The sequence below is a fragment of the Gramella sp. AN32 genome, from assembly GCF_023718305.1.
In the GTDB taxonomy this organism is placed as follows: domain Bacteria; phylum Bacteroidota; class Bacteroidia; order Flavobacteriales; family Flavobacteriaceae; genus Christiangramia; species Christiangramia antarctica.
The window spans coordinates 1-57,671 of record NZ_QEYO01000011.1 but is presented as its reverse complement, the minus strand read 5'-3'; the positions used below and the strand labels follow the sequence as shown (position 1 = coordinate 57,671).

Below are 57,671 nucleotides of genomic sequence, written 5' to 3'. Positions count from 1 at the left end.
TTATACATTGGAGTTTAGATTCACAATTAGGGAGTGTGATTAGCCATTCTTTAGTAGGTGCTTCAGATGATTACGTGGAAAAGTATTTTAACGAACTTCCCAAAACATTTTATCCAGATAAATTTGATGCCGATGAATGGGCTAGATTGTTTAAGGTAGCGGGTGCAGAGTATGTTGTTTTTACCGCAAAACACCATAATGGTTTTTGTATGTGGGATACAAAAACCACCAATTTCAATATCATGAATACGCCTTATGGGAAAGATATTGTAGGGGAGTTAATCACAGCTTTACGTAAGCAAAATTTAAAAGTAGGGATATATTTTTCACCTGAAGATTTCAGTTTTATCCATAAGCAAGGGCATTTGATTTCTCGTAAAGGACCAATGACCCAAGTTACGGCAAACAAAGAACTTTTTGAATATGATAAAGCCCAGGTTAGAGAGCTAATTGGAAACTATGGTCAAATTGATGTTATGTTTTTTGATGCATTCCACTCTAAACCAATGGCGCAATATGTTCATGAAATAGACCCAAATATTGTAGTTACCAGGGGCGAAATGAAAACACCAGAACAGAAAATTCCAGACGGGGCTATGCCCGGGCCCTGGGAAACCTGTATGACCATGGGAACCCAATGGCAATACAAACCAACCAATGAGCATTATAAAGATGGTTCTGAATTAATCGAAAAGCTGATTGAAATTCGCGCGAAAGGCGGTAATTTCTTGATGAATATCGGGCCAAAACCTAACGGAGAAATTCCTATAGAACAAGAAGAACGTTTACGCGAAATAGCGCTATGGATGTTTGTTAATGAGGAAGGTGTTAAAAATGTGAGAACGGTACCTACCATAATTAGAGATGGGAAAATGTGGTTCACTAAAAGTAAAGATGCAAACACAGCCTATGTTTTTATTACAAAGCAGGAGGATTGGTTTAAAGGCTTTAGACGAAACTTTTATTTAAAGAATATGAAAGCCACTAAAAAAACTACTGTTTCTGTGTTAGGTCAGAATGATTTGGTGGTGGAATACTGGCCAGAAAATACGCCAACCTCTAGATTTATTCAGCATAAAGATTTATTGGAAATATCAATAAGTAGAGCGCAACGTCTTTATAACGATAAAATTTGGCCAAACCCGGTAGTGGTTAAAATCACCAATGTAGAATTTATTAAGGAATAAGAATTAATGGTTTATTTAAAGAATTTTATAAAATAACTGCTTAAATGAAAACAGCTTTTTCAAGAAATTTTTATTGCACTTTAGGTTTAATAAGTGTGCTGGTAACCAATTCCATAGCGCAATCACCAGATAAAATGGACTGGTGGAAAGATGCCAAATTTGGCATGTTTATGCACTGGGGTTTGTATTCGCAAACAGCCGGTTATTGGGATGGACATAAAGCCAAAGGCAATGAGCATTTTATGATTCATGAAAAAATCTCCTTAAAAGAGTATGGGAAAATTGCTGATGATTTTAACCCGATAAATTTTGATGCGGAAAAATGGGTGCTTACAGCCAAAGAGGCTGGTATGAAATATATCATCATCACCTCAAAGCACCATGATGGCTTTGCCATGTTTGATTCTCCATCAAACGATTATAATATAAAAACACAAACGGCCTATGCTAAAGATCCCATGAAAGAATTGGTTGCAGCGTGCCATAAACACGATATGAAATTTGGGTTTTATTATTCCTTAGGGCGCGATTGGGAAGACCCTGATGTGGCAACCAATTGGCCTCATAAAGGCGGGAGAAGTAATTTAGTAGATTACCCCAATGAAGATATAAAAGTTTTTAGTCGTTATTTTGAAAGAAAGGTGAAGCCACAAGTAAAAGAGCTGCTTACACAATACGGAAAAATAGATGTGATTTGGTTTGATACGCCAGAATTGATTAGTCCGGAAGAAAGTAAAGAATTACGAGAAATAATACTTAATATCCAACCTCATTGTATTATTAACAGCCGCATTAAACATGGATTTGGTGATTATAAAGTTACAGAGCAGGAAATAGTGGAAGGATTAGAAGTTGAACCTTGGGAAGCCTGTATCACCATGGGCAAAAACTGGGGATATATTGAGTATGATACCATTTATAAATCATCAGAATTAATGACGCGACAACTACTGGAAATAGTAAGTAAAGGCGGTAATTTATTATTGAACAATGGTCCCACTGGAAAAGGGGAAATTACAGAATTAGCCCAAGAACGCTTAGCGAAAATTGGAGCTTGGATGAAGCAAAACTCCGAAGGTATTTACGGTTCGACTCCATGGAAAATTCAGAATGAATTACTTTCTAACGCGAAAAAAACAAAAGTTGTTCAAGGGGAAGATGATAAAAACACATTAAAAGATGCTGTGAACGATGCGACTTCCAAAGAAATTATACCAGAAGTACAGTTCACCTTAAAAAACAATAATATATATGCTTACGTGTGTAGCTATCATCAAGAACAAGTCCTCATTAAATCACTTGCTTTAAAAAACAAAATTAAAATTAAAGCGGTGACGCCATTAGGTTCTCAAAAAAAACTTGCCTGGATTCAGAATAATGAAGGCTTACAAATTGATATGCCTGCTTATGCTGAAAACGAGATTTCTATAACGGGTTTCAGGGTAGAACTGAAATAAAATCTAAATACTTAAAAGCTTTATATAAAAAATGACGCTAAAAAAACTTATCCTATTTGTTTTAATAGTATTCCCAGCCGTAAGTTTCACTCAAACTCAATACAGGTTCCAAAATCAGGATCTACCAATAGAAACCAGGGTAAATGATTTGTTGGGTCGATTAACAATTGAAGAAAAAGTATCCATGTTAATCTCTACTGCAGAAGCCATTCCACGCTTAGAGGTTGATAAGTATTATCACGGTAATGAAGCGTTACACGGTGTTGTAAAAGGTGGAAGATTTACAGTTTTTCCCCAGGCTATAGCCTTATCGGCAACCTGGAATCCAGATTTAATTTATAAAGTGTCTTCTGCAATTTCAGATGAAGCCAGGGCAAAATGGAACTTTTATAACCAGGGAAAGGATCAGAAGAATGTCTATAGTGATTTATTAAGCTTTTGGTCGCCAACTATTAATATGGCTAGGGATCCAAGATGGGGTAGGACCCCGGAAACCTACGGGGAAGATCCATACCTAACCAGTAGAATTGGTGTTTCTTTTGTAAAAGGATTACAAGGCAATGACGAGAAATATTTAAAAGTAGTTTCCACACCCAAGCATTTTGTTGCCAATAACCAAGAAGAAAACAGGTTTGCTTACAATGCCAGTATATCTGAAAAATCTTTACGGGAATATTATTTTCCAGCCTATAGAGCCACTGTTCAGGAAGCTAATGCACAATCTATAATGAGTGCTTACAATGCCATTAATGGGGTGCCGAGTACCGCTAATAACTGGCTTTTGAATACGGTTTTAAGAGACGAGTGGGGCTTTAAAGGTTATGTTGTAAGCGATTGTGGTGCACCTTCCTATTTAGTAAAATCGCATCGTTTTGTAGATACTAAAGAACAAGCTGCAAAAGTGGCCTTAGAAGCTGGTTTAGATTTGGAATGCGGAAATGATATTTACGCAAACCACTTGCTCACAGCTTATAAGGAAGGATTAGTGTCCCGGGCTAGCATTGATAAGGCTACAGAGCGAATTTTAACCGCACGATTTAAATTAGGTATTTTTGATTCAACAGAAAACAACCCCTATACAAAAATTTCACCCGATGTTATCGGTTCTAAAGAACATCAGGATTTAGCCCTAGAAACCTCAAGGCAATCCATCGTACTTTTAAAAAATGAAAACAAAACATTGCCACTGGATATTGATAATATCAAAAAAATTGCTGTTGTTGGTTTTAATGCTAACCAGGTAGTTTTTGGTGACTATAGTGGTTTGCCCGTCATTAAACCAATATCACCACTTGAAGGCATCATCAATAAAGTGGGAGATCAAGCAGAAGTTACATATGTTAAATGGAAAACAGCTGCCAGAAACCTAAATTTCATTGAAGCAGAGCATTTAAGAAATGACTTTAATAATGAGAAAGGTCTATATGCCGAATATTATGATGATAAATTTCTTGAAGGTACACCTCAAACACGCGTAGATAATGAAGTTAATTTCGATCCTGTAAACAACCCCCCAGATCCGTACACCAATTATAGGCATAAATCGATGCGCTGGACTGGGTATATTACACCAAATGTTACCGGAGCTTATAAAATAGGGGTAAATTCTGATGATGGAATTCGCTTATGGTTAAATAATGAGTTGGTGGTTGATGAATGGCATAACCGTGGAGCTACTACCAATCAGGTAGAAATCTCCATGGAGGCAGGAAAAAAATATGCCATTAAATTAGAATATTTTGATAATGGCGGCGATGCTATTTGCCAGTTACTATGGGAGGTGCCAGATAACAAAAGTGGTGATTTGTACGAAGAAGATATTCAAGCTGCAAAAACCAGCGATTATGTGATTGCGGTCATGGGTATTAATAAAACTATTGAAAAGGAAGGTAAAGATAGAGAGTCGTTAGAGCTGCCTGAAGATCAAATTAATTATTTAAAAGATATTTATGCTGCAAATAAAAATACCATTGTGGTACTGGTAGCAGGAAGTTCGTTAGCTATAAACTGGATAGATGAAAATATACCGGCAATAGTAGATGTGTGGTATCCTGGTGAAGCAGGCGGGACTGCCATAGCCGATGTATTATTTGGAGATTATAATCCCGCAGGGAGGCTTCCCTTTACCTTCTATAAATCGGTATCAGATTTGCCTCCAATGGACGACTATGAAATATCAAATGGAAGAACTTATATGTATTTTGAAGGAGAGGCTCTTTATCCTTTTGGCTATGGATTGAGTTATACAAAGTTTGATTATAGTGATTTCAAAGTTAAACGGAAAGCAGATAAGCTTATCCTTTCTGCGACTATAAAAAATTCAGGAAAATTTAAGGGAGATGAGGTGGCCCAGTTATATTATAAAGCGAATCCAGCTTTAGAAAAAAAACCTTTAAAAAAGCTTATAAGATTTAAACGGATCTCATTAAATAAAGGAAAGTCCGAAAAGATCCAATTTGAAGTTTTTAAAAAAGATTTGCAGTTTTGGAATGAAAAAACGAAACAATGGACGTTTGAAAAAGGGGAGTATGAATTTATGATCGGTGCCTCATCAGAAGATATCAGGTTAAAAAAAACAACTTTAATCCCTTAATACTTCTGAGGATATTTCTGTAGTAAAAACTATTTTTTAATAAAACATTTATCATGCGAGAGGCTTTTAAACAGCAACTGATATTAGTGATTTTTCTATGTTCATATGTAATGGTAGCTCAAACTGGAGCTACTATTTATTTATGGCCTAAAGAAGTACCGGGCGAAGTAAATGAAAAACACCCGGCCAAACAAAGCGCTAATGTCTCTGATAATGTTACACGATTAACAGAAGTTACCAACCCGATGCTACGGGTTTTTAGTCCGGAGAAACCTAATAATTCTAAGGCAGGAATTATCATTTCTCCTGGTGGCGGGTATAAAATTTTAGCGATAGACAAAGAAGGTTATGAAATTGCCGCATGGTTAAATAGTTTAGGCTATACTGCCTTTGTTTTGCAATATCGGGTTCCGGGAAAACAAAAAGCTGCAGCTCAGGATATACAACGGGCCATTAAAATAGTGCGAAGTAAAGCATTAGACTATAATTTAAATCCTCAAAAAATAGGACTAATAGGGTTTTCCGCAGGCGGACACTTGTCGGCTTTAGCTTCCACAAATTATAAAAATAGCCTGTATAAGAAACAAGATACCATAGACGATTTTTCGAGCAGGTCAGATTTTACGATGCTTATTTATCCCGCCTATTTAGATAAAGGTGAAAACAAAACAATAGACCCCGATTTTAAATTAGAAAAGAATACAACTCCCTTTTTTATTTTCGGGACAAGCGACGATCCTTATGGTAACAGTAGTTTAGTTATGGCACAGGCATTACGGGATAATAAAATACCGCTAGAATTACATATGTATAACAAAGGCGGTCATGGCTATGGTTTGCGAAATAGTAATCCTGCCGCCCGGATATGGCCAGGTTTAGCAGAAAAATGGCTTGAAAATATCACCAAACCAACAAAAAAACTTAATGATATTCAGGTAATAGGAAGCCATAACTCCTATAAAATCCCTATTGAGAAACCTTTGTATGACTATTTATATCAAGCAGATCCTGATAAAATACAAACTTTAGAATACGGACATATTTCCTTAGAAGCGCAATTAAACTTGGGTTTAAGAAACCTAGAGTTAGATGTTTTTCATGATCCCCAGGGTGGGCGTTTTGCCAACCCAAAAGGTTTAGAAATTGTAAAATCTTTAGGGAAAGAACCCCTGGATTTTGATGTAGCTGAAAAACTGAAAAAACCGGGTTTAAAAATGTTTCATGTTCAGGACATCGATTTCAGAAGCCATCATTTGTTGTTTAAAGAAGGCTTGCAGGTATTAAAAGACTGGTCTGATAATAATCCGAATCATACTCCAGTTTTTATATTAATAAATGCAAAAGACCAAAATATACCACAAACAACCTCCCCGTTAGCTTTTACAGCCAATGCATTAGATAGTATAGATGTTGAAATAAAAAGTGTTTTTCCCACCAATAAACTTATAACGCCTGATTACGTAAGAGGAGATTTTGAAAGTCTTGAAGATGCTGTTTTAAAAGTTGGTTGGCCAGATTTAGATACGGTTAAAGGAAAGTTTTTATTTGTTTTAGATGAAAAAGAAGCTAAAGTAAATAGCTATTTAAAAGATCATGGAGCCCTAAGAGACAGAGTCATGTTCGTAAATAGTAAGGAAGGAAACCCTGAAGCAGGCTTTAGAATTATCAATAATCCGGTTACCGATTTTGAATATATACAAGAATTGGTAGCAAAAGGCTATATGGTTCGTACGCGTGCAGATGCAGGAACTAAAGAAGCACGTACCAATAACTACGAAAGATTTGAAAAGGCTAAAGCATCGGGAGCTCAGGTAATTTCTACAGATTACTATATTCCATCAGCTTTGTTCGAGTCCGATTTTAAAGTGATTTTTGATGACGGCACTTATGAACATATTAAAAAATAATTGATTGTCTGTAAAGTATCATAAACTATAAAGGACGTCATTCTGCTCAGGTATTGATAGATTTGGGAGGAGGAAAAAAAAGTTGTTCCCTTCAGAATTAGTTAAAAATTAATGATAGGTTTTATGCATCATCAAAGCAGGTACATTTTATTTAGTATTCTACTGGTACTGTTTTCGTGTGCTCAAAAAGAGAAAAAAAACCTCAAAAATATTCAAATTGCCTTTATTGCCGATGCTCATTTTCAGGATATATATGCGCAGTTCGAAGATGCTAACTATAAAGGGGTAAAAAATCCTAAAACGGGAGCCTATGTTAATATCAGGACTATGGATTCCCAATTGCAATCCACCCGAATTTTTAATGAAAATTATTTTGCGTTTATAGAAGCTTTAGATGACATTGTAGCACGAGGAATTAAATATGTGGCACTACCCGGTGATTTTAGTGATGATGGGCAACCGGTACATATAAAAGGTTTAAGCACAATATTAAATAATTACTCTAATAAATACGGTATTTCCTTTTTTGCAATCACCGGGAACCACGATCCGGTAAAACCCTTTACCCAGGAAGCTGGTAAGACAGATTTTTTAGGTGAAGGTGGGAAGGAGCAAATCATTACCAGTTCTGTCGAAAATTTAAAAAATAGTAGGGAAGGTCAATTAAAACCTATTATAACTTCAGAAATAAAAAAATGGGGTTATAAAGATATTTTAAGTGAAATGGCTGCATTTGGTTTTTATCCTCAAAAAGAATATCTGTATTGGGAAACGCCTTTTTCTACATATACCTATAAAAATTACAGGTTCAAAAATGCCAAAAAAGAGGCTGTTTTAAATAAAAGGCTTTATCCTATCGATAAAAATAATGTCCTCCCGGATGCCAGTTATTTGGTTGAACCCACAAAAGGAGTTTGGCTTTTAGCGATAGATGCCAATGTATATGTGCCTAATAAAGAATTATCTGGTGTTTCCAATAATCCCAATGACTTTTCTGGCGCAAGCATTGGTTACAATAATGTACTTTCACATAAAAGTCATTTGATAGATTGGGTAAAAAAAATTGCCCTGGAAGCCGAAGAAAACGGGAAGGTTTTAATAGCATTTAGCCATTATCCCATGGTCGATTTTAACGATGGTGCATCTGAAGAAATGAAACAATTTTTTGGGGATGATAAAATGCAATTGCATCGTGTACCCCAGGAAGATGTAGCCGAAACATTTGCAGATGCCGGCATTCAAATTCATTTTGGCGGGCATATGCATATAAATGATACGGGGGTAAGTACAAGTAATAAAGGGAATACATTATTCAATATCCAAACACCCTCATTAGCGGCTTACGCACCGGCATATAAAATACTTTTCATTCACTCAAATTCAGAATTTGAAATAGAAACGGTGGTGATAAAATCGGTTAAAAACTTCGATAGGTTGTTCCCATTATATGAACAGGAATATGCCTATTTAAAAGAATCAGGGCAGGCTTCAATTTGGGATAGAAAGATCCTTTCAACTAGAAATTATAAAGATTTTACACAATGGCATTTGAAAGAACTGTTGCGACTTCGGCTTTTACCGAATGATTGGCCCCAGGGATTTTCTGAAACTATATTACCATTATCCGGCAAAGAATTATTGTTGAGAAATACCGTTGAAAATGATAAATTAAACCAAGCATTGCGGGACAACAACCTAAGCTTAAAAAGTTTTGAAAATTGGACCGGGTTCGATATGATTTACGATTTTTATAGATTAAGAAGCGCAGATGAAATAGCGGAAATAGATATTGGAGCCAGGCGTTTAAAACAGTACGAGCTGGTTTGTAATCAATTAAAAAAATCAGAAGATACCACCTATAAATTATGGGCTGCAATCTTTGATAAAACTAGGAATGGTGAGCCATCAAATCATTTTATGATAAATTTAGACTTCAATACCATAAAAAATATAGCACCAGAAGAATGAAAACACTGTCTCAATGAAATACCGTTTTATCATACTATCCTTGTGTTTGATGCTATTTTTTTTGAGATCTTATTCTCAAAATATCAAATTTGAACATTATAATGAGAACGGAGGCTTATCGCATAATTCGGTGCGCCATATTGTCCAGGATAAACATGGGTTTTTATGGCTAGGTACATTTTCTGGTCTAAATAGGTTTGACGGGTATGAATTTAAATCGTTTTTAAGTTCTTCCGAAGGAAATAATAAAATTAACAATAACGATATAACAGCTCTGGAGTTAGATGAAGTATCAAATCACCTATGGATTGGTACTCGAAAAGGCTTAACACTTTTAGAGTTAGATACCTACAAATTCACTACATTTTTAACAGAAAAAGGCAATCCCAATAGTTTACAGGATGAGGAAATACGCTCTATATATGTAGATAAATACAAACGGGTTTGGGTGGGTACCAAAGACCAGGGTGTTTTTCTATTTCATTTTGAAGAAAACAGGTTTGAAAAAATAGAATTAACGGGTTTTAATTATGTTAAAGAAATTTTTGAGGATTCAAGTGGTAATACATGGGTAGGTAGCTATGGTACGGCATCTGTTGCGAAAATAAATTTAGATGTTTCTGGTAACATAAAACAAGTAACTTCTTATAAACTTAATATTCCTAACTCTTTAGAGGTAAATCCATATTTGAATTTTATTTATGAAGATGCCAAAAGGGATATATTTATAGGAACCAGAAAAGGTTTGTATAAATTAAACAAGAAACTAAATGAATTTGAAAACCTTTATATTGAAAACAACGGAATAAGAGACGCTTTAGGGCCGTATTTTCTAACGGTAGCTCAGGCACCAGATGGTAAATATTGGGTGGGTACGCTGGGCGGACTCCTAGTCTGTGATCAATTGGAAGACATTAGTAAAGGTGATTTTAAAAGATATTATTCTGTTTTAACAGACCAAACATCTTTAGTAGATAATTTAGTTTCTGCTTTATATTTTGATGCTTCCGGCATTTTATGGATAGGTACCGAAGATGGCTTGGATAAATACGATCCTTTTGAAAATCAATTCAACCTTAATAAAGATATTTCTCGTTTTATAGGTAATCAGGCACCAAGGGTAAGGGGCTTTGCCAGGACCTATAATGATAAAGTTATGGTGGCTACTCGCCATAACGGACTTTTTATTTCAGATGGGGATCATTTTATTCCGCTATACAATAATCAAAAAGATATTGCCAGTATTTATTCTATAGATGGTAGAATATTTTACTGCGGTTTATGGAATGGTAAGCTATTGGCTTACAATTACATTACAAACAAATCTAGGGAAATAGATATAGGTTTTGAAAAATCCCCTGTTTCGGCTTTCGAAAATTTAGGGGAAAACAAACTTATGGTAGGCTCGTTTGGTGAAGGAGCTGTAATTTTAGATACAAAAAGCAGAGATGGGAAATCTTCTAAAATGGCTTTGTTGTAAGAAGTGGAAATAAATGAAATTATTAAAGATCAATTTAACGATGTATGGTTTGCTACCGAAACAGGAGTGGTAAAATATACTTTAGAAACAGGTACTCAAGTTGTTTATAAATCCTCTTTTAATAATAAAAAAGGACTTCCACATAATAATGTAAGTGATATTGTTTTTGATGACGCTGGTAAACTGTGGGCTGCAACCCGAAAAGGATTAAGCTATTTTGATAAAGAAGAAAATAATTTTTTGCCTTTAAAAAAACCTGAAGAACTGGCAGGTAAATGGGTAACCGATATACTTACTGATATTAATGGCGATTTATGGCTAAACATAAATAACAATAGTGTGGCCAGGCTTAAAGCAAATCAAAAAGACTATAATATTTATCATGTTAATAGTGGGAATAGACTGGATTTTTTCAGCTCTAGGGGCTTTTATAATTTCGGAAATTCAGATATTTATTTAGGAGGAAAAAACGGTATAATATATTTTTCACCCTATACCATACAAGAAAACCAATTATCGCCCAAGCCTGTAATTACTGAAATTAAAATACAAAATGAAATAGTAGTTCCCGGCAAAGAAATAAACGAGGATACCCCTCTCAAAAAAGATTTTAATCAAACAAAAAGTATAGAACTTAATTATAAAAACCGGAATTTTTCATTTCAATTTTCCACTCCCTCTTATGCAAATGAACGGCTAAACAAATTTGAATATAAATTAGAAGGATTTGATGATAATTGGATAACTGCAAGCAGTAACTCCCGAACAGTTCAGTATACTAATTTATTTCCGGGTAACTATGTGTTTAAAATTAAATCCAGCAATAGTGACGGGCACTGGAGTGATATTGTTTCTTATAAAATAAAAATCAAGAGACCGTTTTGGTTAACCTACCAGGCACTCATCCTTTTTTTGTTGCTCCTTGCCTTAATCCTCTATTTCGTTAGACGAGAAGTGAAAAACCGGATGCGTTTAAAACAGGAACTCGTTACAGAAAAAGTGAACAGGGAGCGCGACATAAAATTGAATAATGAGAAATTAAGATTTTTCACCAATATCTCTCATGAGTTAAGGACACCTTTAACCCTTATTTTAGGGCCTGTAAAGCAATTAATAGAAGAGGGTAAGGACTATAGCAATGAGTATCAAAAAAGCAGATACAACCTTATACATCAAAATGCCAGTAGACTTTTAAATTTAGTAAACCAGGTACTGGATTTTAGAAAGGCACAAACAGGTGAACTTAAACTAAAAGTATCAAAAACCGATATTTTACAGTACACCAAAGATACATTCGATTCGTTTAAAGAGTTTGCTTATAATAAACATATTCAGCTAAGCTTTAATACTGAAAATGAATCGATTGTTGGGTGGATAGATAAGGATAAATATGATAAAATTCTCTATAACTTGTTGTCTAATGCTATAAAGTTTACCAATAAATATGGGCATGTAGATTTATTTGTTGGTATAAAAGACGGAGATGAAGGTTATTTGATTATTGAGGTGAGTGATGATGGGATAGGTATACCAAAAAAGAGTCAGAAAAAGATATTTACAAGGTTTTACCAGGCCACAAATAGTAAGGAGAACAATACGGGTTCAGGAATTGGATTGTCACTGGTCAAATCCCTGGTCGATTTGCATAAAGGAAGCATAAAAGTAAAAAGTACACCGAACAAAGGCAGTGTTTTTACCGTTGAAATTCCTGTAAAACGCAGTTTTTATAAGAAAAAAGAAGTTTTTGAGTATGTAATAAATAAGGACAGGCAGGAAATTACACCTCAAATTCCTGTTAAAAAAGCAACTACCAATACCGAAATTAAAGAAAAGATACTGGTTATTGAAGATAACCTTGAACTAAGAAAATATTTAATAGATTATCTATCTAATTATTATAAAGTATATGAAGCTGAAAATGGAGAAGAAGGCCTTCAACTCTGCCGGCAAATAAAGCCAATATTATGTGTAGCCGATGTGATGATGCCAGTTATGGATGGCCTTCAATTTTGCAAAGAACTTAAAAATGATGACTTTATTAGCCACATTCCTGTGATCTTATTAACCGCACTTTCCGAAAATGAAGATAAGGTGAAAGGCTACGATGTAGGGGCAGATGGATATTTAGTAAAACCTTTCGATCCTTCCTTATTAAAATCAATAATTGTAAATATTATAAAAACAAGATTAGAGCTAAAATCGAAATTTTCAGACGATGCAGAGAGCGAAATAGGTTTGCTTACCCATTCTCCCGTAGATAAGGCTTTAATGGAAAAAATATCACACCTAATTGAAGAAAATCTTAGTAAGGCAGATTTAACCACCAGTTTTTTGTGTGAAGAGTTAGGGATGAGCTCTTCAAAACTTTATAGAAAAATAAAAGAACTAACCGATTTGGCACCTAATGAGTTTATTAGGACCATTCGATTAAAAAAATCAGTCCAACTTCTAAAAACAAAAAAGCATAATGTATCGGAAGTGACCGACCTGGTAGGCTTTAACGATCCCTTATATTTTAGCCGTTGCTTTAAAAAACAATTTGGTTTTCCTCCCAGTAAATTGCTGAAGTAGATAGTGTTACCTTTTAATTTATTTTATTTTTTCCATGTTTTTGATGTATTAATCCATTTCGTAAATTGTTTAATGTTTTAAATTGCATGAGTGAAATAGGATAGTTAACAATTAAGCTCTAAAGTATAAACAACGATGAAGGACTCATTAAATAAAGATCGACATGACCCTATGGGTAATATTGATGATTGGGAAGATAATTTATTGCAAAGGTATCCTGATCCTGCTGAAACTAAAAAAGAGAAAGATGAGTTTAGAAACTATGTAGATTCAGAACGATTAGATACGGTTAGGGAATTTTATAAAATGAATCATGAATACCAAACATATGATTTTGTTTGTTATAAAGAAACAGAGTTTTTAAAATTCAACAAAAAAGAAATGTCTATTTGGGAAGCAGTCGACTTTTTAAATACCTTGGTAGACGATAGTGATCCCGATATAGATTTAGATCAGTTACAGCATTTGTTACAAACCTCTGAAGCGATAAGGGCAGACGGTCATCCAGACTGGCTGGTACTTACGGGTTTTATACACGATTTAGGCAAAGTACTATGCTTATTTGGCGAACCGCAATGGGCCGTAGTAGGGGACACTTTTCCGGTAGGATGTGCCTTTTCCGGTAAAATTGTATATCCCGAATTCTTTGTAAATAATCCAGACTATACAGATGAACGCTATAATACTAAATACGGGGTCTATGAACCAAATTGCGGCCTGGATAATGTTAAAATGAGTTGGGGACATGATGAATATTTATATCAAATCATGAAAGATTACCTGCCAGAGCCTGCATTATACATAATTAGGTATCATTCGTTTTATGCGCAGCACCGAGAAAATGAGTATGCACATTTAATGAACGAGAAGGACATTGAAATGTTTGAATGGGTTAAAAAATTTAATCCTTACGATTTATATTCCAAAGCACCCATACCACCCAAGGTTAAAGACCTAATGCCTTATTATAAAACTCTTGCCGAGAAGTATTTACCCGGAAAATTGAACTTCTAAAAGCTTGCTTTTATTTTCTGAAAAAAGCTCTAACATATTTTTAGGGCTTTTTTGCTTTCCAACTATCTATAAAGATCATATTGTATGTATACCGCTCTTACTTTCGTAGCTTTCCTGGCCTTTGTTGCTATTTATTCCTGGTATAAGCTCCGAAAAGAAAAGTTAGATTCACAAGATGGTTATTTTCTTGGCGGAAGAAGTTTGACGGGTGTAGTTATCGCCGGATCTATGCTGCTTACTAATATTTCTACCGAGCACCTTATTGGTATGAATGGATCTTCATATAAAAACGGATTTATTATTATAGCCTGGGAAGTGACCTCGGCTTTGGCGCTAGTGGCAGCAGCTATTTATTTTGTACCTAAATATTTAAAAATGGGATTGACAACCATACCACAATATTTAGAAAATAGGTTCGACGGCACCACAAGGACTTTGGTGGCTTTTTTTTTAATGATATCATTTGTTGTCACACTTTTACCAATCGTTTTATATACAGGGGCAATTAATTTAGAAAGTATTTTTAACGTCTCTGAAGTCCTGGAAGTGTCCAAAAAAGATGGACTACAGATCACGGTGGTGGCAATTGGGGTACTAGGGTCCATATATGCGATTTTTGGTGGTTTAAAGGCGGTCGCAATTTCAGATACAGTGAATGGGATTGGACTTTTAATCGGTGGATTAGCGATTCCCTTAATAGCTTTGGTTAGTATAGGAGATGGAAACCCTCTTGATGGTTTAGTTAAAGTTTATAATCATAGCCCGGAAAAATTTAATGTTATTGGAGCAGAAGATTCTGTGATGCCTTTTAGTGTTCTTTTTACCGGATTAATTATTAATCAGCTATACTTCTGGAGTATGAATCAAACTATAATTCAGCGTGCATTAGGAGCAAAAAATTTAGTTGAAGCCCAAAAAGGCTTGCTGTTTACCGGAGTTTTGAAAATATTAGTGCCTATTATAATTATTTTACCGGGAGTTATTGGCTTTTATTATTTTGGGGATTCGCTATATGCTAGCCAGGATATGATTTATCCAGAACTGATTAAAAAATTATTACCAGTAGGTTTGGTGGGTGTTTTTGCGGCCATTGTGATGGGGGCAGTTTTAAGTACTTTCAATAGTGTGTTAAATAGCGCTGCAACCATTTTTAGTATTGATATTTATAAGCGACACTTTGGAAAAAATAGTAGTGATAAAAAATTAGTCACTATAGGTAAATTAACATCTACTGTGTTGGCAATTTTCGCCATCTTAGTAGCACCAATGGTAGCGAATGTCCCCGATGGGTTATACCAGCTTTTGCAGCAGTTAAACGGTATTTTCTTTATTCCTATAGCTTCAATTATGTTGGCTGGTTTTTTTCTTAAGAATATATCGGCACTAGGCGCGAAAGCGGCGTTATTTGTAGGACTGACATTTTATATTTTAACAACCTTTGTCTTTAAGATTGATATTCATTTTGTTCATGTTTGGGGAATAGAATTTATCTTAAATCTTATAGTGATGTTTTCTGTATCTTATTTTTATCCTGTTGCCAAAAAGATGTATCAGAAAGAATTGCCCTTTGTTGAAATGGTAGAATGGAAATATACGAAGCTAATGGCTACATTGCTTTGTGTTACGACCATTGTGATTTATGTTTTATTAGGTAGAAACTAGTTAAGATAGAAATTTAATTTAGCCACCAAATCAAGAAAATAAAATTTCTTGAAACCGACTATCTCCAAGACTGAACCGTTGGGGAATTTTATAGATTGGATAAAGCAATCACCTCTGGGAAATAATGATGCGCCTTTCTACCGAAAATAATAAGTACGGCGGGATAAATCATAAGACAATACCCAGCACAATAATCGAAGTTTTACAGTCTCCAGTAAAATAAGGGAAACATCTTTAAAATTGTTTTTTAAACTGCAGGAAGTATAAACGAGTAAACTACGGCAATGGCTGAAGCTTTCGTGGCGATAAAATAACCGGTTACGATTCCGCCAATCTTTTTTTACTTCATTAATTCTACCTTCGTCATAAGGATACCTGGAAAAACAATGAATTCTTTTTCATCTGATCGGACTAAGCTTCATGCACTTGATGTTTTCTTTTCATCAGACTTATCAAAGCTCAGATATACCAATCCAGCTATTAGTTCTTCTTGTTAATTGATATCAAATAAAATTTGCTGTTTATTTTCCAATACAGAAGTTTTCAGTTCCCGGATTTACTGGGTTTAGGAGAAATCGAGGTGTAATCCAGGTACAAACCCATTTCTAACATCTTAAAATAAATCAAAAAATATTATCAAATATTTAGTCTTTTGTGAATTTAATAAAAAATAATACAATTTACTTTTAAAGTGAATTCCGAAGTTTTAAGCCTCCAACGGCCAATCTTTATATTGACCTTCGGCTTGTTCAATAACTTCTTTCAAAAGTGTATCCAATTCAGAGAACGGAACTTTTCCGCGAAGTTCTTTTTTAACAGCCAAACGAATAGCCGCTTTGGCATTTTCCTTTTTAGTCCAGTCGAGTTGAAGGTTTTTCTTGACGGAGTTTACTACTGTATGCACCAGGTCCTGGATGGGTCCGGTTTGGTTGAGCAACTTTTCGTTGGCAGATAACAAATCATAGAAAGCCAGTTCATCTTCGGTTAAACCGAGTTGCTTGGTCCTGATATCATCTTGTTGGAATTCATTGGCGATATCAAGCAGGTGTTTGATGGCGGCTATGGAATCTAAAGAATTCCGGTGGTAGTTGCTCAGCACCTTTTCCAGCTCGTCTTTCAGTTTTCGCATCCTGCGGATGTTCTTGGGCATTCGCACCCGTATCTCGTCATTGATGATCCTGCGCAGCAATTCCATTTTGATATTTTCGTCGCCTTTTTCCTTTACAATGGCCTGGAACCTATCGTCTACTATGGAAATATCGATCTTATCCAGGTTGTACATTTTTGCCAGGTCTACAATTTCCTGCGATTCCAGGGATTTGCTTATCAGGTCTTTTATCTTTTCATTCTTCTCCCTGCGCGGACCGGGAGGAAATTTGATTTTTCTTATAATTTGGCGGATCTTCTGAATGATGCCGACTTCCTCCTGGATCTTCCAGATGCGGGAATCTGAACTGGTCATTGCCACCAGCTCTGCCAGCTTTCGCTCTTCGAGCAAAAAAGCATCGGTAACGACATCAGATTTTAAAAGATTATTTACTATCCCGCTGGACCATTTCATCTTGTCCATATCGGACATTGAATTAATACTTTCCGCAGAAAAATCACCAATCAAATCCTTCACTTTTCCAAACTGCTCCAGACATATTTTTACCGCGGCTTCAAGATCCAACGTGGGTTTTCCTTCCCCACCTCCGCCGGTGTATTTCTTGGTGGCTTCGGCCAAAAAGCCGGAAATTCCTATAAAATCTACTACGAGTCCGTTGGGTTTGTCTTTAAAAACCCGGTTCACCCTTGCAATGGCCTGCATCAGGTTATGGCCTTTCATTATTTTATCCACATACATCGTATGGGCGCAAGGGGCATCAAAGCCCGTGAGCCACATATCGCGAACAATCACCATTTGTAAAGGATCTTCAGGCGTGCGGAAACGCTTCTTTATGGCTTCCATCGCATCTTTGGTGCGTACGTGAGGATTCCAGTCTGTAGGATCTTTGCTGATGTTTCCTGTCATTATCACGGCTACTTCAGGACAAGCTTCCAGCGCGGTGAGGGCGTTGTACATTTTTACGCAGTTCTTGCGGCTCATACACACGATCATCGCTTTGCCTTCCAGGCTTTCTGTTCTCGCCCTGAAATGGGTGAGGATATCTTTGGCAACTCTTTCCACCCGGTCAGCAGCCCCGGCGGCATCTTCTATCGCTGCCCAAACGGCATTGTTCTCCTCGTCTTCATCTTCTTCCATTTCATCCAGCTCCTTATTATAGTTGGCTTTGATGTTGAGCGGAACCATTTTTGGCTCGTAATAAATGGGCACCGTGGCACCGTCTTCCACGGCCTGTTTGATATCGTAGGTGTGAATGGTGGGGCCAAATACCTGTTGGGTATCGGCATCTTTGCCATCTACGGGAGTTCCGGTGAAGCCTATAAAGGAGGCATTGGGCAAAGCACGTCTGATGTTCTGCGCAAAGCCGCCGCTATGGAATCCATACTGGGTGCGATGGGCTTCATCTGCCATCACGATCAGGTTATAACGTTCAGAAAGTACCGGGTGGGAGAGCTCTTTTCCCGAAGCCAGTTCTTTTAAGCGGAATTTCTCAATGGTGGTAAAGATCACGCCGCCGCCATCGGTGCTCAGAAGGGCCCGCAGCTCATCTGTGGTATCGGCGTGTTGCACGTGGCCCACCAGGTCTTTGCACAGCACAAAATTCTCATAGAGTTGCTGGTCCAGGTCATTGCGGTCTACCTGGATGAGGATGGTGGGATTTTTCATTTCGGGCATTTGCCTGAGGATCCCGGTAAGGATGGCCATCGAAATGCTTTTACCCGATCCCTGGGTGTGCCAGATCACTCCCAGCCGACCGTCACCCTTGGGTTTTATATTTTCTACCGCAGAGTCCACCGCTTTTTTAATGCCCCAATACTGGTGATATTTTGCGCCTTTTTTGACTATTTTCCCGTTGTGGTCTTCGTGGAAAATGAAGTTTTGCAGGTAATTCAATAAGGTTTTCTTCGGAAATAATCCCTTCAGCAAGGTCTCCAGCTGCAGTTCCTGTTTCTGCTGAAGATCATCCCCGTGCAGACTTTTCCACGGAGCAAACCACTTTAGGGATGAGTTGTACATCCCGTGCAGGGTTTCCAGCCCATCTGAAACTACCGTGATGGCATTGTAATCAAACAGCTGCGGAATATCCTGAAAGTAATGCCCAATTTGCCGGTGGGCGTTTTCCACACCCACCTCGGGATCAAACATATTCTTGAATTCAAAAACAATGAGCGGAAGTCCGTTGATGAAAACGAGCAGATCTGTGCGGCGGCTGTTCTTGCCAATGATCTTTACTTCATCTGCACACACAAAAGTATTTTTCTCAGGTTCCCGGTAATTGATAGGGTAGAGGTGCCGGGCCTGTTCTTTGCCCGATGCATCTTTCCAAGTAATGGAAACCCCCTGGGTCATTTTAAGATGAAAATCGCGGTTGCGGTGATCGAGATCCATTCCCTCGTGTTGGGTAAAAGCTGAAAGCGCTTCATTGATGGCGGTTGCCGGAACATCGGGATAGGAATTTGTTAAAAATTCACGAAGGTCCTCCTCCAGCACCACCTTTTTTAAGTCCCGCTGCAGGGAATTGCCTTCTTTATAGGTGTACCCCAACTCCTGAAGGCACTCTATGGCAGCCTTTTGCACCGTAATCTCGATCATTTGTGTCATAGAATTTCAGATAAGGTTTTCTCCGCATCTTTCACGCGGACTTCCCCGCTGATGAGTTTTGGCAATAAGGTGTCGCGGAGTTGGGTTAGGGTTTGGTTTTCTATATTGTTTTTTGAGAATTGGAGGTAAAGAGGTTCAGCTATTTCATTAAACTTTTCCAATATATTTTGAGTTGGAACTACGAGTTTTGCTTCTTCAAAAACTTTCCCAGTTACTGCTGGATATGAAGATCCTGTCGCTCTGGAAATCAAATAGTCCACGAAATTCTCTGTGCAAGTGTAAGGATACAAAAAGGAATATGGAACCGTCTTTGGCGAAGTAACAGCAAATCCCGTTGAAACTATAGTGCGGTTATTAAAACCTAAAGCTAAAAATCTGGACTTTCTATTTGGTCTCACTGTGGACCATACTATGTCGCCGTCTGAAATAATTCGACGTGCTCTACTCGGAGCTTCGGAAAATAATATAGGTTTAATATTTTCTACCCAACCTTCTTCAACAGAAGCGATATCTATGTACTCTATGATTTTAACTTTTGCATTTTTACTTATGGACTTAGAATTAACCTCTGCAACTTCTTTAATTTTTTTCACTTCCCATTCCTTCGGAATTTCTCCCAATTCTGAATCTACAAATTCCCCATCCTGAAAAGGCCCAAAATCAACGAACCAATGCTTGTATAGTGCTATTGACATTTTTTCCAAAGTTTGGTTCATCTGAAGGTTGAGCTTGATCTTATCATCTAAAGCGGAAAGGATGGAAGCGATGGTTTTTTGTTCTTGTAGAGGAGGGAGTTTAATTTCAAAATTTCCAATTTGAGTTAGACTAATATGTGGAATAGAAGTTCCAGTTTTAACGTTGTCAATGTATTCTTCAAAAATTTTGTTATTAATAAGTTGCCAAAGGAACTTTTGCTCAGCTATTTTTGGTTTAGCATTTACACGCCCCACTCGTTGGGCTAAAATTGATGGAAGATCTTGACTTCTTACAATAGCTCTGTTTTTACCGATCTTAGAACCATCCATACCAATAACTATATCTCCTTCTTCTACTACATATTTATCCAGCTTTTTCATTGAATTATTCCAGTAACGACTATCATCGCCCCATCGTAAATAACCTTCGGTAATATTCTTACCACGTATTACTTTTAATTCTCCTGAATAACGGTAATCTTTACTTTTGAAAGCAAAACCAGTTGATAAATTTGCAACTTCTCCAAGTTTATATGTTTTCCAATTTTCTGGCATTAGTTGTTGTTTATTTTTTAACATCCGGTTTAACCCAAGTTGCGGTAATTTTTATTTTTTCCTTTTTTTCTTGGTTTCAATTATATAAAAGTTGTCCTTATCCTCAATCACAAAGTCAAAATTCTTCATTTTTTCTAATGAATTAGAAAGTTCATTATATTGAATAGCATAGTTTTCGGTGAAACTCTTAAGCGAATTTTCTATTTGAAATGACATATTTTGAAGTTGACTAAAATCTGGTAATTTAATCGAGTTTTTATTTTCTTCTCTCAGCCTCTCAATTTCAGTTTCCATTTCATCCACTTTAATCTGAAGCTCGTTTTTCTCCTCAAGAATTTTATTATTTAAGGATTCAAGTCCTTCTTTAGTGCTTAAATAATGCCCCATAATTTTCTCGGAAGTCAATTCTTTAAGAGTTTCATTTCTCTCTTTCAAGACTTTTATTTGTTCCTGAATTGATTCAATTTGGGCTTTCTTAGCTTCACGAAATTCCGAACTCCATCTTATTTTCGCAACCCAAGCTAAAATTGATGCTATAATACTTAGGCCGGTGATTGTTATATATACTATTTCCATTTATTGAGTAGTCCAGTTTAAATTCGGTGTTTTTTTTAAAATCCATACTTGTCTTTTCGAAGCTTAAATGCTTTTTCTCCACCTTCCATTACTGATGTGATTTCATTTCTAACTAATTTTTTGTCAATTGCACCTTCTTCTTTAATAATTCCTCTAGTCTGACTTGTAGAATCTTTATAATCGCAACAAATCACAAGCTCTGCATCTCCGTTAACAACAAGGTTTGCATTGTGGCTAGTAAAAATTAGTTGTCTTTTTTTCTTTGCGTCCCAAATATTTTTGATTATTTGATCGATTGCTCTATTATCAATATCGTCTTCAGGTTGGTCTATCAGAAGTGGAATTCCGGGTTGATTTAGAAGGACAGTAAGTAATGCAGTCGCCTGTTGGCCCGCAGACGCTTCTCTAAATGGGATGACATCCCCAAGCTGGTTATTGGTTGTGTAAAAGAATTCAGGATTAAATTCTAATTCACTGACTGAAAGTCTTAGCCAATCATCAGTAGTTAACTTGTTGCAGAGTTTGGTTTTATGTTCTTCACTGTAACCGCAGCTTGTTAGTTTTGGTGTTTCAGGAATTGCCAATGTTTTGTCTTCAGAAACCTTTAGTTCAGCCAATAATCTAAACTCCTCAAGAATATCAGTGTATTCTTTAACTGGGTCAGCCGATTCCCTGATGCTCTCTATAATGGCATCTATTCTTTCTTCTCTTATTCGTGTGCCTTCAAAAATGCTCTTGAGTTGTGTCTTTAATGGCAAAAGATTTATACTTTTTGTAACCTCTGCTTTTATAAGGTTTTTGGAAAGTCCTGTGAATTTTAGAGCTTGTTCATTTAATAGCGAAACCTTTTCTGTATGATAATTAAGCCAATTTAGCTTCTGTTCATCAAATTCTTCTTCAGGTGTACCAATCTCTTTGATTAGTAAAGTTCTATCAGAAATTATTTTACTAATCTCACTAATTCTTTTCTCAATATTTTGAATCTCTGATAATTGTTGTTGGCTCGATTGAGATGTATTTTTTGCTTGTTCATATGCGACTTCAAATGCTGCTTTCTTCTCAGTCCATTCTTTAATCTTGTTATTGAGTGTAGCTAATTTTTCAGAACTAAAGATTTCTTTAAAAGCCTGAACTGTAACCTTTATCTCTGAAAATTTAGAGTCTACTTCATTGGAAATTTCTTGAATCAAAGTTTTATTTTCCAATTCCTCTATACTTCCTAAAGGTTCAGGATAAGTTTCCAATAGTTTTAAAAGTTCATCCGCTTTATTTTCAAAAATCTGCAATTCATTTTTTGAATTAGAGATAATCGAATCCTCTATTTCAAATTTTGATTTTTTATTAATTGTTTGCTGATCTGTTTCAGAAACACCTCTAAGTGATTTTCGGATATTGTCTGCTTGATTATTTAAAGAGTTTGATTCAAGATTAAAATTGTCAATTTCTTGCTGAATCTCTTTTTTTCTAATTAATTGATTGTAGGAATTCTTAAGTTTTGTTCCCGTTTCACTTAATTTAAATTTAATTGTTCCTAAACTATTGGTAATGGGTTGTTCGATGAACCTCTTTAATTCTTCGGTTTTTACTCCAACATCACTTAATTGCTTTTGACTATAGGATTGAATAGGTAAAACCTTCCTAACATCATCCTCTTTGACTTGTTGAAAATCTCCGTTGCCAATTTTTAACAATATTTCTCTCGTTTGTGAATTCCGCTTAACTATATGCAGTATTCCATTCTTTACCATAGTTATACGTACTTCACCACCAACATCAGAAAGCGTTTTTTGGATTAGAGCTTTCCTCCTTTTTTCTATAATACTTAATTCATCAAAATCAGAGTTCTGAATAGTTTGGTCACACAATCCCCATCTTAAATATTCAAGAATTGTAGATTTACCTGTTCCTCTTCCACCAATAAGTGCATTATATTGTTGGTTTAAGTTAATATTGAATGTTCCTAAAAATTTTGATATAGTTACATCCACAGATTGAATGAAAATTTGCGGTAATTCAGGTTCTACTTGGGATATTCTAGATTCTTTAGCCAGACAGGCTTGTTTAATAGCTTCGGCAGTTGGTTCAGCCCACTTTATCCAAGTCGAATATTTGCCAAATTCTCTGCCGTCTTCATACCGATTATCTGACGTAGAAATTAATGCTATGGACTTGTTGCCATAATTAACATCACCACCATTAATTTTATTTTGATAACCACTTTCAGTTGAAATAGCTTTGTCAACATACCCTCCTACACAAGGCATTTTTCTATAATGCTCATGAAAACCACTTCGCATTATTGTATGTTCTCCACCTTTCCCAACATTTGGTAAGATTACATATCTTCCTTTACAGTAGTTTAGTTCATTTAGTTTTTCATGTAAATGAACTAAGTCATTGACTACAGTCTGTGATATTTTTAAAGTCGGTGTAGTAAATTTTTCAAATTCATTTGTTGGATTGATTCCAAAAAAGTTTATTACTGAATCCAAATTGGTATCACTGAAGTCAGAGTCAAAAATGATAATACATTGGCTTACAGGATTTGCCAAACTCATTTCAATACCTGGAAAAACAGTAATAACTTTATCGAATTCTGAATTTGATTTAAATTCTTGATTTTGTATTTCCGCAACTTTTCTTAACTGTTTAACAAATACAACATCATGATGGTCAGTCATCGCAATTGCATTTAATCCAGCCTCTCTAATTTTTTGTAAATATTCTTTCGAAAACTGCTCCCTTTCTAAAGTAATTTTTTCCTTTTGTTCAGGTGTTATATTTTCAATTTCTTCAGAACTAAGTCCATATTTATTTCCAGTATAAGCTATATCTCTAGGGCTATGTACCTGAAAATCGCATCTGTAAAAGTGAGCGCCTTTATCCATTTATTTCTTTTTCAATATTATATTCTTGCTATTCGTTTTGAAATTACCGCTTATGTCTCGGATATGAGTAATTGTAGTTCTTTTACCATATATCATCTAATTCATCAAATAAATTTCCTTCATCGGTTTCAACATCTTCTTTTAAAGAATTTACTAAAAACAGTGATTCTTTAGCTCGTGTGAGTGCTACATATTTTAGGTTGTTTTCTTGAACTGTTTCCCAAGGTTTATGATTGTCCTTCTTCATTGGTAGTTTATCATAATCCAATATAAAAACTCTTTTATTTTCAAGACCTTTAGCTTTGTGAATTGTTGATAGCTTAATTGCTTCTTCACTTTCAGTTACCAGTCCTTCTATTCTTTTTACTAATTCATTTATTGTTGAAACATCTAAATGAATAGAGGATTGTTTCTGTAGAAAATTTATTCTTCTCTCTATATATTCGGTTTCTTCTTTTATAAATTCATCCTTTAATGATTTATTAGACATTTTTTTTGCTCTTTGCTCAACAAAATAAATGTTTCTTTCTTTGATTTTTTCAAAGAAATTATAGCTGTTTTTAAATACATTTCTCGTATTTAATTCTTGTTTTGAAAACAAAAAACGAAGTTCATTGAATAATTCTTTAACATCGTCTTGATGGATATTTACTTTTCTGTTATTTTCTAGTAGAATAAAAAGTAATGTTGTTAAAGGTGCTTTAGTTCGACTGATCATTAAGTCTCCATCTTTAGCAACTTCAATAACTTGGTTAAACTCAAGTTTTTCAATAACACCATCTTTATCTTTAAAAGGCTTTATATCTGCTCTAAAATTTTGTGCATACTCAATTACATTATTTGGACATCTAAAACAATAAGACAAGGTCAGTTTATTATGATTTTTTAATAAATCTTCAAACCTGCTAAATGATTCAATGTCTGCTCCTGTAAAACCATATATTGATTGATAAGGGTCTCCAACCGCAATTACACGGCCCGATTTTTTAACATATTTTAATGCAATAGCCAGTTGAGCCTTTGATAAATCTTGACATTCGTCAACAAAGAGAATATCATAACTTTTAATAGGATAAAGTTCAAATACTTTTGGTAAGTAAAGCATATCTGTCAAGTCGATAATATTATGACTTTTTGCAATTTTATTTCCTTCTGCTAAAAGACGCTCTGTTCCTTTGAAAAGTATATCGATAACCTTGTCAAGTATTTTTTCATTTGTCTTATTTGGGTCAATAATGTTGAAATGAATTGCCATTTCTTTAAAGTCTGAAAAATTGTTTTTTGCTAATGTCAACCTAAATTTGTCTACCGAGTCTAGAAGTTTGTTTTTGAAAGAATTGAAATAATTGGTTAGCTGACTTTTTTCAAAACTATTTTCAGGTTCAGAACTTATATCGTAAAGTTTTAAATACCTGAAGAAAGATTCTTTGTTGTAGCTTTCAACAGAACCTGCAATCAATTCGTTGTATTTTCGCTGCTTAACATTGTATGGACGCTCTGTGTTTGATTTTAATATTTCAAAACCAAGTTGATGTAAGTTTTTGACAACAATGTTATTATTACCTTTTCTTAAAACTCTTTCTTGAATTTCGTCTCTTATGCTTTTGTTAAATGCACAAAAAAGAAGTGATTTATTTTTGTCAACAAAACTTATGCTTTCAATTATGGTTGTAGTTTTTCCAGAGCCAGCAACCGCATCAATAATTCCATGATTTGAATCGAACTTTATAAAATTATATACTTTTTCTTGTTCTGGTGTTGGTGTCATTTAGGTCAATTCTGTTTTTTCAAATTACAGGCAACAATGTGCTCAATGTATTCTTCTATGCTAAAAGGCCATTTTTTTAATTTTAAACTATTTTTTCAAAATTTGCTTTGATCCTTTCTTTCAATTCCTCTCCTTTTTCGAACTGCATTAATAACTGGGTCTTGAGACCCTCCATCTTTTCTTCAAAAGGAATTCCGTCGTCTTCTTGGGCTTCAGTGCCTACGTAGATGCCTGGGGTGAGTTTGTAATCTTGTTTTTGAACCTCGGCTATGGTTGCTGCTTTAGAGAAACCTTCAATGTCAAGGTAGCCCTCGACTGCGCTCGGGCTGACATCTTGCGGGGTTACATTGCGCCATTTGTGGTAGGTTTCAGCAATTTTATTAATATCATCATCACTAAATACCCGCAATTTCCTGCTGGCCATAGTGCCCATTTTGGAGGCGTCCAGGAACAGGATCTCGTTATTGCGTTCACGGTGGGTGCCGTCTTTTCCATCGCGGTTCTTGCTCAGGATGAAAAGGCAGGCGGGGATTCCGGTGGTGAGGAACAGCTTATCGGGCAGGCGAACGATGGCATCTATCATAGAATTGTCTACCATATGCTGCCGCACGTTTTTCTCTCCCTTGTTGTTGGAGGTCATCGCGCCGTTTGCCATTACTATTCCGGCAGTCCCGGTGTCGCTTAAATGGTGCCAGAAGGTTTGCATCCACATATAATTGGCGCTGCCATCTGTAGTAAATTCTTCTTTGGGTCCAAATAACCGGGGATCGCCATCGGGCAGATCTTCGGGATGCCAATTGCTCACATTAAATGGCGGATTGGCAATGATATAATCGGCTTTCAGGTTTGGGAATTTGTCATCCAGCAAAGAATTTCCCAATTTAATATCAAAAGAAAGGTCCCGCAGCATAAGGTTCATAAGGCACAATCGCAATGTCTGTGCAGTCATTTCCTGCCCGTAGATCGCGATGTCTTTTTTGTTTCCGCCGTGTTCTTTAATAAATTTCAAACTCTGCACAAACATACCGCCACTCCCACAAGCCGGATCAAAGATACGGCCTTTGAAAGGCTCCAATATTTCCACCAGCAGTCTAACAATACTTCCGGGTGTAAAGAATTGTCCCGCACCTGATCCTTCCGCCATTGCAAAGCGGCCAATGTAATATTCATAGATACGGCCCAGGATATCGCTTTCGGGATTTTCCTTTTCAGAAAATTTAGGGTGGGAGAGGAGGTTTATAATTCCGCCGGTTTGTTTAGGAGATAGTTCACTCCGCACAAAAATTCGCGGCAAAATATTCACCAGCTGGGGGTTATAGCCCGTTAATAATTCCTGGATCACAGCAAAGGCATCATCTACCTTCACCTTAACATCATCCTGCTCGGCATTATCTTTCAAATACTGCCAGGAAGCGGTTTCAGGAATTTTAAAAGTATTCCGAGAACGGTATTCATCCCGGTCTTCCAGGACGTAATTGATCTCCTCTTTATCTGTAGTATAGTAATCAGATTCAGGATCATTGAGCTGCTCCTTCAATTCCTCCCGCACCACGGCATAGCGTTCGCTAAGGTGCTTTACGAAAACAAGGGGAAGGATGTAGTTTTTATAGTTATTCTCAGATACCGCGCCGCGCAATTCGTTCGCTGCATCCCAGAGTTCTTTTTCAAAATCAATGTCTGCTTTTGCCATGTATGGGTAGATTGGTCTTTTTTATTAAGCAGTCAGTATTATATAATTTCGCTGCGATTAAAATATCCCTGTAGGGTGGGAATACAACAAATATAAGGGAATTGGAGAGAATTTTGTGATAAGGTAGTTTTAAGATAAATCCATTGGTAAATTAAATTTGTCCACTTAATACGGTGTTTCCGCCTTTGCTTCGTATTTGTTGTTCGCTTTCTCTGTCAATTTTATTTAATGTTAATTTCTAAAAGTGAAGTAGCCAAAAGTCGCAGCGAGAAAAATATGCTGTCCAAAAGGCATCCAACCCATTGCGTTAGTCACTCCGTCAAGGACCGCTATAAGCATAATAGGAATGACAACAATGTTATAAATAAAACTTGTCAGTAAAAGGTTGTGCCAAGCCTTGTCTGTCGCTGGGAGATTACGATTCAGCCAAAAAGTCAAGCCGTAAGCGGTCAAGGCTGCACCGAGTATGCGAGCCATCATGATGCCGTCACTGTCAAGTGTTACACCAAAAATTGCCATGAGCTGAATAGGGATAAAAAGCAGTCCGAGCCCGAAGCTAAGATATATTACTGCCCAAACTATTGAAAAGATTTTTAGTTTCATTGTTTATTATTTTATATTTCTACTCTTATGGATTTTTGATTACTCCCGTTTTTTGGGTGCTGCTCCACTAATATTTTTGTCAGCCCGTTAAGAAAGCTATGAAGTAGGTGCTCATGTTTATCCATAACCGCTATGTTGTCTTTTAGCATTGGCGGTAACTCGTTATTCCGAATAATTTATAAATTTAATATCCTACTCGGCTAGATAAACGCAGTTTTGTTCAATTTAAATATTCTAAATAAAACAAGATTACGGAAAACCGTAAAGAAATATATCTAAGATAATCCTAATCAGTAGGGAAAATTTCACAAATTATAGCACGAAATAAATTATAGCGGATTTTCTGGCCAGAAATCTTTTGGGGAACATTCCAATATTAATGCAATTTCGTTTAGATGGATTATGTTATATTTTGCGCGTCGAGTTTTTGATTCAACATGAGAAATAAAACTATCACTTAATCCTAACTTCTGAGATAGCGCCATTTGAGATAAACATTTTTCTTTTCTTTTATCTCTTACCCTTTCAATAATATAAGTTTCTATTTTACTAGTCACGCTTTATCTCTAAGACTACAATTAGAAACATATTTAATATTTTAACAAAGGTACCTGTACCATTGATTACATTATTTGCTTATATTTGAATATTACGGGGAAAAAAGTTAGCATTTCTATTGAACCTCTTGTTTAAATAACGCAAGGAATTAATAAGAACATTTTCCAAATTTTCACAGTTTCATCCCTACAAGAGGCTGCAAATTCAGATGGTTTTAATCCATCTGCCTATGAGTTGAAAAATATTGCCTATAGAACATTAAAGCGATCTCTTATGTCAAAGTGTAATTTCGAATTATTAAAACAAGGTCATCCTGATGCCCTGGAACACATCTATGCCAGGTATAGTCGGAGTATCTTTTGGGTGGGTAAACAAACTATCGATGATAAATTTGTTATAGAAACCATCCTTCAGGATACTTTTTTAAAGCTATGGGAGAATAGAGACGGGATAGAACACGCAGAACATATTTTCTTTTTCCTTCTCCATGTGATGAAAAGGGATTGTACCTATTACTATACACGACCTAAGAATAATTTTTACAGGAACATAGGCAGGTTAGAATATTATGAGAACTACCAGGAATATATGCACGCTTATGACCCGGAGGAAGAAGATGAGCATCTACTGGGGCAGGAAACCGACCAAAAAGCTTTCGACCGGGTAAGCCGTGTCTTTCCTTTACTTACTCCCGAAAGACGACGTTTAATTGAACTCTGCTTAAAATACGGTTTTCAGTATAAAGCCATTGCCCAGGCTATGGGAACCAGTATTACCTACACCAGCAACGAGGTAAAAAGAGCGATCGAGGATATTAAAAAGATTATCCATCAAGGGAGCAATTTGGATTCAAAACCTAAACCAATGCTAGTAAAGATACAGGGTAAAATAACCGAGAAACAGGAAAAGGTCTTACAACTGCGTACAGAAAGGCAGTACTCCTTTGCTGCCATTGCCAAAGAACTGAAGCTTTCTCAAAAGGAAGTCCACAGGGAATTTATGGCTGCCTATAAGCTGCTGCAGGAGAAACATGAGGAGCAATTAGAATCGGCATAATATGGGAAAAGATACCATAAAACTCACCCGAAAGATCCAACTGCGGGTGGACGCCCCTACCAAAGAAGAAAAAAAGGAGGTTTATGACACGCTGTACCGTTGGCAGAACCGAAGCTTCAGGGCCGCTAATCTAATTGTTTCACATCTGTACGTGCAAGAAAGGATCAAAGAATTCCTTTATTTATCGGAAGGAATAAGATATAGGCTGGCGGATGAAAAAAAAGCTGAAGACGGCATACTCAATCGGTCAAAAATGAACTGCACCTACCGGGTGGTATCCGATCGTTTTAAAGGGGAAATTCCTACTAACATTTTAGCCAACCTGAACAATAATATAATCAATAACTTTCGTAACAACTTGCCGGAATACAGTAGAGGAGAACGCTCCCTGGCAAATTTCAGAAGGAATATCGCTTTTCCTTTTGGACCGATAGGTATTCATGGATTATCTTATAAAGAAGAAAAAAAAGCATTCTGTTTTCGCTTGTTTTCCATTCCCCTGAAAACGTATTTAGGGAAGGATTATACTGATAAACGAAGCTTGCTGGAACAGGTAATAGCCGGTAAAATCAAGCTATGTACCTCTAAAATTCAACTGAAAAAACAAAAAATTTATTTGTTAGCCGTATTTGAATTTGAGAAAGAAAAGCATAGCCTGAAACCGGAAGTAATTGCAGAAGCTTCTTTATCTCTTGAGTATCCTATTATAGTGAAATCTGGAAAAGCAACACTTAGTATCGGCAGTCGAGAAGAGTTTCTATATAGAAGGTTAGCCATACAGGCTGCTCAAAAAAGGGCACAAAGCGGGGCCACCTATTGCAGACCGGGAAAAGGTCGTAAACGTAAAACAAAAGCAGTGGAAAGATTCTTTGAACTGGAAAAAAATTATGTAAGTAACCGCTTGCATGTATACAGCCGAAAGCTAATTGATTTTTGTATTAAACATAAAGCGGGGACACTCATTTTGCTAAACCAGGAAGATAAAATGGAAATTGCTAAAAAAGAAGACGGATTTCTTTTAAGGAACTGGAATTATTACGAACTGATGACCAAAATTAAATACAAGGCCAGCAAAGCCGGTATTGAACTTATAGTGGATTAAATTCAATGATGAGGGTGCTTGTACACCCGCAAGGTGAGGTCTTTAATAACACTCACTAAATGCACGCAGCATATACAACCCTTCCCCTAAAGATTAAAGGAACTGGAATTATTATGAACTGATGGCCAAAATAAAATACAAGGCGATAAAACCTGTATTGAACTTATAGTAGATTAAATTTCAATGATGAGGGTGCTTGTACACCCGCAAGGTGAGGTCTTTAATAACACTCACTAAATGCACGCAGTATATACAACCCTTCCCCTAAAGATTAGAGGAACTGGAATTATTATGAACTGATGGCCAAAATAAAATACAAGGCGATTAAGCCTGTATTGAACTTATGGTGGATAAATTATGTGGGGACGTGTACACCCACAAGGTGAGGTCTTTAATAACACTCACTAAATGCGAAAAAACATATACGGAGGCGTGAGTACCATATTTTAACGATATTACTTCAATAACCTATCATCAATTTTAAATGGGTAGGTCTTCTTCAATTTAATTTTATCGATGTATGGATGAGCCACATTTATTAAATAATTCATTTCATTAGGATTTACCGCACTGGGAACCTGAAGAATTAAATGTTTATTTTGAATGAGCCAATGTTTTCCAAGTGTCTTAAGTTTATCCGGCGCTGGATATTTATTCCAGTTTTTAGGAAGGTCAGATGGTTTTAGTATTTCCATTTTAGCATCCGGGATTTCCAATTCAGCTATATACAGATCATCCGGCAACAGATCAAAATCCACATGAACCAATTTTTCCAAAATGGCCAGGGAGGAAGTAGCAGCACAATATATAACCGGATAACCTTTAGGATTCCATCGGCTTCCGGTTAGCTTTGCACCGGTACCACTTAAATCCTTAATCCATTTTTTCTTTGCAATTCTATAGACAATCATGAAAATATCCCATGCTCTATTCGGACCAGTTCATCCATAACCAGATCGATACCGATACTCGTTTCTATTAGATCAATAGGTTTTGAATTGCCCAAAGATTTATTAGGTCTCTCCAACCAGGCAAGAAATTTTTCTTTTTTACCAAAAACATTGATTCCCTTGTGAAAAAGGCGGGTAAGTTCTATTAGTCGTTCCGATGAATTGATATCCATCGGTTTATCGGGAGACTTTCGTTGTAAGGTTCTCTCAGAAACATGAATTAACCTGGAAACCTGTTTCTTGGTTAAGTTTGAATGTTTAATAAAAGAATTTACTGAATTTCTATGTAGTCCATTCTTCAATATTTTTAAATAGGCAAATGAAGAATTTCCTTTTACTGTTAAAAGTGATTTAAGTTCGAGCCATTCGGCAACGGTTTCTCTTTCTTTTTTGGGATCGAATGCAACTATCATATAAGCGACAATTTACACAAATATAGTGACATTTGTCGGTTCTTTATTCTTAAATAAAAAAAAACGCTACGATGATTATTACATCACCTCCCGCCTTCTTCATTCTAGGAATTAAATAACAGTATATAAATCAAAATACCATTAGCCAGTAACGATGCAGTAAAAGTGGTCAGCGCCCAGACCGGGTATGCCTTTGCATCCTTTAGATAATCTCCCAGTTTTTCCATTTGGAGTGAATGTTCTTTTAAGAGATCTTCCACTTTTGCATGATGTTGTTTGAACAATAATTCGAAAGCCCTCGCATCAATGCCAATTTTCTGTTCCTGGATCTTCTGCAGTTTATCTACCGTTTTTTCAAACTGTTCAATTTCTGAAACTAACAGTTCACTAAGTTGTTCTAGTTTTGCCATAATTTGGTTTTTAAAATCCCATTCCCATATCCATTCCTTTGGAGATCGTTTTTTTGATTACCTCTTTAGCTATAGCCTTTAGCATTCCGGTAGAAAGCTCCACCGTTTTTCCAGCCATTTTCAATTGTGTATTTTCTTTTAGGAAGCTGGATACACTTTTCTCTGAAGCCAGTTTTTTTCCGATGTTACCTCCGGTCATCGAGCGATGCACTTCACTACCTTTGAGATTGTATTTATCAAATTCGAACCGAAAGCCCTGGAGCTTATTTGCTTTATTGATACAGGGAATTACCTTCACGCCGTTTGTTTCCATCCCTTTTATATAATCCTGAAAAGTTCGCGGAATGAACTGTTTCATAGTTAGATCGTGTCGTCTCTTGATTTCTGTTCTAATGGCCGAAAGGTTATGTTCTTTTTCCCATTGCACCTGTTTTACGGTGGTAAGACGCATTCTTTCGGCTACTTTTTCCGCGGCCTGCTGACTACGTTTACCGATAAAGCTATCATTGTAAGCCTTGCCGTTAAAATCGATTCGGTTTACATAAAGGTGAATATGTTTATGAGGTTTATTTTGATGCACAAAGGCAATAGCCTGACGATCACCTAATTTCATTTCCTTCATGAAATTCTCACATATCCTGGAGAGCTCTTTTTTTTCCAGGTTCTTTCCATCTTCAATAGTGGGGCTAATAATAAAAGAGAGTGTATTTTTTTCACAATTATCATTCAGGTCCTGGGTCAGTTTAAATTCCCTGGTAATCTCATTGGGAGATTCTCCCGCGATATTTTGGGAATAAACTACCTGGGCATCCTTTTCCTGGTTCCAACCATATTCCATACTTGCTTTGGTGTGAGCGATAGCTTTTCCTTTCCCAATCATTGGTTTAAATTTTGAAGGTGGATTTTTATTTCATCGGCCAGTTTATACACTGCACTGGTGAGTTTGGGATCTCTTTTTCGGAACATATTCCCAATAGCCTTAAAGTTGTTATGATACTTCAGCAGGGTTTTATAGATCTCAATCTGGTCATCGGAGAGTCGTTCCTTGATCTCTTTTTCATAGATCGCCCTTCTGCAGAATTCACTTAAGGAAAGCCCACTTTGTTTTGCCCTTATCCTGAGCATCTTCTTTTCGTAGATAGAACACCTGAATTTTATGAATTCACTTTTCCCCTTAAACCTCTCCTTTTTTTCATTGCGACCATCGGGAGTAATCAAGATTGTGCCCACAGGCACACATCTTGCATTCCCTTCTAACGCTGTTGCAGGTAAAATAAGTTCCTTCTTATCCTGCTCTTTTTTTAAGAGATCCTTTTCTCTTTTTAAGTCCGATTTCACCTTATCGTTCTTATTATACTTTCCTAACATGGCTCATCAGTTTTTCATTTAGATCTGTATAACCGGTATAAATGTCACTGGCATCTGTAACATTATTATGAAAGTCCAAAAGCGCTGACGTAGCTTTTTTTCCGGCAGCATCATTATCTAGAAATAATACAACTTCTGAATATTTAACAAACAGGTCATTGATGTCTTTAAGGAAGGCAAGTGAGTTAAGTATAATACAATCTGAGTTTTTTACCAGATCAGCCTTCATAACCGCCAGGGATAAAAAATCAAAAATTCCTTCCGTGACCAGTAACCGATCTGAAGAATGACTAATAAAACTATATGATTTTGGAGAGGAGGAATTCTTATAATACTTATTGCGAAGTTCCCATCCGCCCAAATGATTTTCTAACCCAATGGCGAAATACTCCTGACTGTTAATTCTATACCATACCTCTTTACAATAGGTATGCGCAATTTGTAATGGAATTCCCCTCTGCAGGATATACTGAATTAATGCGGGATGATCCAGGCTAGTGCTACGAACAATAGAAATACTATTATCCTGGTTCTTTGAAGCTATAACAGGTGGCGGGCAAAAAGAAAAAATAAAAGGTCCGTTGGATAATAACTCAATAGCTTCTTTAAAAGAACAGTTCCTTATTGTCATTATTAGGTCAATGCTATTCCCACCTTTTCCAAGTCCGTAATCATACCATAGGTTTTTAAATAAAGAAACGTTGAAAGAGGCTTGTGTTTCTGACCGCAGGGGACTCAGAAACCAAGCTTCTTTTTCCGATGTTCTGGTGGGGTAGTGACCTAATTTTGCAAGTGTTTTTACGATGCAAACATTACGGGCGCTACTCCACGATAAAGTTTTTAAGTCCATTTTTTCTATTTTTATTGACCCATCTACCCATACCTTTGAGAATAAGGGATCCGGGGTGTTTGTATGACTTTTTTCCATCTACCAATTACCCGGGTAGTTGGGTCATTATTAATTTTTTCTAATTACCCATGGTTAAGCCCCATTTATAGAGGTCTCAGGTATATATGGGTAATTGGGTAAATATTATTTATAATAACTCTGAAGGAGAGGCCTTGAAAAGTGGTTTGATGAGATAACCATACACCCGTCCTTTAGCCGGTTTAAATCTTTCATAATCCAGGGCTTTTAAAGCTCTTCCCATATTGTACATATTAAGCCTGGGATTGATACAGGTTAATTGTATGACCAGCTCTGAAGCCGTCTTAAAATCGGCAGGATCGTTACTCTTTGTATAATATTTACTGAGTAGTTCTTCCTCCATGCTGACCTCCTTATAAGTTTTATTCCTTTCTTCATTCTCAATGATATCTTTGATAGTAAGCTCCGGATAAAAGTTTTCATCTATATAGGCCAGGTAATAAGCCTGCGACCAGACTTTATTGATATCAATCTTCAAGGAATAACCAAAATCGATTTTACCGTCAAGCTCAAAACAAAGCCATCGCACCGATCCTGTCTCATCATTAAGAAAAGTTGCCCGATTGGTGGAACCTATAAAACTACAGGTGCGGTACAGGATGGTATTGCGCTTTTCGTAAGGAAGCCGCTCATTGATCATGGTTTTCGAGAAATACGCCTTCAGGGCATTTATTTCTTTTTTTGCCAGAATAGATAATTCATCAAGATTAATTAGAAAGTTTCTGGTTAATTGTATCCTGGCATCCTTATCAGTTGTCATATCCTCGGCAAAATATTTAGATAAGGCAGGAGGGGAGAGGAACCTGCACCAGGTGGATTTCCCGGAATTCTGCTGCGGATGAACCAGGACAAGGCATTGCTTATTAAAGTAATCCTGTTCTAACGCACATTTTACGGAGCGAACCAACCATTTTTTAAAGTGATATTGAAACAATTCCGGTTCCTTCAAAGGAAGATAAGATGCTAAATCCTTTATATAATCTTCACCGTGCCAGTTAGGCAGTGATTTAAAATATTCCGAAATCGGATTGAACCGGGGAATAAACCGTGATTTTAGAAAAATTTCCAGTTTTGCAGGATTCACCTCGATGTTAGATTGAGCTAGTTCTATTAAAAAGGAATTAGTCTCAAGTATCTCCCATTTATTTTGAGCCTTAAAAGAAATCTGGAATTCATGTCCCAGTTCATCAAATCTGATATCATACTTAGCCACCATATATTCGTTTATTGTATCGTAGATGGTTTTCTTCTTATGTTCCTTAACTCCGTATATTTTGTCATGTGATGAAGCCATAGTTATGAGTTACTTTATTAGAACTTTTTCTTATTCCTAAAGGCATAATTCAAAGCCTCCGTTTTCACTTGATCTCTGGATTTTCTTTGATTAGAGAGCAGCCATTCATCCAATTTCTCTTTAGAGAAAAAGATCATTTTGCCCCTGGGCTTGGAGAAGGGAATCTCACCTTTGGCGGTTAGCTTATACAAATAGCTCTGGGAGATTCCGGTATACTCTGAAGCTTCTTCAAAGTTGAGGACGTTTTTGTGGGTACGAACCAGTCTTTCAATACGATCCAGTTGTTCAAGGATTTTTAGTATTTCCATAATTGAAATTTTTAAGTTTAGAAAAGGAACGATTGCGCCTTTATTGGTTGAATTCTAGAGCTAAACTAGGAAGGGAAACTAAAGGTATTGTATGCTATGGGTGCGGGGTATGTAAAATATCTGAGGATGTAGTTAAAAAATAATAATTGTTAACTTCAGAAGTCCGTAAAAGAATTTTCATAATATAATTCGTGATTCGTGATTCGTGATTCGCGAATCGCGAATTGAGAAATAATTGCTATTTTTGATTATAATTAAAATAGCAGGACTATGAAGAAACATAGCGGAATGAGACCGCATGATATAGTGATCCTTCTTAAAATTGCGGCAAAGCAGGATGAAACTTGGTATATGAAGGATCTTTCTTATGAGCTTGGTATAAGTGCCAGTGAGGTGAGTGAAAGCATTAATAGGTCGGTAATTGCCAGATTAATTTTTCCGGATAAAAAACGCTTAATGAAGACAGCTATTCTTGACTTTCTTCAATATGGATTACCTTATGTATATCCTCAGCAACCTGGAGCATTGGTGCGAGGAGTAGCAACGGCACATTCGGCACCGCCATTAAATAAGGTTATAGAAAGTCAGGAGGCATATGTATGGCCATATGGAAAAGGAGATTTACGAGGGCAATCAATTGAGCCATTACATCCAAACGTTCCAGAAGCATGTTTAAAAGATGAGAAATTCTATGAACTAATGTCTCTTTGTGATGTATTAAGAGTTGGAAAAGTACGAGAAAAAAATCTAGCTAATGAAGAATTGAAAAATCGTTTATGCTAAAAAATACCATAATAAATCGCAAAGCTACCGGTCGGGTTGCGGTCGCATTGGGTGAACTGAATAAAGATGTAGTTTATGTAGGTGGAGCCATGGTAAGTCTATATATAGACGATCCGGCGGCTGAGGATGTAAGGCCAACAAAAGATATTGATATTACCTTAGAAATTGCAAATGTCGGAGAGCTCGAAAAACTACGTGTGGCCCTTGAAGACAAGGGTTTTGTGCAATCTTCGGAAGATGATGTTATTTGTAGATTTCGATTAAAAGAGATTAAAGTAGACGTAATGTCAACTACTGAGGTTGGATGGGCTCCGGCAAATCCCTGGTTTGCATCTGGATTCGAAAACTCAATAACCCAAGAAGTAGAAAAGGTTGAGATTAGAATTCTTACCCTACCATATTTTTTAGCAACTAAATTTGCAGCATTTGAAGGTAGGGGAGGAAGTGACCCCCGAATGAGTCACGATTTTGAAGATATTGTTTATCTTCTTAATTACATCTCTAATTTTAAAGAACAAATACAGGAATCTGACCCCGAAGTTCAACATTACTTGAAAGAACAGTTTGCAGCTATTCGGGATAGGGGGAATATGCAAGAAGCTATTATTGCAAATTTATATCATGAGGATCAACAAATGCGGTTTGATCGGATAATGGAAGAAATAAAAGAACTAACTAAAAGCATTTAACGAATGTATATTCTAACTGTGCATTTTCCAAAGTATGATTCTAACCCTGGAATAAAAAATAACCTCATGAATTGTCTTAAGATTTAAAACTTTTGAATATCACTTTCAATGCATCATGCTGCTTAGATATAGGAGACCGAGTAGGAGCATTTTTTAAAGTGTTGTAATTATATTTTTTGCCATCAGGTCTAAGAATTAATCCAGAGGTGATAAATAGATTTTTCAATGTCATTGAATTATTAGGAAATGTTTTAATGAGGGCATCAAAGAATTCTCTGCAGGTTGGACCATCCATCTTCAAATGAATTTTTGAACTATGACTATTCCAATCTTTAAGTAAAACATTTTTAAAATCCTCCATAGAAGTTTCTTCCTGGTCAATGAGATCAAATCTGACCAATTCATTATATAATCGGTTTATTTGAAAATCTGAAATAGATAAGTTGAAATTAGCGGTAGGTTTAGCAGCTTTGATTCTTATTTTATTTGAAAAAGAAGATTTAAATTTTTCTCCCCATGAAATGAGGCAGAAAAAAACACCTAAGGAAAATACAAGGAGAACTAATAACTGGATTGGTATATCTGAGCTTTTATAAGTTTGATTAAAAGAAAACATCAGGTGCATAAAGCCTAGGCCGAATATGTGAAAAAGAATTCGTGGTTTTTCCAGGTATCCGGTTATGCCGAAGTTTGAATTAATAAAGTAATAAAAGATTATGGGCGCATAATGAATGGCCAAACGGCTATAGATATAGATAAAAGCAAGAGTAGACAAGTATGTAAAAACATCAAAATTCATAATCCATCTGAAGCTCTGGTATTAGATAGGCGGCTTCTTTTTTCTTCTTGTCTACAATTTTAGCGTATACCTGTGTGGTTCTTATTTCTTTATGGCCAAGTACTTTTGAAACGGTATAAATGTCAGCTCCATTTTCAAGTAAGAGAACGGCATGAGTATGTCTTGCGCTATGAAAAGTTATATGTTTGGTGATACCTGCCCGCATACACCATCTTAGGATTTCAGCATTAAAATGCGCTCCATATTTTAGACCTTGGAAAACCCGATCATTTTCCTTTCTCCTTTTGCCTAGTAAGTTCCTGGCTTGATCTGAAATATATTGATATTCCTGTCCGGCAGTTTTCTTCTGCTTAAAAATGAGTCGGGAGCCTTCTTCTTCATCACGAACTTCGGCCCAATTAAGCTTATTGATATCGCTCCATCTTAAACCGGTTAAGCAGCTGAATAGAAATGCATTTTTTAATATTTGATATTTGCATCTGGCTTTAGCCAATGCTTGTAATTCTTCATGGGTTAAATACTCTCTTGAAGTTTCTCCCTGGGTATATCCTTTGACCGTGGTAGCGAAATTTCTTCGCGTATAGCCATCATCAAAAGCCTGCCTTAAAGCTGCTTTAAATTTATTGTAATAAGTATATTTTGAATTTTGAGAGAGAGGAGTATTTGATTTTGTTCGGGATTTATGATTTAAAAACTTTTTGAAGCCTAGAACAAAATCTTCATCAACATCTTCAAATGTTATTTTTCTCTTACCTATATAATTCTCAAGGTGATTTTGAGCAGCATCCCAATTGTCGTAATTACCTTTACTCTCATAACGTTCTTCCTTTAACTTATCATAATAGGTTAGGAACAACAATTTATCCTTAGATCTATCCTTGATACCATATTTGCCTTGGGCATATTCAGCCCGGCGAATGGAAAGAATCTGTTCTGCTCTTAGAAGAGTTTCTTCATTTTGCTTTTTTTCAAAAGCATTTTTTGGACTTATGTAGAGATACTCCTTTAAATATTCAAATTCTCTAATACCTTTTGTCTTTCCATTCTCATCTCTTGAAGTGCCTTTATAATAATCTAGATAAAGACTATACTTTCCAGATGCTAACTTCTTTTTTCTGAGTTTAATTTTCATAACTATCTTATTTGCATAAAAGATAGAATAAAAAACCATACGGGGTACAAATTTTGTATCTCGAATTCTAAATTTTAACATCGAGGTACAAACGAGGTACAAAAAAGATCAAAGAATAGTCATAGTAAGGAAAAATTTAGAAGTAAGAAAGGCGCTTTAAAGCCCCGTTATTATTGAATTTTACATTCAAATGATATCATTTGAAATCAAATAAAATTTGCTGTTTATTTTCCAATACAAAAATTTGCAAAAATATTCCCCAGCAAATCATCGTTGGTGATTTCACCAGTAATCTCCCCAAAATGAAGAAGTGCCTGTCGAATATCAATTGCCAAAAGATCTCCCGAAAGATTTGCATTTAAACCGTCTTCGACTTTATTGATTTCCTCGAGGGCTTTTAACAGCGCTGCATAATGTCTTGAGTTGGTGACAATCGTATCACTGTTGCGCAGTGCGCCTACATTTACATATTCCAGCAATTTGTTTTTTAGTTCTTCCACGCCGGCACCGGTTTTTGCGGAAAGGAGCAGGAAGTGAGAGCCTTCGACTCCGCTCAGGCTGACATTCAAATCTGTTTTTAAATTTTGCAACTCTTTTTCCGAAAGCCTGTCAATTTTATTGATAATGATAAGAATAGGTTTCTGCGGAAACCGATTCCTTATCTTCTCAATTTCAATTGATATTTCCGATAATTTCTCCCCCTTTGGGGGACCTGCCTGCCGGCGAGGCAGGGATGACCGAAGGGCAGAGGGGGCCTCCAGCAGAAAAATTACGATTTGCGCCTGGCTTATCTTTTCGAAAGTTTTTTTAATCCCTATACTTTCCACCACATCTTTTGTCTCGCGTATGCCGGCAGTATCAATAAACCGGAAGCCAACACCACCTATACTTATTTCATCTTCTATAGTATCTCTTGTAGTCCCGGCTATTTCAGATACAATCGCTCTGTCTTCATTCAGCAATGCATTAAGCAGCGTAGATTTCCCCACATTGGGTTCTCCAACAATGGCTACAGGGATTCCATTTTTAAGAACATTTCCGGTGGCAAAAGAATCGATCAGTCTTTTTAAGACTGTTTGAATTTTTGAGATAAGATTTTGAAATTGTTCTCTGTTGGCAAATTCCACATCCTCTTCGGCAAAATCTAATTCCAATTCAATTAAAGAAGCGAAATTCAGTAATTCTTCCCTCAGTTTCTGGATTTCATTGGAAAAACCACCCCGCATCTGTTGCATGGCCATCTGGTGAGAAGCGGCATTTTCAGAATTAATAAGATCGGCTACCGCTTCTGCCTGGCTTAGATCCATTTTTCCATTCAGAAATGCTCTAAGTGTAAATTCTCCGGCTTCCGCAGCACGACAGCCTTTTCTAATCAATAATTGAAGGATTTCCTGCTGAATATATGGACTCCCATGACAGGAGATTTCTATCGTTTCTTCACCGGTATAAGATTTTGGGGCGCGGAATATGGACACCAGGACTTCATCCAAATTTCGATGACCGCCAACAAGGTTTCCTAAATGCAGGGTATGGGAAGGCTGTTCTGCTAATACCTTTTTGCCTTTCGGCTTAAAAACAGGCGAAACTATGAGTATTGCCTGTGGTCCTGAAACTCGTATGATTGAAATAGCCCCTGCTCCAGAGGGAGTTGCCAGTGCTACGATCGTGTCATTAAAATCCATGGCGCAAATTTATAAAAGATATACTAAGAAATGGCTTAGGTGTAACAAACTAATAATTCTCTCGTCTATTATATGGAAACTATCATTAAACATCACTAACCATCAAATATTTATCATGAGAGAGGATAATCAATTACTGGTCATGACTCATTTAAGCCAATTATTAGATCTGGTTACCGGTATTGGCGGATTTGTTGTTCCTTTAATTATATGGCTTACCCAAAGGGAGAAGGTTGCAGGGATGGATGTTCACGGGAAAATGATCCTTAATTTTCAAATTAGCATGTTTATTTATTCGATCATTTGCATCCCCCTCATATTTTTATTGGGACTGGGTGTAATTTTACTGATTTTAATAGGGATTATAGTCCTCGTTTTCCCCATTTTAAACGCAATTAAAGTCAGCAATGGGGAAATGCCCAGTTATCCTTTAAGCATAGAGTTTTTAAAGTAATTTAATTTGTTTAGTTAGCAATAAAAAAGCCCGCTCAAAATTGAACGGGCTTTTTTAATAATATTTTTTTTACTGCCTACCGTGACTGCTAACTGGCAACTAGTTGTTCAGCATCACCGGCATCACCAGCATGGTAATTTTTTCACCTTTATCCAAACCATCAACAGGAGTCAGGATTCCCGCGCGGTTTGGCAAGCTCATTTCCAGCATTACATCATCAGCAGTTAAGTTCCCCAGCATTTCCACCAGAAATCTTGAGTTAAAACCAATTTGCATATCATCTCCCTGGTAAGAACAGGTAAGACGTTCTTCAGCTTTATTGCTGTAATCCACATCTTCTGCGGAAATATTCAATTCAGCCCCGGCGATCTTCAAGCGTACCTGGTGCGTAGTTTTATTGGAAAAAATAGAAACCCGCCTAACTGAACTTAGGAATTGCGTTCTCTGTATGGTCAATTTATTCGGATTTTCTTTCGGGATAACTGCCTCGTAATTTGGGTATTTCCCGTCGATCAATCTACAAATCAGTTGGGTTTCATCAAAAGTAAACTTGGCATTTGATTCATTATATTCAATTAAAACTTCGCTTTCGCTGCCTGCCAGAATACCTTTCAGTAGATTTAAAGGTTTTTTAGGCATGATAAATTCCGCAGGCTCATTGGCGGTTACATCTTCGCGGGAATATTTTACCAGTTTATGAGCATCTGTCGCTACAAAAGTTAATCCGTCGTCTTTAAACTGAAAGAAAACACCACTCATCACAGGTCTAAGGTCATCATTTCCTGAAGCGAAAATGGTCTTGGAAATAGCCTGGGCGAGAATATCAGCTTCGATTATTGTGCTGCTTGGTTCTTCAAGTTCAACGGGATTGGGAAATTCTTCACCATTAGCATAAGCAAGGGCATATTTTCCATGGTTGGAACTCAATTCAATAGTATTGTTATCTTCCGCTACAAAAGTTAATGGCTGCTCAGGAAAAGTTTTCAAGGTCTCTAACAAAAGTTTGGCAGGAACCGCAATCTTACCTTCAGAATCTGATTCCACTTTAAGCTTGGCAGACATGGTAGTCTCCAAATCTGAAGCAGAAACAGTTAACTCATCATTTTTAAGATCGAACAGGAAATTGTCCAGAATGGGCAGCGTGTTGGTATTGTTAATGACACCTCCTAATATTTGTAGCTGTTTCAGCAGGTAATTGCTGGATACAATAAATTTCATCGGCTTTTTTTGAATTATTTTGAATCAATTACAAATATATTTTAATATGCCAAAATTGCCATCCACTTTCCTCAATTTTTATCAACAGTTATCTTTAATAGAAAACATTTATTTATTTGATAAACAGTAACTTAATATTATTTAGAGTAAGAGAATTGTTAATATGTAGCTTTGATTTCTATAATTGGAACCTGATATTAACGGGCATATTTCTTTTTGCGATAATAGGAATATCCAAATCCGAAAATTGCCAAAAGAAACAGGGGTAGGCCAATGTTTATAAATTGCCACAGGTTTCGCTGCGCTGCAGTTTTATTTTGATCTAAAAATGCCAGCTGAATTTCCTTGGAACGAATATTTATAAGCCCGGTATCATCGAGAAGGTAATTTACCGCGTTGAGCAGAAACTCCTTATTTCCATACATATTACCTGTGTATCTTTCAAATCCTAATTCTAATGGCTGCCCTTGCTGTAAGTCATTCTTAATTACATCACCATCGGAAATTATCAGCATTTTGGTGGGCTTGCTCTCATCTTTTACTTCTGAAAAGTTGAAGGGTTTCATCCTGTTTTTATAAACCGAAGTGAATTTTCCTTCCAGCAGCACAGCTAAGGGCTGTTCGCCTGATGTATAAGTTGCCAAATCAGGTTTCTCGCTTACCATACTTAAATTGATCTCCAGGGGAACACCTTCCAGTTTTGTAGTGGGGGAACTTGAAAGTAAAATAGTTTTCTTGATTCTATTTGCAAGGGTATCTATGGGATTTGCATATTCAAATCTTACCGCCTCGAGATTGTTTATGATCGGGTGATTGTTTGGAGAACTGCTTAGCGGACTAAAAAACCAGGGATAGGGATTAAATCGTGTATTGTTTCCAGAACCACTTGCCAGTATAATGGGTGCGGAATAAAGATCGTTTACCAGCGATGGATTTATTCTAAGTCCATAAGAGAAAAAATAATCATCAAGGTTCAAATTTCTTGAATAGGCCAGGGCAGTACCGTTTGGGTTGAACAGGCTATCGGTTTCCATAGCCGTATTTTCCACTAACCAAAGCATTTTCCCCCCGTTCATCACATATTGATCCAGCACAAATTTTTCTTGTTCGGTGTAAGCCTGGGTAGGTTTTGCTTCGATCACCAAATCATAATCCGTTAGGCGATTTAAGGTGTTTTGAGGATTCGCGGCTACCGAATCTAATGTAAACGGCGCTATAAAATAATATTCCTGGATGCTCTTAATAAAATCGGCAATTCTGGCGTCAGGCAATTCACCATTCCCGCGCATTACGGCGATTTTCTTTTTCCGCGGATAGATAATTTTACTCAAACCATCAGCCAGGGTATATTCCAGTTGTTGTACAGAAGCATTTACCCGTTCTTCATCTGTCGCTCCAATTCGATTTTTAAGCAGCGAAATTTTAATCGTTTTATCCGCATAATTGGCAATCGCCCAGGGAAATATGATGCTTTCGCTTGACTTTCCATTTTCCTGAACAGTCAGCCTTGCTGGGTCCATGCCCAATTTATAAAATTCCTGCGCGATGGCAGTCGCATCTCCACCTTCTTCTAAAGGATCTATAAAGTTGAATTTGATATTCCTGTTATATGCTGAAAATTCCTCTAGCATTTGCCGGGTTTCCATACTTAATCTTTGAAATTCTGAAGGGAAATTTCCCTTAAGAAAAACATCGAAGATTACAGGGTTTTCAACATCATTTAAAATGTCTTTTGCGGCAGGGGATAAGCTATACCTTTTATCTTCGGTTAGATCTATTCTGAAAAAGAATAAAGTTGCCAGATAATTCAATAGGATTAAACCGGCCAGAATAATAAAAAAGGATTTCAAATTTCTCATGACCGCTTTCTGTTTACCCGGTTTAAATTCAGTTCAGTGAATTTTAAAAACAAAAAGATGACACTAAAAAAATAGAGGAGATCTCGGGAATCCAGGACACCGCGACTTATGCTTTGATAATGAAAACTTATTCCGAAGGATTCAATAAGGTACGTGTTATTGCCGAAAATGCCCGTATCTGCAAGTCCTTCAAATCCAAAATACATAAGGAAACAAAGTAAAACCGCCAGTAAAAAAGCAACAATCTGGTTCGAAGTTAAACTCGAAGCGAAAATGCCAATTGCAGCATAACACGCCCCAAGAAATAATAGTCCAAAATAACTTCCTATAGTTGCTCCGGTATCTATATTCCATACGGGATTTGCAAGTTCGCCAATACTAATCACGTAAATTAATGTGGGAAGTATGGCCAGGAAAATAAGCATTAAAACTCCCAGATATTTGCCCAGCAGCAAATTCCAAATCCCGATAGGTTTGGTTAAGAGCAATTCCATGGTGCCCATGCGAATTTCATCTGAAAAGCTTCGCATACAAATGGCCGGAATTAGAAAAATAAAGATCCAGGGCGCAAGACTAAAAAATGGTTTAAGATCTGCAAAACCGCTATCCAGAATATTATAACCTCCGGAAAATACAAAGAGGAAAAGTCCGCAGCCCAAGAGAAACAATCCAATAACCAAATAACCGGTAATGGAATTGAAAAAGGAACGGATTTCTTTCTTGAAAATGGCCAGCATTCAATCTATTTTAGTGTAAGCTATAAATTTTATCCACACTCCAGGCTTCAGGTTTTTCGTTGAATAAGATTTTAGTTTCTGCCCAAACGTTTTCAAAGAGTTCAGAATTTCTATAATTTTCCAGAGCAGCTTCGTTTTTCCAGTAACTATACGTAAAAAACCGATTTGTATTGTCTTTATCACGATAGAGTTCTAAAAACTGGCAGCCTTCAAAATTCCTGATCTCACTTTTAATATCTTCAAAATTTTCAAGAAATTCTTCGATCCTGTCTTCGTGAAAGCCCATTTTAACTATTCTTACCAGCATTATTTAAAATTTATAGATACAGTGTCCAGATAATTTAAACCAAAAAGTGTGTGCGCCCCGCCAACCGAGCTTGGATTGCTTTTGTAAATAGCAAGTTCTACATATCCACCGGAATTAAAAATAGCTAGTTTTTTCCCGTCTTCCTCCATTCGTTTTTCTTTTTCAATATTAAAATTGATCGCGTGGCTATAGGTTTCGTGAATTTCAGAAAAATTAACGCGCCTTGCCTGTATATTTAAATCCCGACCTTTTCCCACGGTTTCGACCAATTTTCTTGAAATATTGGTGATCACATTTCCATAATTGTCAATATACACCACATGACCTAAAATTTGATTTTTTTCTGAATTTACTAAAGGCTCAAATTCCCTCATATATTTAATTTCGCTAATCGTCTTGCCAATAACTTCCAGGGTTCCGCCACGAGCTAAATGACAGGCCACCTTTACAAAAACATCAAGAACGGGAAAATTGGTCTGGATTTTATCATGAATATTGATCTCCACGATTTTTTCAGGATTGATCTCGGCGGCAAGCAAAGACAAAATTCCATTGTTGGCACAAATAAAAAAGTGATCGTCCAGCTTCACCGCGAGATGTTTATTTTCCGGGGTCAATTCAGAATCGATACCAATGATATGTATGGTTCCTTTGGGGAAGCTTTTATAGGCATTTTTAATAATATAGGCAGCTTCACTAATATGAAAGGGAGAAACAGAATGGGAAATATCAACAATTCTAACATCATTCAATTCACTGTATATAGCCCCTTTAACTGCTCCGGCGAAATAGTCTTTTTCTCCAAAATCTGTGGTTAAAGTTATGATGGGCATAGGCAATTGTTAATATATTTTTAATCTGAAATTCGTTATTTTCCTTAAGTTTGTATAGAAGGCGAATATAATTTTATTTTAAGTTATTCCCTTAAGAGTAAACGGAAAAATATCACTGGAAAACAGCTTTCAAAATTAGGAATTTGAATTGCGTAGCACAAATAAAAACGAGGTATTCCTTGGAATACTTATTCTAAAAAACCACAGCTTTTGAACGAACTTCTTATCGAACTCTCAGAAATTAGCCCACGTGAATTCTTCGGGCAGCAAAATGAACATATTGAACTTTTAAAAAAATATTTTCCCAAGTTAAAAATTGTCGCACGAGGGAGTAATATTCGAGTTTTCGGTGATGAAGAAATGCTTGACGAATTCGATAAACGCTTCACCATGCTCATGGATCATTTTGGAAAATATAATAAGCTGGATGAAAATACTATTGAGCGTGTTTTATCCAGCAACAGTGAGGAAGATTATTCCACCTCTAAGGAAAGCGGGGAAACCATTGTGCATGGAATTAGCGGAAAGGTCATTAAAGCACAGACTGCCAATCAGCGTAAAATGGTGGAATTGTCCAAACATAATGACTTACTTTTTGCGATTGGACCTGCGGGAACAGGGAAAACTTATACTGGTGTCGCTTTAGCGGTAAAGGCTTTAAAAGAAAAGCAGGTGAAAAGGATCATTTTAACCAGACCCGCAGTAGAAGCAGGGGAAAATTTAGGTTTTCTGCCTGGTGATCTAAAAGAAAAACTGGATCCTTATATGCAGCCGTTGTATGATGCCCTACGCGATATGATCCCCCATGAAAAACTGGAAATTTTTATCGAAAAAGGAGTGATCCAGATCGCACCCTTGGCTTTTATGCGGGGAAGAACGCTGGACCATGCTTTTGTAATCCTTGATGAGGCACAAAACACGACTCATGCGCAAATGAAAATGTTTTTAACCCGAATGGGTAAAAATGCTAAATTCTTGATCACCGGCGATCCGGGACAAATAGATTTACCACGCCGCGTAATTTCAGGATTAAAAGAAGCTTTACTTATTCTGAAAGATGTAAAAGGGGTAGGCATGATTTATTTGGATGATAAAGATGTGATACGTCATAGGTTAGTTAAAAAGGTGATCGCGGCCTACAAAACAATTGAACACAACGATTAAAGCAACAAATGAACAATACTATTACAAAAACCAATTTTAATTTTCCGGGCCAGCAGAAGGTTTACAAGGGAAAAGTAAGAGATGTTTATTTTTTGGAAAATGATCGTTTGCTAATGGTCGCGACTGATAGGCTCTCGGCATTTGATGTGGTGATGCCTAAAGGTATTCCCTATAAAGGTCAAATCCTTAACCAGATAGCGACTAAAATGATGGAACAAACCCAGGATATTGTACCTAACTGGTTAGAAGCTACTCCAGACCCGAATGTTGCCATAGGCAAAAAATGCCAGCCTTTTTTAGTTGAAATGGTAATCCGCGGATATTTATCTGGTCATGCCGCCAGAGAATATAAAGCAGGTAAAAGAGAATTATGCGGAGTAGAGATGCCTGAAGGAATGCAGGAAAATGACAAATTTCCACAACCCATTATCACCCCGGCAACAAAAGCCGAAAAAGGTGATCACGATGAAGATATTTCCAGAGAGAATATTATCAAACGCGGAATTGTTTCCGAAGAAGATTATTTAAAACTGGAAGAATTTACACGAAAACTCTTTCAAAGAGGTACTGAAATTGCTGCAAAGCAGGATCTAATCTTGGTAGACACAAAATATGAATTTGGAAAAACTGCGGAAGGGGAGATCGTTTTGATCGATGAAATCCATACGCCAGACTCTTCCAGATATTTTTATGCGGAAGGATATTCCGAAAGACAGGAAAAGGGAGAAATGCAAAAACAGCTTTCTAAGGAATTTGTAAGACAGTGGCTTATTTCTAATGGTTTTCAGGGGCTGGAAGGTCAATCAGTTCCAGAGATGAGTGATGAATATATTGAAACAGTTTCAGAAAGATATATAGAGCTTTATGAAAATATCACCGGAGAAAACTTTAAGAAAGCAGATGTCTCCAATATTGAATCCCGAATCACAGAAAATGTAAATTCTTTTTTAAAGACTGGATAAATTCATGATTTTCAAAAAGTCTGATGTACTATTCTCCAATTTTTACGAATTCTCCATTAATAATCTTCGGCTTTCTTTTTCGATTCTCTCTTATTTTAATAAATTTAGAGGATATAACCGGTTAGGCCGGTTTTCCTATTTTTTGAAATCCCATAATTATGAGTAATTATCACATAAAAAATTTAGAAGAATATTTCCAGGTTTATCGAAAATCAGTGCGCGAACCTGAAAAATTCTGGCAGGAAATTGCCGAAGAACATTTCGTCTGGAGAAAAAAATGGGATAATGTTTTGAGTTGGGATTTCTCAAAACCGGAAGTAAAATGGTTTGAAAATGCCAAATTAAATATTACTGAAAATTGTATAGACAGGCACCTTTTAACGAAAGGGGAAAAAACGGCGATCATTTGGGAACCCAATGACCCGAAAGAGAAAGCGCTCCATTTAACCTATAGTGAATTACATAAGAAAGTAAACAAGGTCGCCAATGTACTAAAATCTAAAGGCGTTAAGAAAGGGGATAAGGTTGGGATTTATCTTCCCATGATCCCGGAACTTGCCTATGTGGTGCTGGCCTGTGCCCGGATTGGCGCGGTACATTCTGTAGTATTCGCAGGATTTTCAGCATCAGCATTAGCCACAAGAACGGTAGATGCAGATTGTAAGATACTAATTACTGCTGATGGTTCTTATCGTGGAGAAAAAACGATCGATCTTAAAGGGATTGTAGATAAAGCGCTCGAGGACTGTCCTGAGGTTAATTCAGTATTGGTGGTAAAAAGGACTGGTTCTAATATAAACATTAAAGACGGTCGCGATGAATGGCTGGAACCATTAATGAAGAACGCTTCAGAAGATTGCGCTCCTGAAATCATGGATGCAGAAGATCCCTTATTTATTTTATATACTTCAGGATCTACCGGAAAGCCGAAGGGTATGTTGCATACCACCGCGGGATATATGGTGTATTCAGCTTATACCTTTAAGAATATTTTCAATTATAATAATGATGATGTTTATTGGTGCACGGCCGATATTGGCTGGATTACGGGTCATTCTTATATCCTTTACGGGCCTTTGGCCAACGGTGCCACCACGGTGATGTTTGAAGGAGTTCCCAGTTATCCCGATTTTGGTAGGTTCTGGGAAATCATTGAAAAACATAAAGTAAATCAATTTTACACGGCACCTACCGCAATTAGGGCGCTTGCAAAAAAGGATTTAGAATTCGTAACGAAACACGACCTTTCTTCTTTAAAAGTTTTGGGAACCGTTGGAGAGCCAATTAATGAAGAAGCATGGCACTGGTATGATAATAATATTGGTAAAAATAAGAGCCCGATTGTAGATACCTGGTGGCAAACTGAAACCGGCGGAATCATGATTTCTCCCATTCCTTTTGCCACGCCTACAAAACCAACCTTTGCAACTTTACCTTTTCCCGGAATTCAACCAGTATTAATGGATGAGGAAGGAAATGAAATAAAGGGAAATCAGGTAGACGGTAGATTATGTATAAAATATCCATGGCCTTCAATGGCCAGAACCATTTATGGGAATCATGACCGGTATAGGGAAACTTATTTTTCAACTTTTGAAAATATGTACTTTACCGGTGACGGGGCTTTAAGAGATGAAGTTGGTTATTACAGGATTACAGGAAGGGTAGACGATGTGATTATTGTTTCCGGTCATAATTTGGGTACAGCGCCTATTGAAGATGCCATTAACGAACATCCGGCGGTAGCCGAGTCTGCAGTGGTTGGATTTCCTCATGATGTAAAGGGAAATGCTTTATACGGATTTATAATTCTAAAAGAATTTGGTGAATCAAGAGATCGTGATAATCTTCGAAAAGAGATCAAACAAACGATTTCAGATAAAATAGGGCCTATTGCCAAACCCGATAAAATTCAGTTTGTTGAAGGTTTGCCTAAAACAAGAAGTGGAAAGATTATGCGAAGAATTCTTCGGAAAATTGCTTCCGGGGATACCTCAGACCTGGGGGATACTTCTACTTTGCTGAATCCTGAAGTTGTAGAAGAAATCATTAATGGAGCGCTATAAGGAGTATCTATAAAATTAATACGTTCGAAGCGGTAACTTACCTTTGCTCTTAATTTTCCCCAACAACTTCATAAATATAAGCGCAGTAATAAATGCATCACCCGTTGCGGTATGCCTGTCTATTGCTTCAATATTATAATCTTCGGCGATATCATCCAGCGAGTACATTTTATTGGGATCGATAAAATTGGTGGCAATTCGTGTTTTTTTATATAAATAAGCCGTGTCCAGAAATTTGTTTTTCAGTTTGGGTAAATTATGCCTTTTTAGAGCTTTGTTTACCATCTTAAGATCGAAGCCTGCATGATGGGCAACGAGCACCGAGTTTTCTATGTATGCAAGAAATAATTTCAAAGCTTCCAGTTCTTCGACTTTTTCGAACTTTTCATTCTGAATAATTCCGTGGATTTTAACCGTTTCAGGATTAAAACGTTCTTGTTCCAGGTAAACTTCAAAATTCTCACTTATTTTAATCTCTCTATTTTGTACCCTAACCGCGCCAATACTCAAAATTCGATCTTTCTCAAAATCAAAACCTGTAGCTTCTGTGTCAAACACCACAAATTTGATCTCATCAATATTCTCGGGTGTTTTTTTTTCAAACTTTTCAGAATATTTCTGCCAGAAATACGGTTGATTTTGGTTGCGTTTTTTAGTATTAAACCAGTTGAATTTCATCTTTAGTAATAAGCGGTTTCAAATCGTAACTTGATCAATTCCTGAAGTTCTTTAATAGTCTTAAAACAGCGTTTCAGTTTTATTTTATCTTCCTTGCCCAAATCTTCGAGATTGATATAACGCCCGCTGTCTTTATGGCGAAGTCCCTGTTTTGTCCTGAATTTCAGTAGGGCCTTAGACGAATAAGCTGAAGCCTGATAAATTTCTTTATTATTCGGCTCAAGTTGAGCCAGTTTCTCAAAACGTTCTGCAGTATTGCTAATGTTTTTAACGCGATGCTCCAGGATTAGAAGTCTTGCAGCATCTGTCAAAGGCATTAAACCTCGTTTTTTGATATCGAAAAAATCTTTATTCTCCCCATCCTGTTCCACCAGGAATTGCCTGAAAAACCCAAGAGGCGAGGGATTTCTCAAGGCCTGTGCGGCGAGACGATTTAGAAATAGGCGGTTATTCTTCAAAATATCATAAACATGATCTGCAATGGAATTTGTTAAGCGAACATCCCCGAAGGCAATATCAAAATCAAAAAATATCTGGCAAAGTAAAATTTCATCTGTACCAGATTCTGTAACCCATTCAGAAAACTGTTCTTTCCATTCGGTTAAAGAAAGGCAATATTTTGGGTTTCTGGCCATCATTTCTGCAGGGCAAAAATCATAGCCTATCATATTTAATCGTTTGGTAATCCTCTCCGATAGGTATAAAAAATATTTCCGGGTAGCTTCCAGTTCTTCTTCCGGAACATCTTCAAAAACAAGCGCATTATCCTGATCTGTATGTAATAATTGCTCTTTTCTTCCCTGACTTCCCAACGTCATCCAGGCAAATTTTACAGGAGGTTTTGTATCCATCTTTTCAAGACAGCGTTCAATCACTCTTTTAATCGTAGCATCATTCAGTTCAAACATGATCTTGGAAATGTGCGTCACCGGAATGTTGCTTTTAAGATAACCTTCCAATAGAAAGAGAATTTTATTCCGAATCCGCTTCAGGCCTTTTGTACTGCTGGACCGCTTGATGGCCTTCATAAGAACCGCAGGGTTATTTCCCTGGGAGACCATAAGGTCATGTTCAGAAACAATTCCTTTCACCTTCGTATTGGGTGTGCCATCCTTGGTGATACAAATATGATTGATATTGTGCTTCATCATGGTAAGCTGTGCCTGGGCTAGCGTAATGTTCTTGGAATAACAAATTACCGGAGAATTCATAATGGCACTTATGGGTTCTTCAATCCCCACTTTCCCGGTCACCACTTTCTCACGGAAATCAACATCGGTCACTATCCCCAGCGGAATTTTATTTTCGGCAACGATCACTGAACCAATCCGCTTTTTACTCATTGAAATTGCTGCTTTTTCGATGCTCATTTCCGGAGAAACTAGGAGTATTTTCTTTGAAACCGGAATAAGCTGTAGATCAAATAAATTTTCACGTTTAAAACCTATTTCTTTTTCTTCTTCGGAAAATAAGGTTCCACGATTTACCGTTGCGTAAGGATTACGGGTATTGGATGCAAAACTTTCAATTAAGAAATTCCCCACATTGGCATTTTGGACGGCCATGGGTTTGAACTCTTTTAAAGGGATCGCATAGATCACGCATTCTTCTGCGGCAATAGCGCTGATTTGATAGTTTTCCTGTGCAAACAGAGGTCTTAAGCCAAAAATATCGCCTTCGTCACATTTATCTATAGTTTCCGGTAGTTCATTTTCCGAAGCTTTTTGAAGGTCCACCGCCCCTTTTTGAACGATATAAAAGTATTCGTGAACTTTTTCATCTTTTTGAAAAATTGTCTTTCCCTGTTCAAAATAGATAACACGAATGCTTTTTGAAATTTCTAAAAGTTGGGATTTCTCCAATAAAGAAAAAGGGGGATAGTTGCTCAAAAAATCAGCAATACGTAAGGCAATAGAATTAATCATATTTCAAAAATATCTGAAATATGCCAAATGCAGAGAAGGAATGTGGAGAAATTACTCTTTAATTTCTATTTCATAATCTTTAATCAGGTTTTGGATCGCTTTTTCCGTTTCTGAAAGCTCATCATAAGTTGGCTTTTTATCCCCCCTTACTTTTTTGAAGTAAGGAACAATCTCGCCGGTTTCATAAGTATTCACTACCTTGGGATGCACATAATAACTGCGACAAACCGCCCTGGTATTTCCCAAACCTTCCGCAGCAGAATCAAAGGCTGCTAATATATTTTTTTTGTTCTGCTTTTCTTCATGATCATAACCTTTTTCAATTAAGGTTTCGAAAAATATTTTGGTGGCAGACCAGGTCCTAAAATCTTTTGCTGAAAACTGATCGCCGCTTAATTCATGGATATAATCGTTAATCATCCCGCTATCAACAGATTGTTTTTCACCATTTTCATCATAGAATTTGAATAATTCCCATCCGGGAATTTCCTCGCACCTATTAATGAGATCGATCAATTTCTTGTTTTCCACGGTAATAGAATGCTCTTTTCCTTTTTTGCCCACAAATTCAAACTTTATTCCCTCGTCAAAAGTTTTTACATGTTTAGTTCTAAAAGTAGAAAGGCCATAAGTGTTATTATTCTTGGCGTAGTAGTGATTACCAATACGAATATGGGTTTCTTCTAAAAGTCGCACTACAAGGGCGAGAACTTTTCTTCGTGGCATCCCTTTTAATTCAAGATCTTTATTGACCTGTTTTCTAATTTTTGGAAGAATTTTTCCAAAGGCCGTCATTTTAAAAAACTTGGTTTCGTTGCGAACTTTGGACCAGATGGGATGATATAAATATTGCTTTCTATTCTTTTCATCACGGCCTACCACCTGTAAGTGGCCATTAGTAAGATGGGTAATCTTCACTTCTTCCCAGGCCGGAGGTATCACAAGTTTTTTTATTCTATCTAATATGTCCTTATCAGAAACTTTATTTTCCTCCTTATAGTAGGAAAAACCCCTTCCAACTTTTTTTCTTCGAATTGATAAGTGCTTTTCTGAAACGTAAACCAGATTGGCCAATTTCACCGCTTCATGAGTATCGGTCATGATCGTATTAACATCGTTGGGAGTTAAGGTCATTTTTTCTTTAAATATAGAAGGAAAAGCGTTCAGCAATATTTAAATATTTGTGAAAAATTCTATGAGAAATAAAAAGAGCCTTCAATATGGAAGACTCTTTTGGTGTTAAGGTGAAATTTTTTTCTTTAATCGAAATAACTGAATTTTTCACCAGCTTTAATATTCAGCAGCGATTCATAAATAAGGTTGATCACATTCTCTACATCATTCTTATGAACCATTTCTACCGTGGTATGCATATAGCGTAGCGGTAAAGAGATTAAAGCCGAAGGTACCCCACCATTGCTGTAAGCAAATGCATCGGTATCGGTTCCCGTCCATCGTGAGGACGCATGCCTTTGGAAAGGAATTTTTTTCTTTTCAGCGGTATCAATGATCAATTCACGTAATTTATTCTGCACTGCAGGGGCATAGGAAATTACCGGCCCGTCTCCAATTTTGTTCAAACCATTGGTTTTCTTTTCGATCATGGGGGTAGTTGTATCATGGGTCACATCTGTAACAATCGCCACATTGGGTTTAATTCGATGTGTGATCATCTCAGCGCCACGAAGTCCAATTTCTTCCTGAACAGAATTTGTCACGTACAATCCAAAGGGTAATTTCTTATTATTTTCCTTCAAAAGTTTTGCTACCTGGGCGATCATGAACCCACCAATACGATTATCTAAAGCTCGACACACAAATTTATCCTCATTCAGAATAAAAAAATCATCAGGGTAGGTGATCACGCAACCAACGTGCACACCAAGCTTTTCAACTTCTTCTTTACTACCGCAGCCCACATCAATACAGATATTATCCATTTTTGGAGAAGTTTCTTTTTCCTTGTCTCTTGTATGGATCGCGGGCCAACCAAAAACTCCCTTTACAATGCCGTTTTTAGTATGAATATTTACTCGCTTAGAAGCGGCAATTTGATGATCACTTCCTCCGTTCCTCACGACATAAATAAGGCCTTCATCGTTAATATAATTTACATACCATGAAATTTCGTCAGCATGACCTTCAATAACTACTTTATATTCAGCTTTTGGATTAATAACACCCACGGCAGTGCCGTAAGGATCGGTTATAAATTCATCAACATAAGGTTTAAGATATTCCATCCATAATTTCTGGCCTTCAGCTTCATAGCCGGTAGGTGCAGCATTATTGAGATAAGTCTCAAGAAATTTCATAGATTTCTTATCCAGTATTTTAGATTGCTTCATAATTCATAATTTTTAGCGAAATTAATAAGTTTTAGGAGCAGAGCAACTTGTGATTGATTAATTTTGGAATGATTTTGGAGAATTTATATTTCTAAAAAATTGAACTCTTACGTGAAAAGATACGCTTTATACATAGTAGTATTGCTTTTAGGCTTTAAGGTTTTCTCTCAGGAAACTGAGGAAAAGGAGCAGGATACTACCCAGGTGATATATATGATTATTGAGGGGGATTCCATACCCCGTGAATCCATAGATCTGGAAGAAGTTGTTTTACTTCGGAAGTTGAAGTTCGACAATACCATGGATCGAAGACGCTACCTTATATTAAGGAGAAAAACAAGAAAGGTATATCCTTATGCAAAACTAGCTTCTGAAAGATTGGTAGAGCTTAATTCGAGACTGGACCATATCAAGTCCAATAGAGATCGTAAGCGCTACACTAAAATCGTGGAGAATTATATTGAAGATGAATTTTCCGCAGAATTAAAGAAACTCACCCGAACTGAAGGTCAGATTTTAGTGAAATTGATTCATAGGCAAACCGGTGACACGGCTTTTGAACTAGTAAGAAATTTAAAAAGTGGGTGGAGGGCATTCTGGTATAACACCACTGCAAGTATGTTCGACATATCCTTAAAGGAAGAATATGATCCGGAAAAGAACCGTGAAGACTATTTAATTGAGGATATTTTACAAAGATCTTTTAGGGATAATATTTTGGAAAGGCAATCTTCTGCCCTCGATTTTAAATATATTGACCTTACCGATAAATGGACTTCTACAAATCCCGAAAATAAAAGGAGTTAAATTTCATTTTGGATTCTCATTTCCAACTGCTTATAAATTTCCTCAAAAAAACATTAAAAAAGGGGAGGAATAATTTGGTTGGAGGGGAAGGGGGGTGTTATATTTGCCCCCGCTAAGCGAGTAAGGCGATGTTCATTGGGTTGTTGTGGAAAGGTTTTGGAAAAGGGGTTAAAAATTTTCAAAAAACTTTTGGTTTAGATAGAAAAGTAGTTGTATATTTGCACCCGCATTTGCTGAGAGGCATGCCCGCTTACCACGAAAGGCCGGCAGGCTTTGCAAGAAAGCGGGACGTTCCTAACAAGAGATTGAGATAGAAAAAAAGAGGCCGCCAGGTGGGGCGATAGTGAAGGGTTCGAATCCCTGGGTTTTAACTAAGACAATGATCAATAAACAATAAGCAATGATCATAGGGCAATTTTAGGATTGTTAATTGATAACTGCTAATTGATAATTGACAAGTTCATTGACATATTGAATTGACAATAGATTTTGGGGGCAGCGATGCCTTTAAGATTTAG

45 protein-coding genes (1 of these 45 running past the window's edge) are annotated in these 57,671 nt (G+C 36.7%); 18 read left to right on the top strand and 27 right to left on the bottom strand.

Annotated features, from left to right (window positions below; all coding sequences use genetic code 11):
• The 9 genes from DHD80_RS12895 to DHD80_RS12855 form a co-directional block, all read left to right on the top strand.
• Nucleotides 1-1,187, top strand: partial view of an alpha-L-fucosidase gene (locus DHD80_RS12895; RefSeq protein WP_251741740.1) — the 3' portion only. The gene continues 115 nt to the left of window position 1, outside the view; the window shows 1,187 of its 1,302 coding nt (coding positions 116-1,302); its start codon lies beyond the left edge, outside the window; the stop codon is at nucleotides 1,185-1,187.
• A 44-nt stretch (nucleotides 1,188-1,231) separates the two neighbouring features.
• On the top strand, nucleotides 1,232-2,644 hold the full coding sequence (locus DHD80_RS12890; RefSeq protein ID WP_251741738.1) for an alpha-L-fucosidase: 1,413 nt from the start codon (nucleotides 1,232-1,234) through the stop codon (nucleotides 2,642-2,644).
• Nucleotides 2,645-2,675: 31 nt separating this feature from the next.
• On the top strand, nucleotides 2,676-5,237 hold the full coding sequence (locus DHD80_RS12885; protein ID WP_251741736.1) for a glycoside hydrolase family 3 protein: 2,562 nt from the start codon (nucleotides 2,676-2,678) through the stop codon (nucleotides 5,235-5,237).
• 53 nt (nucleotides 5,238-5,290) lie between these two features.
• Complete coding sequence (locus DHD80_RS12880; protein ID WP_251741734.1) at nucleotides 5,291-7,144, top strand: Ca2+-dependent phosphoinositide-specific phospholipase C; 1,854 nt, start codon at nucleotides 5,291-5,293, stop codon at nucleotides 7,142-7,144.
• 111 nt (nucleotides 7,145-7,255) lie between these two features.
• On the top strand, nucleotides 7,256-9,112 hold the full coding sequence (locus DHD80_RS12875; RefSeq protein ID WP_251741732.1) for a metallophosphoesterase: 1,857 nt from the start codon (nucleotides 7,256-7,258) through the stop codon (nucleotides 9,110-9,112).
• Between the two features lie 13 nt (nucleotides 9,113-9,125).
• Nucleotides 9,126-10,592 carry a two-component regulator propeller domain-containing protein gene (locus tag DHD80_RS12870; RefSeq protein ID WP_251741730.1) on the top strand — a complete coding sequence of 489 codons (1,467 nt, stop codon included), beginning with the start codon at nucleotides 9,126-9,128 and terminating at the stop codon, nucleotides 10,590-10,592.
• Between the two features lie 3 nt (nucleotides 10,593-10,595).
• Nucleotides 10,596-13,163: a hybrid sensor histidine kinase/response regulator transcription factor gene (locus tag DHD80_RS12865; protein ID WP_251741729.1), complete on the top strand. Its 2,568-nt coding sequence runs from the start codon at nucleotides 10,596-10,598 to the stop codon at nucleotides 13,161-13,163.
• Between the two features lie 135 nt (nucleotides 13,164-13,298).
• On the top strand, nucleotides 13,299-14,177 hold the full coding sequence (locus tag DHD80_RS12860; protein ID WP_251741727.1) for an inositol oxygenase: 879 nt from the start codon (nucleotides 13,299-13,301) through the stop codon (nucleotides 14,175-14,177).
• An 84-nt stretch (nucleotides 14,178-14,261) separates the two neighbouring features.
• Entirely contained in the window at nucleotides 14,262-15,839 is a 1,578-nt protein-coding gene (locus DHD80_RS12855) for a solute:sodium symporter family transporter (protein WP_251741725.1), read from the top strand.
• Nucleotides 15,840-16,545: 706 nt separating this feature from the next.
• On the opposite strand, the gene DHD80_RS12850 is transcribed toward DHD80_RS12855, so the two are convergent.
• The 7 genes from DHD80_RS12850 to DHD80_RS12820 all read right to left on the bottom strand — a co-directional run bounded on the left by DHD80_RS12850 (nucleotide 16,546) and on the right by DHD80_RS12820 (nucleotide 28,323).
• Nucleotides 16,546-19,548 (bottom strand): type I restriction endonuclease subunit R, encoded by a 3,003-nt coding sequence (locus tag DHD80_RS12850; RefSeq protein WP_251741723.1) that lies wholly within the window; start codon nucleotides 19,546-19,548, stop codon nucleotides 16,546-16,548.
• On the bottom strand, nucleotides 19,545-20,822 hold the full coding sequence (locus tag DHD80_RS12845; protein WP_251741721.1) for a restriction endonuclease subunit S: 1,278 nt from the start codon (nucleotides 20,820-20,822) through the stop codon (nucleotides 19,545-19,547). Before DHD80_RS12845 ends, DHD80_RS12850 begins: the two co-directional genes overlap by 4 nt.
• A gap of 27 nt (nucleotides 20,823-20,849) precedes the next feature.
• Entirely contained in the window at nucleotides 20,850-21,374 is a 525-nt protein-coding gene (locus DHD80_RS12840) for a hypothetical protein (RefSeq protein ID WP_251741720.1), read from the bottom strand.
• 35 nt (nucleotides 21,375-21,409) lie between these two features.
• On the bottom strand, nucleotides 21,410-24,262 hold the full coding sequence (locus DHD80_RS12835) for a TrlF family AAA-like ATPase (RefSeq protein WP_251741718.1): 2,853 nt from the start codon (nucleotides 24,260-24,262) through the stop codon (nucleotides 21,410-21,412).
• Nucleotides 24,263-24,344: 82 nt separating this feature from the next.
• Nucleotides 24,345-26,030 (bottom strand): ATP-dependent helicase, encoded by a 1,686-nt coding sequence (locus DHD80_RS12830; RefSeq protein WP_251741716.1) that lies wholly within the window; start codon nucleotides 26,028-26,030, stop codon nucleotides 24,345-24,347.
• A gap of 82 nt (nucleotides 26,031-26,112) precedes the next feature.
• Complete coding sequence (locus tag DHD80_RS12825; protein WP_251741714.1) at nucleotides 26,113-27,720, bottom strand: class I SAM-dependent DNA methyltransferase; 1,608 nt, start codon at nucleotides 27,718-27,720, stop codon at nucleotides 26,113-26,115.
• A gap of 231 nt (nucleotides 27,721-27,951) precedes the next feature.
• On the bottom strand, nucleotides 27,952-28,323 hold the full coding sequence (locus tag DHD80_RS12820) for a hypothetical protein (protein WP_251741713.1): 372 nt from the start codon (nucleotides 28,321-28,323) through the stop codon (nucleotides 27,952-27,954).
• A gap of 831 nt (nucleotides 28,324-29,154) precedes the next feature.
• Here DHD80_RS12820 and DHD80_RS12815 point away from each other — a divergent pair.
• Nucleotides 29,155-29,937, top strand: a complete 783-nt coding sequence (locus DHD80_RS12815) for a sigma-70 family RNA polymerase sigma factor (protein WP_251741711.1) — start codon at nucleotides 29,155-29,157, stop codon at nucleotides 29,935-29,937.
• Between the two features lies 1 nt (nucleotide 29,938).
• Nucleotides 29,939-31,039, top strand: coding sequence for a hypothetical protein (locus tag DHD80_RS12810; protein ID WP_251741710.1), 1,101 nt, complete (start codon nucleotides 29,939-29,941; stop codon nucleotides 31,037-31,039).
• A gap of 455 nt (nucleotides 31,040-31,494) precedes the next feature.
• Here the strand turns inward: DHD80_RS12810 and DHD80_RS12805 are convergent, their stop codons facing one another.
• From DHD80_RS12805 to DHD80_RS12770, 8 genes are all read right to left on the bottom strand, one after another.
• Nucleotides 31,495-31,950 (bottom strand): RES domain-containing protein, encoded by a 456-nt coding sequence (locus DHD80_RS12805; protein ID WP_251741709.1) that lies wholly within the window; start codon nucleotides 31,948-31,950, stop codon nucleotides 31,495-31,497.
• Entirely contained in the window at nucleotides 31,947-32,402 is a 456-nt protein-coding gene (locus DHD80_RS12800) for an antitoxin Xre/MbcA/ParS toxin-binding domain-containing protein (RefSeq protein WP_251741708.1), read from the bottom strand. The genes DHD80_RS12805 and DHD80_RS12800 overlap by 4 nt, the downstream gene beginning before the upstream one ends.
• 104 nt (nucleotides 32,403-32,506) lie before the next feature.
• Nucleotides 32,507-32,812, bottom strand: a complete 306-nt coding sequence (locus tag DHD80_RS12795) for a DUF6730 family protein (protein WP_251741707.1) — start codon at nucleotides 32,810-32,812, stop codon at nucleotides 32,507-32,509.
• A 10-nt stretch (nucleotides 32,813-32,822) separates the two neighbouring features.
• Nucleotides 32,823-33,692, bottom strand: a complete 870-nt coding sequence (locus tag DHD80_RS12790; RefSeq protein ID WP_251741706.1) for a relaxase/mobilization nuclease domain-containing protein — start codon at nucleotides 33,690-33,692, stop codon at nucleotides 32,823-32,825.
• Nucleotides 33,689-34,180, bottom strand: a complete 492-nt coding sequence (gene mbpA / locus DHD80_RS12785; RefSeq protein ID WP_251741705.1) for a mobilization protein MbpA — start codon at nucleotides 34,178-34,180, stop codon at nucleotides 33,689-33,691. The genes DHD80_RS12790 and mbpA overlap by 4 nt, the downstream gene beginning before the upstream one ends.
• On the bottom strand, nucleotides 34,164-35,030 hold the full coding sequence (locus tag DHD80_RS12780) for a toprim domain-containing protein (RefSeq protein ID WP_251741704.1): 867 nt from the start codon (nucleotides 35,028-35,030) through the stop codon (nucleotides 34,164-34,166). Before DHD80_RS12780 ends, mbpA begins: the two co-directional genes overlap by 17 nt.
• A 187-nt stretch (nucleotides 35,031-35,217) precedes the next feature.
• Nucleotides 35,218-36,402, bottom strand: coding sequence for a virulence-associated E family protein (locus DHD80_RS12775; RefSeq protein WP_251741702.1), 1,185 nt, complete (start codon nucleotides 36,400-36,402; stop codon nucleotides 35,218-35,220).
• Nucleotides 36,403-36,419: 17 nt separating this feature from the next.
• A complete protein-coding gene (locus tag DHD80_RS12770; RefSeq protein WP_251741701.1) occupies nucleotides 36,420-36,710 on the bottom strand; it encodes a helix-turn-helix domain-containing protein in 291 nt (96 codons plus the stop codon).
• 270 nt (nucleotides 36,711-36,980) lie between these two features.
• Between DHD80_RS12770 and DHD80_RS12765 the strand changes: the two genes are divergently transcribed.
• The gene (locus tag DHD80_RS12765) at nucleotides 36,981-37,493 is read left to right on the top strand and encodes a hypothetical protein (protein WP_251741699.1); all 513 of its coding nucleotides are present in this window, start codon (nucleotides 36,981-36,983) and stop codon (nucleotides 37,491-37,493) included.
• Nucleotides 37,487-38,182: a nucleotidyl transferase AbiEii/AbiGii toxin family protein gene (locus tag DHD80_RS12760; RefSeq protein WP_251741697.1), complete on the top strand. Its 696-nt coding sequence runs from the start codon at nucleotides 37,487-37,489 to the stop codon at nucleotides 38,180-38,182. Before DHD80_RS12765 ends, DHD80_RS12760 begins: the two co-directional genes overlap by 7 nt.
• 76 nt (nucleotides 38,183-38,258) lie before the next feature.
• On the opposite strand, the gene DHD80_RS12755 is transcribed toward DHD80_RS12760, so the two are convergent.
• The 3 genes from DHD80_RS12755 to mnmE form a co-directional block, all read right to left on the bottom strand.
• The gene (locus tag DHD80_RS12755) at nucleotides 38,259-38,798 is read right to left on the bottom strand and encodes a hypothetical protein (RefSeq protein ID WP_251741696.1); all 540 of its coding nucleotides are present in this window, start codon (nucleotides 38,796-38,798) and stop codon (nucleotides 38,259-38,261) included.
• A gap of 172 nt (nucleotides 38,799-38,970) precedes the next feature.
• On the bottom strand, nucleotides 38,971-40,113 hold the full coding sequence (locus DHD80_RS12750; RefSeq protein ID WP_251741694.1) for a site-specific integrase: 1,143 nt from the start codon (nucleotides 40,111-40,113) through the stop codon (nucleotides 38,971-38,973).
• A gap of 224 nt (nucleotides 40,114-40,337) precedes the next feature.
• A complete protein-coding gene (gene mnmE / locus DHD80_RS12745) occupies nucleotides 40,338-41,795 on the bottom strand; it encodes a tRNA uridine-5-carboxymethylaminomethyl(34) synthesis GTPase MnmE (protein ID WP_251741692.1) in 1,458 nt (485 codons plus the stop codon).
• Nucleotides 41,796-41,910: 115 nt separating this feature from the next.
• On the opposite strand from mnmE, the gene DHD80_RS12740 reads away from it, so the two are divergent.
• Nucleotides 41,911-42,249 carry a DUF4870 domain-containing protein gene (locus tag DHD80_RS12740; protein WP_251741691.1) on the top strand — a complete coding sequence of 113 codons (339 nt, stop codon included), beginning with the start codon at nucleotides 41,911-41,913 and terminating at the stop codon, nucleotides 42,247-42,249.
• A 99-nt stretch (nucleotides 42,250-42,348) separates the two neighbouring features.
• Here the strand turns inward: DHD80_RS12740 and dnaN are convergent, their stop codons facing one another.
• From dnaN to DHD80_RS12715, 5 genes are all read right to left on the bottom strand, one after another.
• Nucleotides 42,349-43,467: a DNA polymerase III subunit beta gene (gene dnaN / locus DHD80_RS12735; RefSeq protein ID WP_251741689.1), complete on the bottom strand. Its 1,119-nt coding sequence runs from the start codon at nucleotides 43,465-43,467 to the stop codon at nucleotides 42,349-42,351.
• Nucleotides 43,468-43,664: 197 nt separating this feature from the next.
• Complete coding sequence (gldG, locus tag DHD80_RS12730) at nucleotides 43,665-45,326, bottom strand: gliding motility-associated ABC transporter substrate-binding protein GldG (RefSeq protein ID WP_251741687.1); 1,662 nt, start codon at nucleotides 45,324-45,326, stop codon at nucleotides 43,665-43,667.
• Complete coding sequence (gldF, locus tag DHD80_RS12725; protein WP_251741685.1) at nucleotides 45,323-46,063, bottom strand: gliding motility-associated ABC transporter permease subunit GldF; 741 nt, start codon at nucleotides 46,061-46,063, stop codon at nucleotides 45,323-45,325. The genes gldG and gldF overlap by 4 nt, the downstream gene beginning before the upstream one ends.
• Nucleotides 46,064-46,073: 10 nt before the next feature.
• Entirely contained in the window at nucleotides 46,074-46,370 is a 297-nt protein-coding gene (locus tag DHD80_RS12720) for an antibiotic biosynthesis monooxygenase family protein (protein WP_251741684.1), read from the bottom strand.
• Entirely contained in the window at nucleotides 46,370-47,203 is an 834-nt protein-coding gene (locus DHD80_RS12715) for an SAM-dependent chlorinase/fluorinase (RefSeq protein ID WP_251741682.1), read from the bottom strand. Before DHD80_RS12715 ends, DHD80_RS12720 begins: the two co-directional genes overlap by 1 nt.
• Before the next feature lie 210 nt (nucleotides 47,204-47,413).
• Between DHD80_RS12715 and DHD80_RS12710 the strand changes: the two genes are divergently transcribed.
• The 3 genes from DHD80_RS12710 (at nucleotide 47,414) to acs (ending at nucleotide 51,395) form a co-directional block, all read left to right on the top strand.
• Nucleotides 47,414-48,367, top strand: a complete 954-nt coding sequence (locus tag DHD80_RS12710; RefSeq protein ID WP_251741680.1) for a PhoH family protein — start codon at nucleotides 47,414-47,416, stop codon at nucleotides 48,365-48,367.
• Between the two features lie 8 nt (nucleotides 48,368-48,375).
• Nucleotides 48,376-49,329, top strand: a complete 954-nt coding sequence (locus DHD80_RS12705) for a phosphoribosylaminoimidazolesuccinocarboxamide synthase (protein WP_251741679.1) — start codon at nucleotides 48,376-48,378, stop codon at nucleotides 49,327-49,329.
• A gap of 158 nt (nucleotides 49,330-49,487) precedes the next feature.
• Entirely contained in the window at nucleotides 49,488-51,395 is a 1,908-nt protein-coding gene (gene acs / locus DHD80_RS12700) for an acetate--CoA ligase (RefSeq protein ID WP_251741676.1), read from the top strand.
• Between the two features lie 15 nt (nucleotides 51,396-51,410).
• Here the strand turns inward: acs and DHD80_RS12695 are convergent, their stop codons facing one another.
• The 4 genes from DHD80_RS12695 to DHD80_RS12680 form a co-directional block, all read right to left on the bottom strand.
• Entirely contained in the window at nucleotides 51,411-52,073 is a 663-nt protein-coding gene (locus tag DHD80_RS12695) for a 3'-5' exonuclease (RefSeq protein ID WP_251741674.1), read from the bottom strand.
• Nucleotides 52,074-52,075: 2 nt separating this feature from the next.
• Entirely contained in the window at nucleotides 52,076-53,998 is a 1,923-nt protein-coding gene (locus DHD80_RS12690; protein ID WP_251741672.1) for a DUF294 nucleotidyltransferase-like domain-containing protein, read from the bottom strand.
• A 51-nt stretch (nucleotides 53,999-54,049) separates the two neighbouring features.
• The gene (locus DHD80_RS12685) at nucleotides 54,050-55,132 is read right to left on the bottom strand and encodes a DNA topoisomerase IB (protein ID WP_251741670.1); all 1,083 of its coding nucleotides are present in this window, start codon (nucleotides 55,130-55,132) and stop codon (nucleotides 54,050-54,052) included.
• A 125-nt stretch (nucleotides 55,133-55,257) separates the two neighbouring features.
• On the bottom strand, nucleotides 55,258-56,346 hold the full coding sequence (locus DHD80_RS12680; RefSeq protein ID WP_251741667.1) for a M42 family metallopeptidase: 1,089 nt from the start codon (nucleotides 56,344-56,346) through the stop codon (nucleotides 55,258-55,260).
• 111 nt (nucleotides 56,347-56,457) lie between these two features.
• Here DHD80_RS12680 and DHD80_RS12675 point away from each other — a divergent pair, with 111 nt between their 5' ends.
• On the top strand, nucleotides 56,458-57,153 hold the full coding sequence (locus tag DHD80_RS12675) for a DUF4294 domain-containing protein (protein WP_251741665.1): 696 nt from the start codon (nucleotides 56,458-56,460) through the stop codon (nucleotides 57,151-57,153).
• Nucleotides 57,154-57,671: the final 518 nt, after the last annotated feature.

Coding starts and splice junctions, on each gene's coding strand:
- DHD80_RS12795 (WP_251741707.1), bottom strand. CDS start 32,812: ATGGCAAAACTAGAACAACTTAGTGAACTGTTAGTTTCAGAAATTGAA.
- DHD80_RS12890 (WP_251741738.1), top strand. CDS start 1,232: ATGAAAACAGCTTTTTCAAGAAATTTTTATTGCACTTTAGGTTTAATA.
- DHD80_RS12885 (WP_251741736.1), top strand. CDS start 2,676: ATGACGCTAAAAAAACTTATCCTATTTGTTTTAATAGTATTCCCAGCC.
- DHD80_RS12870 (WP_251741730.1), top strand. CDS start 9,126: ATGAAATACCGTTTTATCATACTATCCTTGTGTTTGATGCTATTTTTT.
- DHD80_RS12810 (WP_251741710.1), top strand. CDS start 29,939: ATGGGAAAAGATACCATAAAACTCACCCGAAAGATCCAACTGCGGGTG.
- DHD80_RS12840 (WP_251741720.1), bottom strand. CDS start 21,374: ATGGAAATAGTATATATAACAATCACCGGCCTAAGTATTATAGCATCA.
- DHD80_RS12875 (WP_251741732.1), top strand. CDS start 7,256: ATGATAGGTTTTATGCATCATCAAAGCAGGTACATTTTATTTAGTATT.
- dnaN (WP_251741689.1), bottom strand. CDS start 43,467: ATGAAATTTATTGTATCCAGCAATTACCTGCTGAAACAGCTACAAATA.
- DHD80_RS12750 (WP_251741694.1), bottom strand. CDS start 40,113: ATGAAAATTAAACTCAGAAAAAAGAAGTTAGCATCTGGAAAGTATAGT.
- mnmE (WP_251741692.1), bottom strand. CDS start 41,795: ATGGATTTTAATGACACGATCGTAGCACTGGCAACTCCCTCTGGAGCA.
- DHD80_RS12765 (WP_251741699.1), top strand. CDS start 36,981: ATGAAGAAACATAGCGGAATGAGACCGCATGATATAGTGATCCTTCTT.
- DHD80_RS12695 (WP_251741674.1), bottom strand. CDS start 52,073: ATGAAATTCAACTGGTTTAATACTAAAAAACGCAACCAAAATCAACCG.
- DHD80_RS12850 (WP_251741723.1), bottom strand. CDS start 19,548: ATGACACAAATGATCGAGATTACGGTGCAAAAGGCTGCCATAGAGTGC.
- DHD80_RS12775 (WP_251741702.1), bottom strand. CDS start 36,402: ATGGCTTCATCACATGACAAAATATACGGAGTTAAGGAACATAAGAAG.
- DHD80_RS12685 (WP_251741670.1), bottom strand. CDS start 55,132: ATGACCTTAACTCCCAACGATGTTAATACGATCATGACCGATACTCAT.
- DHD80_RS12770 (WP_251741701.1), bottom strand. CDS start 36,710: ATGGAAATACTAAAAATCCTTGAACAACTGGATCGTATTGAAAGACTG.
- DHD80_RS12835 (WP_251741718.1), bottom strand. CDS start 24,262: ATGGATAAAGGCGCTCACTTTTACAGATGCGATTTTCAGGTACATAGC.
- DHD80_RS12825 (WP_251741714.1), bottom strand. CDS start 27,720: ATGGCAAAAGCAGACATTGATTTTGAAAAAGAACTCTGGGATGCAGCG.
- DHD80_RS12780 (WP_251741704.1), bottom strand. CDS start 35,030: ATGGACTTAAAAACTTTATCGTGGAGTAGCGCCCGTAATGTTTGCATC.
- DHD80_RS12690 (WP_251741672.1), bottom strand. CDS start 53,998: ATGATTAATTCTATTGCCTTACGTATTGCTGATTTTTTGAGCAACTAT.
- DHD80_RS12755 (WP_251741696.1), bottom strand. CDS start 38,798: ATGTTTTCTTTTAATCAAACTTATAAAAGCTCAGATATACCAATCCAG.
- DHD80_RS12855 (WP_251741725.1), top strand. CDS start 14,262: ATGTATACCGCTCTTACTTTCGTAGCTTTCCTGGCCTTTGTTGCTATT.
- DHD80_RS12680 (WP_251741667.1), bottom strand. CDS start 56,346: ATGAAGCAATCTAAAATACTGGATAAGAAATCTATGAAATTTCTTGAG.
- DHD80_RS12860 (WP_251741727.1), top strand. CDS start 13,299: ATGAAGGACTCATTAAATAAAGATCGACATGACCCTATGGGTAATATT.
- DHD80_RS12830 (WP_251741716.1), bottom strand. CDS start 26,030: ATGACACCAACACCAGAACAAGAAAAAGTATATAATTTTATAAAGTTC.
- DHD80_RS12740 (WP_251741691.1), top strand. CDS start 41,911: ATGAGAGAGGATAATCAATTACTGGTCATGACTCATTTAAGCCAATTA.
- DHD80_RS12790 (WP_251741706.1), bottom strand. CDS start 33,692: ATGATTGGGAAAGGAAAAGCTATCGCTCACACCAAAGCAAGTATGGAA.
- DHD80_RS12845 (WP_251741721.1), bottom strand. CDS start 20,822: ATGTTAAAAAATAAACAACAACTAATGCCAGAAAATTGGAAAACATAT.
- DHD80_RS12760 (WP_251741697.1), top strand. CDS start 37,487: ATGCTAAAAAATACCATAATAAATCGCAAAGCTACCGGTCGGGTTGCG.
- DHD80_RS12880 (WP_251741734.1), top strand. CDS start 5,291: ATGCGAGAGGCTTTTAAACAGCAACTGATATTAGTGATTTTTCTATGT.
- DHD80_RS12715 (WP_251741682.1), bottom strand. CDS start 47,203: ATGCCCATCATAACTTTAACCACAGATTTTGGAGAAAAAGACTATTTC.
- DHD80_RS12705 (WP_251741679.1), top strand. CDS start 48,376: ATGAACAATACTATTACAAAAACCAATTTTAATTTTCCGGGCCAGCAG.
- acs (WP_251741676.1), top strand. CDS start 49,488: ATGAGTAATTATCACATAAAAAATTTAGAAGAATATTTCCAGGTTTAT.
- DHD80_RS12820 (WP_251741713.1), bottom strand. CDS start 28,323: ATGAAACTAAAAATCTTTTCAATAGTTTGGGCAGTAATATATCTTAGC.
- DHD80_RS12800 (WP_251741708.1), bottom strand. CDS start 32,402: ATGATAGTTGCATTCGATCCCAAAAAAGAAAGAGAAACCGTTGCCGAA.
- DHD80_RS12720 (WP_251741684.1), bottom strand. CDS start 46,370: ATGCTGGTAAGAATAGTTAAAATGGGCTTTCACGAAGACAGGATCGAA.
- gldG (WP_251741687.1), bottom strand. CDS start 45,326: ATGAGAAATTTGAAATCCTTTTTTATTATTCTGGCCGGTTTAATCCTA.
- gldF (WP_251741685.1), bottom strand. CDS start 46,063: ATGCTGGCCATTTTCAAGAAAGAAATCCGTTCCTTTTTCAATTCCATT.
- DHD80_RS12805 (WP_251741709.1), bottom strand. CDS start 31,950: ATGATTGTCTATAGAATTGCAAAGAAAAAATGGATTAAGGATTTAAGT.
- mbpA (WP_251741705.1), bottom strand. CDS start 34,180: ATGTTAGGAAAGTATAATAAGAACGATAAGGTGAAATCGGACTTAAAA.
- DHD80_RS12815 (WP_251741711.1), top strand. CDS start 29,155: ATGTCAAAGTGTAATTTCGAATTATTAAAACAAGGTCATCCTGATGCC.